This is a genomic window from Gammaproteobacteria bacterium (genome assembly GCA_013816845.1).
Lineage (GTDB): Bacteria > Pseudomonadota > Gammaproteobacteria > DSM-16500 > DSM-16500 > Aquicella.
This window is the reverse complement of record JACDDU010000005.1, coordinates 1-57,671: the sequence shown is the minus strand read 5'-3', so window position 1 is coordinate 57,671 and position 57,671 is coordinate 1. Positions and strand designations below refer to the sequence as shown.

Here is a 57,671-nt window from a genome sequence, read left to right as displayed (position 1 = left end):
TTCTTTTGACACCCCTTAACCTAACACTTTGAATAAATTGAACTATAATTTTTATAATCGGATGGGAATAAAGCTTTAGCTCCAGTAGACAGGTTGGATGTCACATGTTGCGCTATCTTCACTTCATTCCCTAGATCCAATCGATGATTCGAAATTTTAGATTCTGGGAGATGAAATCGAAAGATTTACAAATTCATCACAAAGAGCACGCTCGCCAAGCTTTGTGACTAATTCTTTCACGATAGCGTTAATAGATTTTTTCGTAGCAAGGAGCTTATAGTAATCTTCAGCCATAGCCGCAATAGGTTTCATATCAGAATCAAGATCATCCGGATTTTGATCATTGTGAAAATCTTTAAATACAGCCAACATGAGATCGCGAGATATTACTTCATCTTCGTCCTCAACATCAAATTTATTCAATTTCTGAAATTCTTGGGCTTTGACAATTTGCGTTTCCATTTTTTTATCATTTTTTTGAAGATCGGCTTTTAAAATTTTTTGCATGTGATCAATAATATCTTGAGTGATATTATTATTCTGAACGATGTTATCAATTAAATTGCTTCTTTTTTCGGCATCCGCAGTATAAAGCTTCTGTACTAAAGCATAAGCACTACAAAAATCTGAATTCCATAATTGTCGCTTGTACATGTAAAACTCCCTTCATTAAAAGAATAATGCTAATTTTCCCGAGGTATTATATAACTAGGGAATAAATATACAAGGAAATGAGAAGTTAACCGGTTTAAAATGCAAAGGCTTCATGTTTAAAAAGTTGACGGAAATGAAGATTAATTAAAGATATTATGACTGATCCCTAACGATCCAAATTGATAATGTTATTTAAGAGAATTTTTAAAAGGAAGGGAGGGAGATGACCAATCAAATTCAAGCCGAGGAATCGTTGCAAACTCGCTTTTCTTAAACAAGACTAAACTATTAGATTGATTATAATTACGTTTTTGAAAAGAATATGCATGTTTTATTTAAAACCTTTATCATTTCATCGTGGAATTTACCTAAAATCTTTCATGTTTCGCCGTTTAGTAAAAATTAATCTAATCTAATTTATTATTAAATTTGAATGATCATTATGAAAAAATGTAAAGGATTTTACATTGAATAGGTTAGTCGTTAAAATGCGTCGCATTGATCAATTTATTATAAGGTATAAACATGGCTTTACGATTTATAAAAACAATTAGCGTGTTATTGTCGTTGATGTCCGCTTCAACCATTGTTTTTGCATCACCAAAAACAATCCCATGTCCCCCTTTAACCTCGATTCAGCAAGCTGCTCAATCTATGGATCTCGCACTTAGACAAGATGATGGTACTTATTATGTGGGTAGACGGTATCATCAACGTTCTTTTGAAAATGAACATGCCCTATGGCATGTCTCGGTGGATTCAATTCTGGCTAAATCAGAGGTTGAAGCTATCACATTAGGTAAAGAAATTCTAAAAAACGTAAGCTTCAAAAAAAATGAAACTGCAACTGAAGGTCATGCTAATAAATTATATCTATGTCAATATGGCCGCGGAAATATTAGTGCTCTAGGTTTCAGCATATCCAACTAACATTAAGAACTGGACTTTCGGTACCCGGGTTTTGCTTCGCTACACCCGGGCTACAGTTACAAACCATTTAGTAGCCCAGGCGTAGTGAAGCAAAGCTCGGGTACCGAGTAGTAAATAGACACAGACTTTAAAAACAACCATACATTTAACAGCATTAATAAATGGCTTACCCTTAAAGGAAGTAGCCCTGGGTGGCACAAAGTGAAACCCAGGAAAGCAAGTAGAAAAGACACTGATTTTAAAAACAAGCAAGCAATTAATAGATAAATATAATAGCTAAAGAAAATCTCCGCGTTATAATCTTTCTTTACTATTTAATTCAACAATCCCTCATAAAAAGCCCCGTAGGGTTGTGTCAAACTTTTAATTTGGATTTCCAAAATCCATCCTTTCGCGGATAATTTTTCAGGATAGAGATTCGCGCCTTTTGTCCAAGCATGAGTGTGAGGGAAAGCACCAATTAAATGACCGGCTGGAGATAAATTAAATAATACACCGTATTTTTGAGCTTGGGCGTAAATAAATTCATACAATTTGATTCCAGTTGGATTTTGAGCTCGCCAAAAGTGAAGGGCTTCTTGAAAAAGAAGTTCACTTATATTTTTCAAATGTAAAAATTCTTTATTAGTCCCAAATACAATCGTTTTTCCCACATCGCCTTCGATGCCATCTTTAACAATACCGATATCGACGAATGCAATATCTTCGCTCTGTAAAATATAATCTTTAGTGGGTCTATCCTTAAAAGTACATAAGGTATTTTGATTAAAACGAATGAGGGGACGATGCCATAATTTTTCAATGCCATATTCTTTAAATATGATATGTGCCGTAGCAGTCGCTTGGGATTCGCTGACACCTGGCTGAATTATGTTGACAATGTCTCCTAGAATTTTTTGTGCAAAAAGAGATACTGTAACAATAGCATCTCCCTGTTGATTTTGTGCGGTGTAAAGATTGGTTTTTTTAATCAAGTTATCGATATTTTGCATATGTAGTCATCGCTTATTTAATTTTAATAGTTCAATATTAAATAGTTATTTAGCTTTAAATGTAAGCATGATTAATTTTTTTAAGGAATGCAAACTTTCCAGGTCAGAAGATTGATTAATATCATACCTAAGCTTTCGGGCAAGCAAATTTTTTCTAACATAAATACTCAATGCTGTTGCCTTAGCAGGTACGAATTGTACAAATCTCAAAAGGAGGACAAAAAAATAGAAGCACGAGTTAGAAAAAAAGCTGCTGTGATAGGTGGCACTGGATTTATTGCTACCACGTTGTGATCGATTTTTTGATCGGTTTCATTGTAAGGTCAAACATGACCCCCGTTACTGTTACAAATTTTTGGAGCGAGTAAATTCTAAAAATTCATCGATTGTTTGATCGTTTTTTATTTTCTTCGTCTGGTTTACATTTTGCAGAATTTCAAGTTTATCCTTAATAAAATCATTTAATTCATCAAAATTTTTTGCTTTTGACTCAGCCATATCTAAAATGTCAAAAATAATTTTTTTTATTATCTCCAGAGGAAAATCGCTTTTTTTTGAAAAAAATCCATTCTCTGATCTCTGGATTGAATTTAAATGCTTTAATACATCATATAAATTTGTATAATCCGAGCAATACTCTAAACCTGGCTTGGTTGCTATTATATAAATGACCTCTTTTTGTAAGGAAACACAATCCATTATCTTTTGTACTGCGTTATTATTGTTATTGTTATTTTTTGATAATCCTCGCAAATCAAAATCTCCCAGACACAAAGATAAGGTCATTTCATTACCATGAAATTTATCTGAGCTAATATAGCGATGTATACTTTCAGAAAGTACACTTAAAATCGTAAATTTTTCATTATCTTCGATTTCCTTAAACAAAGATAAATCTTGGATAAGTATTAATCCTTTATGAGGATCGTAAGTGAAAAAATCATAAGAAGTTCCTAATATTTTTTCAAAATTAAAAGCATCCTTGATGCTTTCCTTAGAGTGAAAACAAATATAAATAGCCCTTATATCCTCGATTTTGAGATTGAATAAAATTTCGTTATGAGCAAGAGAGGACAGACTTCTATATGGCCTAGTTATAAAGACTCTATCGCTGTCATCTATTTTTTTAACTTTAACTTTCGTTTTGACTTCATTTCCATTCTTATCTACATCTGGCGATATGCCTTTACGCCTATGCTCCATTTCAAGCATTTTTTGTTTCAAGTTTCTTAAATTATGAATATCTTTTATATTATTCGGCCTCTCATATGCAGTATTTTCTGTTGCGCCAATAAGAGCCGCCGTATTCGCATCTCGCTTGTAAACATGTTCAACTGTACTTATTCCCGGAGAAATAATAACCCCACTATTTATTTTACTGAATAAACTCATAGCTACATTCTTGCAAACAAAGCTTCCCGAGACCGTATAATTAGAGTTAATATCCTCTTGTAATGAGCTGGTTGCTCGCAATAAAACTCCTGTCTTTTCATAGGCTGCTAAGACAAAATGTTTGATTTTTTTTCGTAGCACGAGATTACCCCACCAATATCCATCTATTTAAAGTATAGGCGAGTTAGAATAAATAGTCGGTCGACCTCTAAGGCGCTAGTTTTTATTAATTATTATCAATAGATATGAAATTCCTTGGCTTAAATAATGAAAGGATGCTTTATATAGTTGATTCTAATAATCAAATACACCGCAAAATATTCTGTCAATACCATTGAACCTTCTATGCCGCTTAGGTCAGGGTTAGACTTGGATAGGTATATTCAAAAGCAAAGAAGGTCAAAAGTTCGTTAAATAAACTGAACATAGTTCCTGTCATATATGCATTTATTAGTGGGATTCGCGAAAAAATCATTAAAATTACTTCCTGTAATATGATTTACAGGAATAATGTAATGAGCTTTGATGTGGCTTACATATTAGTGCGTGGATACAGTTTTTTTAATTCCGACAGAACACTATTTAAGTTTTGCCTAGAATGATTAAAACTTCAAATTCCAAGTTGCCGAATTATTAAAATTCTTCATACACATCTTTACGATGTTTAATAGCAATGATAATCACAAGATGGTTTTCTGCATCGATGCGATATACGATACGATAATCACTTACGCGTAAACGTCGATGGCCTCTTAAGCTGTAGCGTAAAGGCTTGCCAAAGCCAATAGGATCGACCATGAGTCGTTCTTCGATTGCTTTTTTAATAGTGTTTCTTACTACTTTGGGGAGATCAGGAATATCTTCATTAACAACGGAAACAAGGTATTCAATTTGATATGATTTATTTCCAGGCGTCGTCATGTTTAATCCTTTTGGATTTTGTAACATCCCGGACTTTAGCAATTGCGGAAAGAACCATATCTTCGCGACGTTCCAAAGCTTCTAAAACAAGTTCCTTAGCAATATTAGAAACTGATTTATGTTCCTGTTCCGCTAACTGAACAAGCAACCCTGCTATTGATTCTTCAAGTGTAATATTAATTCTCGGATTTTTAGTCGGCATAAAACTTCCGCCTTAGAATAAGTACAATCAATAAGTGTAACACTAGTGCATCACTTTATCAAGGGATTTGAGTGTAAGTTACTTAAGTTAAAAGAGGAGAAAAGGATAATTTACCACAGTTGAAGCTTTATATTGATTGACTTGCCAAGCGCTCCTACTGAAAGAAGCGAAGCATGGCATGCAATGCAATGCAATGCAATGCAATGCAAACCATCCTACTTAGACTTACCAATAAAACATCTTCATGCGCATGCTTACAAAAGATATTATACAAGGGTGAAGAAAAGCTAAAATCCACAGGTGAGAAAATTACTATGCTTGCGAGACGTGCGTGATAGCAAATAACAATATGAGAAACTTTTAAACCTATATTTCTCCGTCATGTTTCGTAATAAATGTTTGTAAATTATTGATCACTGTCAAGAGCTGTTGGTTAAGTTTTTTGATATCGCGATCATTAAAATTACCCGTCGAAATTTCTTGCATCGTTTTGCCTTGACCTTCCAATTTTTTACACGCTTGCTTTGCTCTCTCAGTGAGGTAAAAGTGATAACTTCGTTTATCTTCTTTGTTGCGAACACGCTTAATTAACTTATCTCGCTCCATGCGATCTAATGTGCGTACGACGGTTGGCTGCTTTAAACCAGCACTTTGAGTCAACTGATTTTGAGTTTGTCCATCTTTTTCCCATAAACGAACAAGAAAGATAGTTTGCGCATACGTCACACCAAGCTCATCTAAATTCATATTAGCGACGCGCTCAAATAATCGCGCCGCCTTTTTTATTAAAACGCCGGTATGTTCATCAAGCTTAAATGGCATTTTTTCATCACTCTGTAAAACATTAAAATTAACATAACATTATTTTTCTTTCAATTTTATCTTTTTACATTTTCGAGGGATTTATGCTTTGCACTGCATTCAATAAAACCGCGGAACATTTATAGAGCGGACATATTAATATTTTACTTATTGCGGCCGTTAAATATACATGTAATCAGTTTTTTAAATGAAGCTACCTCGAGTCTAAATAGTTTGATCGTAAGTGTTTCAAAGGTATTCATACTTTTAAAATGGAATAACCGTTGGATAATCTATACGACACATGGGCACCCTGCTAGTCCATATCGTTTTAGACTTAACCCTTTTAATTCAACCTGATATTACTAACCTTAAGCATCCCCTTAAGGTTTAGTAGGCCGGTTTGAATTATCTTTTAACTCTTCCTTATTTTCTTCACTACTCAATCTTCTTGACTGACCAATGATTGATTTAGACTGACCCGTGCTTGGTTTAGCTTGATTGAAAAGAGAAAAATTCTTATTACCGTTATTACTATTATTCTTAGCTAAATCCATATACTCTTTATCACCATGGGGATCTATGCCATTTTTTATATTCGTACGAAGTTGATCAGCGTAAGATTCCGTCTCGCTCTTAAACCTTTTTATAACGTCATCACCAGAAATTAATCCGGGAACAAGATGATTAGTAATTAAGTCTAATGCAGGCTTATTTTCAGAAAGTAAAGCAGCTACCTTAAAAAAGAAAACCTCCTCAACAAGTTTTGCTATATTTTCTTTTGTGGCAGGATCTGGCATCGCTTTCAACATATTAAGCACTTCATTATAGTTATTTTTTAATTTGGGTGTTGTAATTGGGTTACTTTCCAGAATTTCCTTAAGTTGTTGCTGATTCACCATTTTGCCTTGGGGATTAGGATTAGCTGCCTGTGTTGCCTGGCTTTGCGTTGGTCTCATCGGTTCAACTAAACTCTGGAAATATTTTAAATTCTTAATAGGATGCGACATTTCATCGCTAGTTTTGGCTGTTTGTGCATTATTAAGGTGTCTGGGTACATCGTCAAATGTATTGCCGCTATTCGTTAGGACAATTTTTTTCACGTCATCTTGATTAAAATAACTGACAAGTTCCTTTAGTTGTTCTGCATCGGTCATGTTTTTATTTACGTTTTCTGTCTTCGCACTTAAATTTTCTGGGTTGGGATTGACAGAGTCTTTCTCTTGCTGATTTTTTAAATTCTTTTTAAAGTTAGCAATTACCTTTGCTATTTCCCCAAAAAGTTCACCTCGTGTAATCTGGGAGTTCCAATATTGGATTTTTTCAGATTTAACAACGGTAGGCGCTAACACACTAATATTTTCTAATGCTCTCTCAAAATATTTCAATTCCGCAGCATCAAATTCTTTTGGATCAATTTTATTAAGCATGATTTGAAATTTCGTTTTAATACCACCATCACCAGTCTTATATGCGGAAGTCATCATAATATCAATTAGCGCATCTTTGAATTGTTGATTTCTAAATGGATCATTCGACAACTTTACATCGTTAACAAGACCGCTTACCTTTGCTCTGTTATCTGCTCTAGTATCCATTTTCTACCCCACTACACTATGGTTGTTTACTTAATTATAGCAAGAGGAACCAGCTCTAATATTATTAGTCAAATTTTCGGGGTAACCATCTGTTAACATTCATAAATTTTCTTATTTATAGCTTTCGAGCAGGCACCCAATTTCGTATCTAACGCAAAAAGGTGCTCAATACCTTAAACGTTGCATTATTAGTAGATAGTTGAAAAACCAAAAAATATAATGTGTTGATGCCTTGCTTCTTATCCTATTTAAAATACATTCAGTGTAATTTAATCAATATCGTAACCCCCTTTCATTTAACCATACCTTTTATACATTCTTCAATTACATAGTCTACTATATTCATTGACATTTATATGCATCGATCCTTAAAATCATGCCTTTGAAAGTAAGTAATAGGACATATCTCATGCAAACCCGATCGGTGTTATTGATCATAATTTTATGGTCATTTAGCTTTTTTGCTTATGCAAATTTATCCAAACAAATGCTAGCTGTCGTTGAAGAAAATGCGGGGCATGTTAGTTTTTATGACGTGCACAGTGGCAAGCGCTTAGGTAGTTTGCAAGTAGGATTTTTGCCACACGAAATTGCGATTTCGAAAGATGGAAAGACTGCTTATGTCAGTAACTTTGGCATTAAGGACTACGATAGTGGTCTCGGTGTACCAGGCGCTAGTATTTCAGTAATAGATATACCAAACCGCATCGAAAAATATCGTTTATTCACTTTTGATCCCGCCACCCACAGAGCTTATTCTCAAATTGATAGTGCACCTCATGGCGTAAAGTTACGTCCCCCCTTAGACAAACAACTTTACGTAAATGTTGAAAAAGGTAATAAAGTATTGGTTTTTGATTTAGCTAAAAAGGCAATCGTTAAAAAATTGGCGGTGAGTTCTAATACGCACAACTTGTTATTTTCTAAAGACGGTAAAACGCTTTGGCTAATGGCTGGAAAAGATGGCGTTATCCGCATGGATCCGGACACAGGCAAAGTAACTGGCACCTTCACCCTACCCACCGCAGTACGGGGTTTAAAGTACACACCTGATGGTCGTCTACTGATGGTGTCTGCTGTTAATCAAATTCTATTGATCGATCCTTTAACTTTAGAGATCAAGAAACAATATACTAATTTAGGCGTAGGTCCCATTCTTTATTCTGATATGACGCCTGATCAAAAATATATTGTTGCACCGGCTGCATTTGATAATCAAATTATTATCCTCGAGGTTGATACAGGGAAAATAATCAAACGCATGGTGACCGGTTTAAATCCTGTAACGGTGATGATAGATGAAGAGGGGAAATTTGCCTATATCACTAATGCTACAGATAAACATATTACTAAGATTAATCTCACTAACTTCCAACCTACTAAGATTGATACGAAAGATGGTCCAAACGGAATTGCATTGATACCTTACTATCCGCAGAACGATCATAAAAAATTAACTTTAGGCGTAATACTTCCTTTATCAGGTCAAGACGCGGTGCGTGGCCGTGACATGATGCGAGGATACGAATATTGGCGTTTATTAGTGGCCCGGCGTGGAGGACTATTTGTTCAAGATCAAACTTATGACGTGGACATTATTTACTTAGATACCCAGTCGGATCTTTCAACAATAGCACCATTAACTAAAGAATTAATAAATAAATATCATGTAAACATACTACTAACTACAGCAGGCCTAGCAGCGTATAACATTGAAAAACAAATTGGTTTAGAAAATCATATTTTAGTTACCCCGCCACAATTAAATGAAAATCCATGGGCTCCAAACGAAATTGCGGCGGGTCTTGACCTTTTTGTCACGACACAATTTTACGATCAGCACTACTACGCTCAGTATAATTTCAAAGCTTCTAATTATTCAGCTGCAGCTTCTGCGATTGGTATTGTATTGCAAAATGCTTTACTAGAAGCAGCCGATTTAGAATACGAAACCTTAGATAAAATTTTGGCTCATCATAAGTTTAATATTTTTTATCAATATTAATATTGAAACGGGAAAATTCATGTTTACACAATATTTAAAATTGGCATTCACTTTTATATTTATTTTTTTAACTCATTCTAGTCGAGCCGCGAGCCCAAACGATTATATTTTTGATCCTAAAGATGCAGCCCATACATTATATGTACCCGAAGGAAAAGGCCCATTTCCAGCTATACTTTTGCTACATGCAAGCACAGGCGTTGTAAAAGTTAATCATGAGTGGGCAGCAATGTTGAAAAATCACGGTTATGTCGTATACATTATTGATAGCTTTAAGCCGCGTGGATGGACGGATCGTGAGTCGGTGGGTTGGGAAAAGGCAACGGGTGCGCAACTTTCTGATATAGCACCTGCCTATCGCTATCTTAGTCATTTACCCAACGTTAAAGCGAATCGTATTGGAATTTTAGGCTTTTCTATGGGTGGATTTGATGTGTTGCGCGTAATGGAAAAGCCTAATTATAACCTACAGGATTATCAAAACATTCCTTTCCAAGTGGCTGTTTCATTTTATGGCGTATGTCATCGCCTTGCCGCCGAAGCTAAATTACGAGGTCCAACAATGGTATTTATTGGTGACAATGATGATCGTGCAACGACGCAAGATTGTAAAGAACTCATAAAACGCAGTTATTTACATAATGAATCTACATTTATTAAAATTTATAAAAATGCATTACATGGATTCGATAATTTTGAATTTCCACCGAGCAAAGAAGTTGTGGATGAAAAAGGTGAACATTATCACGTCGGATATAACCATCAGGCAAGCCAATTGGCAATAAATGATTTGCCAAAATTTTTGGATCGCTATTTAAAATAATTAGTACAAGATATATTTAAATTATTCAATTGCACTAGCTCTGCAGAAGCATCCTTGTGTGTTAAGTAGAAATCCAAATCGATTATTAATGGTCGATTAGAAAATCGGGTGCATTAGCCCGTAAAATGTTCAATAGTATTAGAGCGAAATGAGTATCTTAGAAAGTAATTTAACCTTAGAAAAAAAAGGAGTAACTCGCCTAGTTAATGAAAGTGCTTTCATGATCAATCAGCAAAGAATCTATAGAAGCAATTGATGCGAGGCAGGGTTCCGAAGAGCTTTGCCTTAGATATAAAATTATAAATGGAATTAGCCAATGAAAAAATTATTAAAAATTGCTTTACTACCATTCATCAGCATGTTTTTGAATATAAATACTGTATGGGGATCAAATAATTTTGCCTCCTCAACCTATCAGCAAATTAATCAATGGGTGAAAATTACTTCTTCGCTTAATGCTGATCTTGACTACCATATAAAAGTTTATAACTTAGAATCATCCTTGATTGATTGTGGCTATAATTGTCAGCTGGTTAAATTAGGGACTACCCCGTTAAGCACTAAAGGCGAGTTACAAATATCTTTAAACAATCGGTATTGTAATGCTAACGGTTACGTTACCATTCCTTTCACCATAATGAATCATAATCTTACTACGCCTATCTTAACCTACCATGTTGTGGTCGAAGGTAATTATTGCGGCCGATGTAAAGTCGATGTTGTAGTCACAGGTGAAGCTGATTCAAATAAAGGGTATAGCATCAATCTAATGAGTAAGAGAATATTGGCCTAACTTATTTGCTGAATTTTGTTTAACGAATTCGTCTTTTAAGGCCTACCCTTGTCTTCAAATATAAGTAACGGCTGCACGGGAGCATAATAGCTTGCTAAATTGCTAGGGAATGAAGCGTATAAATTACACGTTTAGGCATCTTTATTGGAATCGTGAGTTGATATACACTTGCCTTCAATGTATGGAGTTAGACTTGTGAAAAAAATGGCTCTACAAGGGGTAACGTACCGCCACTCAATATAAGAAACTGTAACCAAGATTTGCAAGCTATTAGCCGTCCTTCATTTCACAACTATCAACTAAGAAAAAAGTTGTATAAGGAAAATAATGAAATCAACTGGAAATTTATTATATATTAAATATCTTAGTTTGTTTGAAAATACATCTAAGGCGTTAATTACCTCTACAAATAGAGATAATGACACAGGTAACGTTATTTGGCGTAAAATGGCATATCAATTTGCGCGTAGTTTAAGTAATAAAATAAAAATAAATTCACAAACTATCTTCGACGCAATCAATAATGAACGCGAACTTTTCATTGCTGCCGCGAAGCTAACCTTCTATTCCATCCTTGCTTTGAAAAACAATGATCAGTGGATTGATGAGAGCGGCCCCATTGCATTCTCCCTCCTTTTAGCTAGTGAAGGTGTAACGGGACAAATTTATGAAAAGTTAGAACAGAATCATCTTTTGTGCGAATCATTTGATTCATTAATGAAAGAAATTAATCAAGACATCACCGTAAGATTAGATATTCTTCGAAAGAAGTATACAGAGGAAAATAAACTAAAAGAATTTACTGTTGATATGCAATCAGTTGCAAACCAAGCGAGTGATTTATTTGATCGTTTATTTTTTACACCGGAACATTTTGATAAAACTGAATTGCAACATCATTTGTCCGAATTGGTTGCACTTAACACTCCTTATCTCATTCGTGCCATTTGTGAAAAAGTGCCATCACCGATTGATTTAACCCCCTTAGTATTAAAAGCTATGCGCAAATTAAGCTTTGAAACATTAAATGTATTAATTGAGTTAGGCGCAGATATTAATAAAGAAATATTACTCTACAGTGATGTGGATATGAATTTGCGATTTTCTGGGCCTTTGCTTTTATATCCATTCTTACCTTTAATGCTAGGGGGTCAGGTTCAATTAGGAATATTCGGACAATGTTGTTCTCCATTATTTCGTCCCGATCATCCTAAGCTAATCAATATGATGTCTTATTTAATTGAGCATGGCGCTACTCCAAATCAAAAAATTACTTTGGAACAAATTAGCGTTCGTAATAACGATAAAGACAGAGACTCCGATCAAAAAGAATTAGACATGTGGCAAAAAAATCATGCAACTTTCAAACAAATTGCTCACGATCTTATAAGCGACGAAGAAATCAAACCACTTACTCCCGACTTTATTAATTTTTTAACAAAAATTTCCCATTGGACGCCAGCAACTAAAACGCAAAATCATATTCCAACCCAAGAAGAAATCACCTCCTATGTTAAATTTGTCACCAATCAATTTACTGAGTTAACTGAGACTGACTGGTATAAAGCTTGGTCTGCAAAACAAAACGAAAATGTTGAATTAAGAGAAAATAATAATCGATTTAAAATGTAACGATTTTGCGTTTTATAAGTTAGTAACATACCGTGACGATGATTCTAATGATTATATATTTTATACAAAGCACGGAAACTAAATATATATTAGCCCTAACATCTTTATCTAACAAATAATATTAGCCTAACTTGTTAAGCTTTATTGGGGATTTTATCCCCTAGATTATTACGATCACCTCGGTTTGGATTTTGTTAATGGGTATGTTTTGACCTTGTTTGACCTGGCTTTTTCGTATCTGACATTATGGCGGGGAGCCTCTTTTGACCCAAGTAAAATATAGTCAAAGCACAGAATTAATAATTTTTAATTTGTTACGAACATTTAAACCCTGATTATTACCATTTATAATGGTACATTTAATTGTATTTTTCTTCCCTCATCTGTCTTAAACTTCCTCTGCTTTACCCCTATATTTCTTTCTCATTTGATAATCATTAATAATGTTATTAAGAAATTTTCCTTCCGTTAAATTTCAAGAAAATTGAGGAACCCAAAAAAAATTATGAGTTGAAGTAAAGTTATTTATGGCTAATTATAGAGTATTAACCTTTTTTTCTAACGCATAAGCTTTTTCTAAATTGGGAGCAGCTACCAAATATTCTAATTGTTTGGTATAAACATCATCAACCGTAAGTAAGACGACGCCGGTATTGTTTATTTTATTGAGTAATAAATTTTCGGCTTTTAATTTTTTGTATATCTCTATAAATGAAGTTGTTTTCAAACCATCATAGGTTAACACTACCATTTTATTCTCATACCCTTTTCCAAAAATTTGCCGGGCCAAGATATAAGCATTTGTTTCCCCACCTGGTCGTGCATTCATTTCAGTAAATAATATTTTATCCTCTTTAGTGAGAATGGCATCACAGCAAATATAACCTCGATACCCTTGCATTTGTAAATTTTTTGCTAGATGTTTTGAGCATGCCAGCAACTCATTGATATTATCTGAAGATAATAAATGTGGAGCTAGTAACACACCAATCCAATTCTTCTGCATACGAATTTCACTAAAATTAAGCACTTCTGGTTCTTCTCCTTGAGATCCAATCCACAGTTGTGCAGTGAAGGTCCCTTTATTGGGATAATAAACTTCTAAAATCAATAGGGTGTTATACGAATTGATATAGGCTGCCCAAATCTGTGTAGCCAGTTCATCTATGGATGAATCAGCATTAAGTATCATTGTCTTGGCAACCCCAACAAATTGTTGTTCCTCACTAAACGTAACGCCAATATTTCCTTTACCAGAAGTATTATAGTTTTGCTTGATAATCACTTGGCCGGTTATCTTTAATAACTCCTTAATTGAGGCAATCAAAGATTCCTGAGTTAGACATATTGATCCTTCTGCAATAGGAATACTCAAACGTTCAGCAACTTTTCTAAATTCCACTTTACTATTTGCAGTTCGAACCAAGTCTTCTGCAATAAATTTCTTCCATGCGGAGTTTATTGTTAAATGTAATTTTTCAGAAAGCGCTAATACTTTGGAATTAAAATAACAAGCTTCTATATGCCATGCTGATGGATTACTCATAATTGTTTTTAATTGAGCAATGAGATTAGGATTTGATAATGCTGCTGAACACACTACAGGATGGTTATCGTTTAATATAACTAAATGTAAAGAGCTAAGATCAATATTTTTAATGTTTGCAAAATAAGTTAGAAAATCCTTATTAGGGTTCTTGGGCAACAGAATGGCATCCCCAGGCTCCAGTAACCATAAGAAACGTAAATTATAAAAATACATTGCATTAATTTGATCTGGCGTTAATGAGAGAATGTTAAACTCATATAGTTCATAGGCATTTGCAATAATGAGTTTAGGCATAATTTTCGAGCTTTCCTTTTCTTCTTACATCTAAAGTTATGCAATGAAATCCACCGCCCAATGTTCTACCATGTCGCAACAACGCTGGAATAACTTGAATGTCATTTTCTTCAAGAAGACGAATTAAAGGTAATTGATGTTGATCTACAATAGCTAAATGTGGATTTAACATTAATAAATTCATTCCTAACCAAGGCGTAGAAGCTGGTGCCAGATCTGAATAACTATAATTGACCATTTCCGGGCATATTAAAAGATCCCAATTTTTTAGAAATTGAGGCAAATTATCTTCCCGAACCCTCGTCGGATTAATTAATACAAGACCCGGTCTCAATAAGCTAATTGTTGTATCAATATGCATGGATGCGTAGAGATTATGGCAAGGATGTACTCTGTATTGTTTTCCTAAAATGGTTTGCAGCCAGAGGCAGCCCAATTCATTTCCAGAATCGGATACCAAATAAAGGATGTCTTTGCCCGCACGTAATATATTTGCTGCATCAAAAACAGGTTCTAAGTCTAGCAAAGCCGATTGGTTAGGATCAGAGATATTGTAGATGTCATCTAATAACCTAGGCTTTGGAGCCGTGATCCATTTGGATCCACTCTTCATATATTCAATTAAGATATTCTTATACCCTATGGTTTCAAAATATCGAGACCGAAAAACATTGGGTGATTCAATAATCATTTCTCCAACAGCTAATAAAATATCTCTTGGGCAATAACTAAAATAGTGATTCGCTTCCCAATCTAATGTTCTAAAAGTGGTTTTAAATTCGACAGGCTCGGGTCTTCGGACGCAAATACCAGCTTTTTGCAATGCATCTATAAATATAAGAATATCTTCCTCTGTTTCCTCAATAATTTTTTTGGGTATAGGTCCCGGTTTTAATGCATTAAATAAATCAGGAGATGTCTGTTGGATGACTTCAAAACCCTTGTCCACTAAAGGTAGGGCTGCATGTAAAGGAGAACCCACAAGTATTTCCTCCAGAGGGTCCCATTCATTGTGTACTTGAACTAAAGACATTTAAGTTCTCTTTAACTCACAGGTTTTAAAATAAAAAATCACAGGTTTAAATAAACCTGCAAAAATTGTGGAAGCAAATACGCCCTAATCCCTCTAAGTACAGGTTTTAGGGCGTTACGATGGCAAATGTATTAGCTATACGTACTATCTGTTTTGATCTTTTGTCTTCACTTGGTCTTTGGATTTTGACCTTGTTTTGGATTTTGCCCACCTTGGCGAGGACCTTTATCGCCTTGGCGCGGGCCTTGTCCTTGGCTGCCGAAATCGCCTTGATTTTGATTACCCATGATGACATCCTCATAAGTTAATAATAAACATACCCTATTTATCAACCCTTAGGTTTAAAGCTAATAGTTATAATTTACTTTAGAAACGTAAAGTATTTACTAATATTTTTATATTAACATAGGGTCCCATAAAGCGTATTAAGTGATGTTTTTACGGATATAAAGAATTTTTCTTCAATTTCAGCGGCATACGTAAAGACAGATTACTGTGCACTCCCGCGCTGCGATTTTCAGGCTTTGCTAAAGTCCTCGGTAAGTTCGTTATTAATAACATTAAGGCCGTAATTGATAGGCAAAAAGGGGATAAGAAAATATTCGCTATCTTCGATGAATATTCAGTTTTTACTAGTGAGCAAAGTTTAAATTTAGTAAATATGGGCAGAGAAAAAGGATTGCACGCAGTTTTTGGTACCCAAGGCTTAGCGAAGTTAGAAAAAACGGATCCAACCTTTCAAAAACAATTTATGAATTGTGTTAATACGTTGCTAGGCCACCTTCTAAACGATCAGGAAAGCGCAGAGTCAGTGTGTAATTGGGTAGGAACAACTGATACATTTAGTTTAACCGTTCAACTTAATTTAAATGAAGCTTAAGCAGTTGTTGCTAGTATTCGTAAAACTAAAGAATTTATAATTCATCCGGATGGAATTAAACAAGAGTTAGGTACTGGGGATATGTTTTACATTACAAAAGTTGATGGTTTTAAGCTAGATAGAGTTAAAGTAAAATATAGCTAATTTTTAGAATTACAATGTTATTCTGCCTAAAGTACAATGTCGCCTAAACAATGAAGTAATTTTTTTAATTTATTCTTGAACTAGTGATAATCACAATTTATGATGCTACATCAATTTGTATTTTCCCTCCCAAATTAAACGCGGGTAAAGTTACCACCCGCGCAGCAATTTCCTAGTGATCAATCAGCATTAAAGGTAATATATTTAGCGATTCAAAACGCATCTAAAAAATGGATCATGTCTTTGCATGATTGGAGGTCTGCGATGAACAGTTTTGCAATTGAATTCGAAAACAGAATGTCAGCGTAAGAAACATGGCAGTTACACAAATAATTTCCAGGCACTATTTTTCATATTAATACCGTATTTATACGGTATCGGGATTAGCTTTTTCTATGCAATTATGGGTCTCATCTGTTTAAAAAAAAAAATTTATGCATTTTTATGTAGTTTTGAATTGAGGTAAGTATGCGTAACAACGTTATCAAAATATGTGTCTTCAGTTTTGTCATTTTATTCTGTCAATCAATTACTGCGGCGTCTACATGTCCAAAATTAATGGGTTATGCACAGTGTAAAGGAGGTAGATGGCAAACTCAAATGAATGATATCAATAATGAGTGGAAGTTAGTTAATAATAAATTAGAAGGTAAACCTTGTAAAGTGGAAGGCCAAATGGTTAGTAACTTAAAATGGAAATGGGCCTGGTCAGTCGTCGATTATCAAGGTGTAACTTGTTATTATGCCTTCTCAGAACTTTATAATTTATTTACGGATTATGATTTTGCTGCTAACACTGGCACTTATAAAATCGATAGCCGTAATAAAAATTGGCATTTCGATTACAATTGGCGATGGAATTGTTCGAAATCAATTGAAGAGTGCTCGCTGAGCAAAACCAATACACTTAATCGATGATGGTGGGTGAAGAGGCTACTTAATATAATTACCAGTAGATCAAGTTTATTGTGTAGTTTTATACGGTTTATGATACCAGCATAGAAAATGAAAAATGCCAGCACGTCCTATACATTCATGGCTATCTTTTAAGTATACAGAACCCATACAAAAACGTAAGTGTTCGAGCAAATACATCTACCAATAAAAATAAAAAGTAGAAAATATCATCATTATAATGATGATGAGGAATTGGCGATGCAACAAATTAATAAAGAGAATTTACAACGCTGGCGGTTACTAATTGAAGAACAAAAGCAAGGTGGTTTAACGATCACTGAATTTTGCAAGCAAAGATCTACTGGGCCATCACGTTATCATTACTACCAAACATTGATCTATAACCCTGAAAAATTAAAATCATTTATTTTATAAAAGTGAAAAACAAGCATGTGAAAATAATCTTTCTGTTACACATACATTTAAGCTGCGCCATGAAAAGCAAAACCTCTTTTAAAAGCTTTTAAATCTTGGCTTAATGTTCACCTCACGAAACCCCCCGTTCAAAGCAAAATTGGCGAACTGATTCGTTATACCTTAACTAACTGGACATTTTTAAATAATTATTTATTAGATGGTCGCATCGAAATAGACAATAACTTACTAGAACATGCCATTAGACCCTGCGCGCTTGGTCGTGAGCCTGTAATAAAAATTGTGTAACTGCTTATTCTCAACTAACCTAATCGCAAAAAGCGATTATAAGAAACGAGGAATAAGCAGTGAACCTAAATTTAATATTGATCCAAAATTGCTCGACGATTTAGCTAAATCAATCAAGACTGAAAAAGACCTTGCTGAATTAAGTAAATATCTTTTAAAGCAAACTGTTGAACGCGCTATGAATGCTGAAATGGATGAGCATTTGGGTTACGAAAAACATGCAACAGAAGGTAAAAATACGGGTAATAGCCGCAATGGTTATACACCTAAGAAGCTCAAAGGTAACTTTGGTGAAATGCCTATCGTTACCCCGCGAGATCGTAAAGGTACTTTTGAGCCGCAACTTATTCGCAAGGGTCAAACTCGCATCACTGAATTTGATGAGCAAATTCTTGCTCTTTATGCCAAAGGAATGACCACTCGTGATATCGCCGATGCATTTAAAGAAATGTATGGTGCTGACGTATCGCATAATTTAATTTTGCGCGCAACAGAAGCTGTCATTGATGAAGTCAATGCATGACAAACACGTCCGTTAAATGATGTTTATCCAATATTATATTTGGATTGCATCGTTATAAAATGTCATCACGAAAAACGAGTAACTAATAAAGCTGTCTATTTGGCATTAGCTATTAATTGTTCTGGACAAAAAGAACTGCTGGGATGATGGATATCTGAAAACGAAGGCTCAAAATTTTGGCTGTCAGTTTTAACTGAATTAAATCAGCGTGGCGTGAAAGATATTTTTATTGCTTGTGTGGATGGTTTAACCGGTTTTCCTGATGCAATTACTGCAGTTTTCCCAAAAACAAAGATACAACTTTGTATTGTGCATCTAGTACGAAATTCATTGCGTTATGTGGCCTATAAAGACATGAAAGCTGTTGCGACTGATTTAAAATCAATTTATCGAGCAGTCAACGTTGAGCAAGCTGAAAATGCTTTATTAGAATTTGGGGAAAAATGGGATAAAAAATATCCTGCAATTTCCCGTTCTTGGAATAAGCATTGGCACAACATGATTACGTTGTTTTCTTTTCCAGAGGAAATTCGCAAAATAATTTATACCACCAATGCTATTGAATCATTAAATAGTGTTATTCGAAAATCAATTAACAATCGTAAAATTTTTCCGAGTGACTAATCAGCTATGAAAGTGATATATCTAGCCATCCAAAAAGCATCGCGCAAATGGACCATGGCTTTGCACGATTGGAGAGCTGCTATGAATAGATTTGCTATTGAATTCGAAGGCAGATTACCAGAGTAACAAAATGGCAGTTACACAAAATTAATTACAGGCTCTTATGGCTCCATACCATTAGAGCACCTATTGGATATTTACTCTGATTTGCAAAATCTCGTACCAAATGCATCATTTGCCCTAACTTCTTGATTATTGCTTCCGCAACTAACTAAGTAAACGTACTGATTTTGGGCGTTCACTCTCTAATAAACAATCCATGTCAAAGAACATCTCATCCAAACCACTACTTGTGAATAGAGACTTCTTGTTGCATTCTAATTGCAGATTTTTTTCTTTATATTCTGCAATTTTTTCCTTTATTTCTTTATATGAAGTTTTTCCTAAAATTTCATTATAAAATTGATCAGCTAATTCTACTTTACGTCTAGTGAGAGTTGGATCGCGAAAATGCCTGGACATCCAGCTCAATAACACAGCTTTTTGATTTTTTTTGCTATCAAGCATTTGTACGTTGACTTGATGATCCTTATTTATTTTGTTTTTTATATCAACATCAACGATATCAACGCGAGAAACAATGTAATCAGCAACATAATCTAAGAGGGCGTTAGTTACTAAAGGATCAATTTTTTCGTCTTGTGGAGCTAAGCTGGTTTCATTTGCTAGCGCATTAACCTTATCTTTTCGTTGTTTATTCTCACTGGCTTTGATTGGAATTTTTGATGATGGATTTTTTCCAAAATCAGGTGGTGCTTGCAGGTCACGTTTTTTCTTAAATGTATCTAGTCTATCTGAAATCTTTAAATCATCTAAAACGTAATGTTCTTTGTCCTCATAATTATATTTTTTCTCTAAATCATAACCAGCAATCGTAACCATGGTCTTAATATTGTTTCGATAGTTATAATCAATATCACCCTCACCTTGTATTGCTTCTTTGCTGTTAATCTCATCCCCCTCATAGTGATGCAAACATAATTTGACATTCTTTGGCATCAGGTCTTTGTTAACTTTAAAAAATTGATATAATGAGTCTAAAATATTATCAAGATCATCATAAAAATGATAGGTGATGTCATCATCCGGATGTTCGCTTGCAATTTTATGCATTTGTGCATATAGAATAGTTAACTTTGTTTTATCCCAAAACCATTTTGAATGTTCTGAAGCGTTAGACAAAGCATCAGTAAAGCTTTTACCATCCGGTTTGTTTCCATAAATATCGGCCAATATAAAACGATCTATGAAGCAAGGCATCGTTACATACTTAGCAAATTCCTCCCCCAATGCATTTAACACAGGAAAGCATGAGAATGCAGCTTCATCGCCATTATCAACATGGTTATTATCATCATCAAATGTTTTCGATTGTCTAGCTGAGCCCACCATAAAAATAGTCTCATCTGCGAAATCATCTCTTAATTTTTTACTTAATAATTGAATAAATTCTTGATTAACTTTTACGGCATCTCTTTTCTTACTTTCGTAAAATTTTTTTCTTCTGTAAAATCTTTTATTAAAAATACAACCGTCAAAATCAAACGATTTTACGTGTATGTTTTTACGTCTACGTGGTTGCATAGCTCACACCTCTACTTAGAAACTTTTCAAAAGCTTGTTTCTACTATAAAGAATGATAATTAAGAGAATATTAGGTGGATTGTGTGGGGGCGATATTTTTAATTAATTGATTTATAAACAGATCATACATAACGTTGTTTTAAGGCGAATGTCTTGACAGTAAAACTATTCACACGCAGCTCAACCATCTCTAATTTGAATAGCATATTGATAAATAAGGAATGTTCATTAAGCTCCACTTCTTTGTTTATTGGATCAGCAGCCAAATGAGCGGCAATGAACTGCCCAAAGTGATTAGTAAAAGCAAAGCTGATGATCATCAACAGGTTTTGAGGTTTGCTTTGAAATACCTAAATAATGTAAACCATAATACATAATATTACATTATAGAATTATTAAAGTGCTGCTTCTAGTTCCAATCTCAACATACTATAAGTATCTTTATCGATAGTGAATGGTTAAATTTTGCTTTTAATTTCATCTTATTAGATGCTATGCAAAACCTCTGGATGGTACATTCAACCACTAGCGCAATAAAAAGAAAAAACGTTAATGTAAATTGCTATAACTTTTTATATTTTTTTAGAAATAACGGTGCTGTTATTAATATATATAAACCTACGATACATAATAACAATAATCGATAGTTTTCTAAAAAAGGTATTCTCCAAAAAACTTGATTAGCATAAATATCTAATGCTATATCGGAAGTTATAATCACAATGATCATCCAAATACCTATTTTTGGCCTGATTATTACTAATAAAGCAGCTGTGATATCTATAATGCTCAATGAAGTTAAATAAACATTCAGCCAAAATGGAAGGGAGCGATACGGAAGGAATCCACCATTATAGATGTCAACGCAATGGATAAAGCCGCCTGTAAAAAAACAAATAATATACGACCATTGTAATAATTTAAGAAAACGCATAAGCCCCAAATCAGTAAATAATGTAACGCTCCCCAATCGTGAACGAGCTCCTTGATATCGTCAAAGCGGACGGCTGCACGGCTCAGAGATTAAAACAATAAAATCTTTTAGTTCCACGCCTGTAACAATCAATGAGTAATTTAATATTGGCAATGATTATGCATAAGTTAAGTCATTTCAAAATTTGATCATGCGATTTAATTTATATAAAATATTGCGATTACCGTTATTAATCGATCGTCTACTGTTAAAACGAAAATGCTTTACTCTTTTTATCATGATCAACATAACACCATACGTGTTGCTTCTCTACATATGTGCAAACGATTATCTGCAAGGTCTGTTAAATTCCTTTGCATAATTGCTTTTTTAATTTCATCGCCCTCACCACTTTCATCTAACATCCATATATCTTTATCATGTAAATGTTTAGACAGTGTTGGGTGCGTTACCACATAAACCCCAATTTCTAATTGGTATCGACAAAGATAGGCAAATATAGAGCCATCTGACTGTGGAATACCGTCAACTGGAGGAAGAAAGTCTTTAGCTTCCCAATCGAACCAAGCTGCGCTCATAAGCTTAGCGACAATTTCAGGAGAGTTTAATGCTTTTTTTACAATTTCTTTATTTGCTCCTTGCTCGTAAAGAGTATTGTAAAGTGCTAAAACTTCTTTTGTCCTTAGTTGTTCGAATAATTCCTTTGTTTTTTCCTTCTCGCTCGGACCAAATAATCTCGCAAACAGCGTAAGCATTTCATATCCTTATGGAAGTTAATATTTCAGGAAACCAATTCTTTAATTGCGGAAGGGTTATTATTATTGATAATACCAATGGGTTCAACATTTACCTCGAACCTGCCGTAATATTGGCAAAGATTAACGAGACTAACAACTATCATTACATTCTTAGCTTTACCCAATCCTTATAATGAGACACACGTCTCCATTTTGGTTACTTCAGTCCTTTCTTTTTATCTGACTCGTCAAATAGACATTACTGCGTTCTTTTAAGTAGCTATTCACATTCCTAGTAAACTCGTTTTCTAATCGCATCACTTATATTGTTATATTTCTAATATCTATAACGTTATTTTTTTGTTACTTAATTGTTATTTATTTCAATAGAAATCATCAATCCTATACAACAATGGTTAGATAACTAATGAAATAATATTAGATGAATGTTAGAAATAAAAACAAATAAGGGATTAAGTAACGATAGAGACAATATACAAACTGTTAAAGTAATGCAGAAATACTTAATTTATTTTTAAGATTCACTTAATCCCCATAATAATAAATATATTTTTTTCTAACCTGAGTAATCCCTTAAGCTAGCGATAAGCTTTGTGTAATATCATGGGATAAAATTTTTACAATAGGCATTAAAAATGAAATCCATACTCCGCACAGATGTAGGCCCACTCAATAACCTGCTGCTTGAGCTTAGCAAACAAGATGTTATCGACTTCATCAATAAATTTGATGCGTTTTTTACACCTACAGACATTAAAGAAGGATTAATTCAGAGCTTAGAAATAAAATTTGATATTCTGGATGCTGATGTAAGAAACACAGCCTTTGACGAAGACATCACCGCGCAAGAATGGATGCGAGACTACACATACTATGAACACGTCACCAAGTGGTTCTATTCAAAAGTTTATGATTTACTCCAACAACTCGTAAAAGACGGATTGCTAGAATTCGACAAAACTAAAAAACAATATTGTATTGCTCAAGCGCCGCTTAACTTAAATACAAATAAAGCGCCAAAGGATATGAATAATAGAACAAATGCTACCACCCAATTTAAATGTAAAGGACCTTCCTCTGTTCCCGTGGATAGAATCAGTATAGCAGAGGCGCAAAAAATAGCTGCGTTACCATTCACCTCAGAAGATGCTCTAAGACTTATTGTAGATCAACCTTTGGATAGCTTAGTTTTTCGTAAACAGCTTTACTTAGACGCGCTCAACAAAAAAAATGCTTTGCCACCCGTAATAAAATCTCCTATTCACGATTATACAAAGTATGAATCTCTAAAGGTAGCAGGTAATCATATTATCATCCTTATAGAACAAGCTATTACCAAGCTTAAAGTAGAAAAAGTAATTAAAAGCACTAAAAATAAGGGCGTCTATCTAAGAACAGCGTTAATTTACGATTGGGATCTAAAAGACAGAAGACGAAAAAAACAAAAAACATGTGATAACAATATCGATAACAACAATAATAACAACAATAACAACATCGATATGCCAAACTTGTTCCAAGGGAACCAAGCAAACACGGAGTTCAGTAATTTCACTTCTGACCCCAAAAATTTAAACCGTTTTTTTCCAGTTAACCCGACGCCCTCAAATTGCATGTCGATCAAAGAACTAACGGAAACATCTACTCCGATGGAATTCCCGGGGAATTGGACCATAGGGCGCAACCCTAAATCAGGAACCCATTAAATTCATAGAAGCCTCATATGGATTCTGCAGAGCACTCCCTTATGAAGGTGAGAGACTTTCGGTTAAGAAAACTTTAAGTTTTCTTAAGTTTTGGTGGTGACACATTATAAAGACTATCTTAAATCCGTCTTAAGGTAACGAACATATAATAATACCTTAAAATATTATGAGATTCCTCTATGAGCTTGTCTCGCTCTTTATTAGAACTTATCAATGCCAGCGATGAATATTGTATTCCTGCAATTAAAAAAGCACTAAAAGACGTGCCGGAAAAAAATATTTTAAACACTGCCCTACGATTAGCTATTCAATTAGGTCATTTCGAATTAATCCAATTACTCATCGATGCAGGTAGTGAACCCATCATTGCTTTTGAAGAAGCACTTGCAGCAAAATCAGCTGTCCTTCAATATTTAGTAGATAGAGATTATTTTATATATTATAAAAAAAAGTGTTTAGCAATTTTAAACATTATAGAGAAAAAATCAGAAGGTGATAACAATACCCAAAAAATATTAGTAGAAACTACTTTTCAGCCAAAATATTTAGCAAAAAATATAGCTATGTTTATGAAGCACCTTAAGTTGAATGATAGTCAACATTGGCTAATTGGTCGCATTCAGCAATTGGGGTACGAAGGTCGTTGTGAAGGGGTTTGTCAAGCCATCGCCATTGCCGGAATGCAAGCAGTTTTAACCGGCTTCACAGTCAATTTCCAGCGCCGTCTCCAGGCCGTTGCAGCTATCCCTCATTCTGCATTTAAAATTAAAATTAACAGCTTACAAAAGAAAAGAGGTGAGGAACTTGCTGTTGAAGAGCAAGATCTTTTGGATTTTGCTGATATGTGTGATGGCATTGCTCTCATTCAATTTCATAATGACATACATAAAGATTTGCGCTCAGCATTAGATACTAATTCTCTAGTATTACCATATAATACATTTTTGGCATCATTAGACTCTGTTGCTTTAGAAAAAAAAGGGGGGATGAAGAGATTAGGATCGATGATGAATAGTACCATTGATTTTAAAAATCAAGAAAGTACGATGAAATTTTTTTTTGAACTACGCACGTTGCTTGAAGATCAACCTATTGGTGCTCCCTATACTTTATTTCTCAATGGATATAAACATGGCATAAGTATAGGTTATGATGTTAAAAGAAAAAAATGGATTTTTATTGATGCGAATTATCTCGAAGTGTTCCCCCCTGAAATGAAGAAGGCTCCCCACTTGATTATGGCGGAATTTGATTATCATGCAATCGATCAAATTGTTAAGCATTCAAAAGAGGCCTTTAGTTTTGTAAAAAAAAATGCGATCAATCTGGAAATCACATTACTTACTGCAGGAAAAACTAAGAAAAATATATTCAAAAGATCAGAAGCTAAGAAGGAATTTAAATCCAGATGGTTAAAGTTACATGAAGATAATTTTACTGACGTTGAAAAAGTAGATTTAACACCTCTTAAGTATCTCAACGAAACAATCTTGGATCTTGAAATTTTAGAAGAAATGGAAGATTTGAATACCATAAATAACGCTGTAATGATAAACCATAATAGCTCCCGATCTAGCCGCCCAATAAAAGAAGCTGCCACCAGCCAAACTTTTTGGCATACCTTACCTCCTAAACAGGGTAAGATTTTAGCCCCGACAGACACGCCGTATTTAGAAGAAAATATTATTTCTCTATCCTCAAAAAGCAAGTGAAAGGACATTCCAAAAAAAACCTGTAAATCAAAATTGTTTATTTACTTTATTTGTGGCTAAGGATATTACAAATCGTTTCGAAGCAAATTATTTCAACTATAAAACAATGAAGTCTTCACCCTAAAAGACTTCTGAATAGGTGTATCATTATACTTATGATATAGCCTTATCATTCATACTTTTCCATTCCTCAATTATTTTTTTGCTGTATTGAAGATATTCTCCAATCCCTTCACGCCTCATTTCGTTGAAGGAAATTGAGTAAATGAAGGTTATCATTGATATAATTTAATTTGCTAAATACCCTTGAAATTTTATTATCCAGGGTTCTTGATTCCAAATTTTAAGAGCAATATTAAACCCTGCAATTTGAATGATTTTTTCATCAAATGATGTCATGTGTTTAACCATTTAAGTAAGAGTACAGCATGTACTTTATTTAGGAATTTTAATATTAATTTTAGGTAAAAGTAATGCTTATTTCATATTATACACACAATTCATTTAAGTAATATCCCATGATTGTTTTTCAAAATTTGAATGTTGATAGCGCCCTGCAAATGAACCATAACATTCACACATTTGATGTTGAATGAATATAAAATTAATGCGAAGACTTGATTTAGCTAACTATCATTATTTTAGTCATCAGCATTAAGATAACTTTTTCATCAGATAGGAAGTCAATTTATAAAATAATATTTTATAAATCTGAGCTTCCTATAAATTTATAAAAAAAGCTGAACTTTTATAAATCAGAGAAGTGTTATCTAGAAAAAATTACATATTCTGAAAATTCACTCCTCAGACATTAGGCTTTCGCTGAGTGTAATTTTCAAGGTAATCTTGAGATTCGGGGGCTGCGACAATAAAATTGTTTCCTATTAATTGCTCAGATTGTTTCCATAATTGTTGTGCGAGTTTCGCATCATAGACTTGTCCCAATGCATGCAACAATTTAGGATAGCCTTGCATTTCTTTAAATCCATCGGGCCCATAATAATCTCCACAATTGACCTCAGGCGAGGTTGCAGCATAAAGTACTGGATAAGCGCCTTTTTCAGCCGATTGCGCAAACAGAGACATGCCTAAAGAAAAGAAAAATTTCTTGCAATGCGCATGATTTTTTTCAGGCTCTGCTAAAAGAATATGCGTCTTTGCCCAGCCGGGATGCGCCGCAACACTCTTTATTGGTAAATGCGCTGCTTCCAACCGACGGTGTAATTCTTCAGTAAATAAAAGACACGCTATTTTTGAATTAGCATAGGCTTGCATTTTATTATAATGATCCTTTGAAGATTGCAAGTTATTAATATCCAAATGACCTTGCTTATGATAAAGACTACTCGTCATAAGGATGCGTGCATTGGTATCTCTTGCTAATAAAGGAAAAAGATAATTTGTTAAAGCAAAATGCCCTAAATAATTAGTAGCAAAAACTGTTTCAATACCATCTTTAGTTTTACTGTAAGGTAACGAGATGACACCAGCATTATTAATCAGTAAGGATAAGCTGTTATGATGACGCGTAAATTCTTCAGCAAATGCGCGCACAGAGGAGAGATCAGAAATATCTAATAAAGCAACATCCACCTCTGCATTGGGCACAAGACATAATAATTTCTGTTGCGAGATTTTTGCTTTTTCTAAATCCCTACAAGCCATAACGACTGCGCAGCCATGTTTTGCAAGTTCACAGGCAACTTCAAAACCTATACCGCTGTTAGCGCCAGTTATAACAGCACTTTTACCACTAAGATCTGGCATATCCTGAGGAGTCCATTTTTTCATAATATTTGTATCCGTTTATATAGGGTTAAAAAATATTTAAACTATTGCTTATCATCCTAAATCAAGCTAGGGCTGATCGTAAGCTAATCCTGAATATATGTCACTAGGCTGCTGGAAACAGCGGGTCAAAATGGTTGCACTGACACCTTTTAATTTTGTTCACATTAATACATCATCGACTTTCAAGCTTTACCTTACGTAAGTACACAGCAATGCGTTGCAAAATTTAAAATAGATGAAACATTTTAATTAGAAAAGATTTAAAAATAAAACGCATTAGAACTTCAGTGAATCATAGCGAAATTGTGTCATTACCTTAACCGAAAAGAGAATGAACGCCGGGGCCTGGGTTACGCGTTCGTGCTTCTCCCAGGCTACAGTTTAACCTTTACATAATTTAATTAATAAACGCAGTTGAAATTACCAAAGTAACGACAAGCAAGTAAAGCTGCCATCCATTTTACGAAATTCACTCATATCAAGTGGTATCGGTTTCAACTTAGCTTGTTTTAAAATAGCTTGCGTCGTTGTGCATTCTGCAAAAACCAAAGCAGCGCCATTTGCAACTAATGTATTTGCAGCATAACCTTCTTCTGCAGGAAGCCAAATTACTTCACCGATAGGTAACGGTCTTTTTAATTTAATGTGGGGATTACCCAATAATAATTTATCATTGAGTGCGACAAAACCACTTTTTAAATGTAAGACACCTGAGAATTCAATAAAATGGATAGTCAAATGTGGATTGATTGTGCGTAACACAGCCGCTAAAGCTTCTGCTCCAACTAAATTGGTACGGTACGAAATACCAATTAAAACATGCTCCCCCATCAACAGTACATCACCACCATCCACAGTTCCCTCATCACTCTTCTCGAGTTCGAGAAATTTTAGTTGCGCTTTTAAGCTATTCCGTAAACATTCAACTTCATTGCGACGCTCAAGTGCTCCTGGCCTCAATAAGATTGGTTGTTCTTTATAAATAATAGCTGCATCTTCGACAAAATGGCTATCTGGTAAACTTTCTTCAGGTTCAAGAAGAGATATGGAAATACCAAGTTCGTTCAGTGCGGTTAAATATTGATGATGTTGTTCGCGGGCTAAGTCAACATCAATCGTAATATTTTGGGTTGTGATACCTTGCGCCATAGAACAAGGTGGTGTGCGCGCAATACCTGATTTAAAGTTTAGAAAATTACTTTGCATGAATTATTTTCCTAATAAATTGCCGGATTACTTTTCGCCTTAATCCTTAATATCGGTGTAACAACTTAATACAATGGTTCAGTTTCAAAATCAACACATGAATCGTGTTCCGACCCTATTCTAAAGAAGAATACTTAAGAAAAAAAATAATGATTTGAACAAAGGACAAGTCAACAATTAATTTTGTATTTGAATATTTTTTCACATCCCCCTTCTGCATGATAAAGAAAATTCACTAATACGCTTTACGCAATTTTTCAAAAGTAGAAATTCTTTTAATTCAGACTGAATTTTTTCTATGAAATAGCTATTAGCCTTAAGACTTCTTATGGATTATTCAATGGGGCAACCTGTGAGTAAACTTTACTAACCTATAAGACCAGGTAGAATCGATTATCTACACTTTTAAAATTGTACCTGAAGTAACATGGAGATCATTTATGGATGATAAACACTGTTTTAAATCTATAATAGGAAGGGTTTTACTCGTCTTCCTTATTTCACTTAGTTTAATTAAAACTGCCGAAGCAAGAAGCTTTATTTTTGTTAATAATTGTTCTTATCCAGTTTGGTTCGGTCTAGTAGGTGGTGCAAATACGCCAAAACCTGCAAATGGTAACTATCAATTACCACCCGGTGGTCGAAACACAGCGACCATTCCTGCTGGTACTTGGAGTGGCGTGATCGCTGGACGCACTAATTGCGCGACAGGTCGTTGCGAAACAGGCGACTGTGGAGGAAGTAACACAGGACCCTGTACACGAGGGTTCCAACCACCAACAACTCAAGCTGAATTTACCGTCCGTTCGAATGACACCGATTATTATGATGTTTCTGTCATCAATGGCATCAATATGGGTGTAAGTGTTACACCCAGCATTGGCTCCAAAGCAAGTCTTCCCTACTTTTGTGGTAGTCCAGGTTCGGGTACGCCATCTGCTGGTTTAGCCGGATGTAGCTGGAAATTTACGCCACCTTTGGTTGAGTACAACTGGGTTGCTTACGGTGGTAAAGCTTGCACTGCTAATGGTGACTGTGCAAGCGGAACCCAATGCGGTCTGGGCTTTGATCCCGTTCTTAATGGATTTAAAAAAACGTGTGGACGTCAGTTAGGTTATTGGACTGCCAATCAAGTTTGTGGTGTGCAACGAAGTTTTGGGGCACCTTTTTATTGCAGTGCAGCCATTCCACAAGGCGGTATCTTATGGAATCTCATGGCGTGCAATGGTAATTCCGGGGCTCAAAGATCTTGCTATACAGCTGGGGCATCTGCGACTTGCTGTGGTTGTGTTAATTGGGACAAAATCGGTGTACCTGTACCACCCGGCCCAATTACCGCACAATGCGTAAACTCCAATCCAGTATGGGTTGATCGCGTTAGACCTACACTTGATTGGCTAAAACGCGCTTGTCCTACCGCTTATACTTATCCTTACGATGACCACAGCAGTACTTTTATTTGCAAATCACCCACAGCTGCTAACACGGTGGATTACACAATTACCTTCTGTCCTACAGGCGGCGTAAATCCTCCTCTACCGGATGGAAAATGTTTACCCCCTGCTAACATCAAGTCAACTTATACTGCGAATAAAAAACAAGTGACATTGACGTGGGATAAACCAGCGAACGCTGAAACTATTTCTACCTATCAAGTCAACGATTGGCTAGATAGACAAATTTGGAGAGGCGTAGAACGAACTTTTATTGATAAAAGTTTACCGGGTACCAATGGAAAATTTACTTATTTCCTTTATTCAAATTGCCCTTCAGGACGTTCACCGCGCGTTCAATATGATGTAGTTATTAAATAAACATCAGCAAACTAAATGGCTAACCAGCTAGTGATATTTTGCTAGCTGGTTCGTTATCGTAATAGCATTTATCCTTAACAACTAAACCATTGTTCTTGCTGATAGGCACTTTCCCAAAAAAGCCATTCAAGTTGGGTTGATCGTAAGAATGCGAAAAGCATTTTTTCTTTTAATTTCTTAGGCGCACCTTCACTTAATGCATTGGTAACTTCAATAGCCAACTTAACAGAGGTATCGAAGGCTTCCCCTGAATAGAGTTCAATCCAGCTTTCATAAGGATTATTCGAACTTTTAGTTTGTGAAATTTTTTTACCCACTTCTCGGTATACCCAAAAACAAGGGAGTAAGCTTGCCACAGCTTCTTCCACAGCAGCAGTACTGGCCATTTTAAGAAGATAATTGGTGTACATGAAACAGGCCGGACTTTGTTCCATGTTTACAGTCAAAGGCGCGTGATTTTTTTTTAAATAGAGTCGATGAAGGTGTTGTTCTGAATGAATAGCACTTAAAGAAAATTGAATAAAGTGATGCGCTTGCTCATTGCAAGTGAGACGTGCAGCCGTTATGGCAAGGGCTCTGGAAAAATCGGCTAAATATAAAGCGTCTTGTTGTAAATAATGAATAAACTTTTCTTGAGGCAACAGGCCCTGAGCAAGCTCCCGATTGAAAGGTTGATCAAAAATTTTAATCATCACGGAGTTGACGGTGCTACACATTTTTTCAAAAATCATAGTGATTCTCCAGAAAATAAAAATGATCAACAGGCCCACAACCACGACCTATTTGTAATTTCTCGCCAAACTCAATTGCTTTTGTTAAATATTTTTTTGCACAATGAATTGCATCTTTTAAAGGGTAGTCTTGCGCAAGATAAGAAGCGATAGCAGAAGATAAGCTGCAACCGGTTCCATGGCTATTTAGAGAATTAATTCGCTTGGCATGAAACCAATGACATGAACGCTCTTCATAAAGATAAAGAACATCTGATGATTGTAGGCCGTGGAAATGTCCACCTTTAATAAGTACATTAACTTTAAATTGATTCCCTATTTTCAGCGCAGCTAATTCTTGATCTGCTAAGGTGGAAATTTTGATGCGAAGTAAAATTTCAGCTTCTACTAAATTAGGTGTGATAAGTGTCGCATAAGGGAAAATTTGTTTTTCCAAAAGCATAATGCTTTTGGTATCAATAAGCGCACAACCATTTTTAGATGTCATCACAGGATCTAAAATAACAAATTTTGGCTTAAACTTTTGTAACGCTAATGCGACAACCGCGATCATTTTTTCACTGTACAACATCCCAATTTTCACAGCTTCAATTTTCAAATCATTAAAAACACTTTCTAATTGCTGCGCCACAAAATGACCGGGCAGTTCGTGTATAGCATGCACGCCTAATGTGTTTTGAGCGGTTAATACTGTTATAACTGAAGCCGCGTAACATCCTATGGCGGAAATAGTTTTTATATCCCCCTGTATGCCTGCGCCACCGGAGGAATCGGAACCCGCAATCGTTAATACACACTGTTTAATCTTTTTCATAAGAAAGCGCGTCCGGTATTAAATTTAACTCATCAAGAAATTGAATTTTGAAAGAAGCGGGACCTTTTGCCCTACTTGCTGCTCTCTCCCCGCAAATACCATAAAATGAAACGGCTAAAGCACAAGCATTAAATCTATTTTTTTCCAACGCATGAAAAGAACCAATAATCGCGGCAAGCAAACATCCTGTTCCAGTCACTTGTGACATGAGAGGAACACCATAGGTAAATTGACGAATCCGATTGCTATCAACAATGATGTCTGTCTTTCCGCTAACAACAACCGTCGCATCATAATGAATAGCAAGCATTTGCGCACTTTCAATTGCGAAATCAGTTTGCGCAGTACTATCTACACCTTTCGTTATTATTGTTGATCCGGCTATAGACATGATTTCGCTGGCATTACCTTTAATGATAGCAATGTCATATTGATCAATGAGGTTAAGGCCCGTACGGGTGCGGTAATGACTCGCACCTGCGCCCACTGGATCTAGAATAATGGGTTTTCCCAATTGATTTGCAATACTGCAAGCATGCTCACAAAGTGCAATAAATTTTGCATCAAGCGTGCCAAGATTAATGACCACTACGGAAGCCAACTGTACTAATTCTTTAATTTCTTGTTCCGCTTTGCTCATCACAGGCGATGCGCCTAAACTTAACAACCCATTTGCAATAAAATCCATCGTTACATCATTGGTAATGTTTAGTATGAGTGGCCTTAGTTGCTTTATCTTGATGACAATATTTTTCATCCGTTCAAACATTCGGTACTCTTTTTATCAATGGAATGATCGATTGTTCCAATTAAATCTGCGGCAGCTTGGTAGGGATCAAGAGTATGAATAGCACTCATGACTGCAACACCACATGCACCACTTTCCATAATCATTTGGATGTTACTTGAATTGATTCCACCAATGGCTATGACGGGATAGATAGAAATTTTTGTAATTTTCTTTAGCCCACTGATTCCCCAAATCGTTTTACACTCAGGCTTCGTTTTACTGAAAAATACTGAACTTGCAGCAATGTAGTCAATACAGGTTAACTGATTAGCTATTTCTAGGTCAGTGAGTGTTTCAACAGACCATCCAATTATTTTGGTTGAGCCCAATATTTTTCGTGCTTCATGAGGCGAATAATCAGATTGACCAAGATGAACACCTTCTGCATTAACACTTTTTGCCATTTCAACATGGTCGTTAATGATTAGCGGTATTTTAAAAGGATATAAAATAGCTTTTAATTGTAACGCAAGCTGTTTAAGTTCAAACAGATTTTTATTCTTTTCGCGTAACTGAACGGAGGTGATTCCACCTCGTATGGCTTTTAAGATGAGAGATTGATAGAGGCTGAACGATTGATCTTGTAAATTTGTAATTAAACAGAGTCTTAAACTTCGAGCGTTCATTACTTCCCTCTTATCATTTAAAGAGGGACGAGCAACTCATAAGTCACAGGAAAAATTCGACCTATCGAGCTCACTCTCCCTCCGCAGGCATTACCCAGAGCAGGTTATAAGGGTGTTTCTCAGCTTTGATTTTTCAAAGCACCCCTGGTGAATCATTGACGCGCAGTTTATCCACAGTCATTGCAAGTGTCAAATTAAAAAGTTGTATTGATATATTAGTTTTTTATAAATATAAATTTCACATTGCTTTGAGTATTTTTATCCGTATGAATTTTTGACTCGCTGCCCTACGCATTATTTTTATTATTACTTTGTGATTGATTTCAATCTAGACTTAATCAACTCACAAGGCAAACTTTGTAGGCCGCAAATTAACAGCTTAGAAAAAATTAACCCATTTAAAAATTTCTACTGTCATTAGGTTTCGTTAGCTCAATCAATTTGCACTTATAACCTTCCTCCGCTATCTTAGGCATCCGCAATGAATTACAAAGGAGTTGTTTATGAAACGTTTATCGCTTTTATGTGGTTTTCTCTCTTTAACTATTTCCATGCCCCTATTTGCTAAAGATTATAATTTATCAATTAAAAATTATACGAATGAAACGTTAAGTGTAGTGAGAAAAGATGGTTCTTATGTTGTTTTGCCTGCTCAAGGTTATGTCGCAAGCGAGCGGTTTCGAGTTAGATCAGAGGTTACCAATTTCATTAATGGGAAAAAAGTTTGTAGTTGGGTCATTTCTGAATCTGACCGTTGTTATAAGACCACGGGTTTAAATTATGGGCCAGACTCACATGGGCATGTTGGTTGCAATCTTGAAATGTTACAACGCTACCCGTGCTGATCCAAAAATTCTTAGAAACGTAGCTAGCCATGTTGGCGTTGAATGACATGACATCCATTTAGATATGTCACGAATACAACGCCGCATTGTTGCGGATGAAAACGTAACATTGAAATCGCTAGCGGGCTAATACGTCATGATTATATCGAACAGTAATAATACCAAAAATAAAACTTGCTTGATGAATGAAAATAACACGATTACTTAATGATAGTTTTATAGCATGAATGATTGAATTGCTAGTCCCTCGCTCCTACACATGCATTTTAGTCGGCTTGAAAATGTTGGCGTCATGTCGGAAAAAAATTACCAGCTTGCATAAATTGAAATCGAAATTCGACGGACATAAAGGATCACGGGTTACATTGTCTACCCAACATGGATAAACGTTACACGGTCGACAATTTGAGAGTCTTAAGTAGTCTATGATATTGCCACCCCAATGATTTGCCCAATTTTTTTTAAATCGCTTTGGTCTAAAGTCGCATTGTTATTTTTCGACCTCACCAATTTATTAAAAAATAAAATCTAACTTTCTGCTGCTGCTTTTAATTTGGCTATATCCAACTTTTTCATTTGCAACATCACTTTCATTACTTTTTCAGACTTTGCTGAATCATCCATTAATTTCGATAAAATGGTGGGAATGATTTGCCAAGACAGACCAAATTTATCCCTTAACCAACCACAAGCATCCTTTTTTCCTCCTTCCGCAAGGGCTTCCCAAAAGTAATCCACTTCCTCTTGTGTTTCACAATTTACTGTCAGAGAAGTTGCTGGCGTAAATTTAAAATCCGGACCGCCATTAAGCGCAATATATGTTTGGCCATTTAGTGTAAATTCGACTGTCATGATACTGCCTGCTGGTCTTTTATGCATTTCATAGCCTTCTTTGCCATAATGAGAAATTTTTTCAATACTTCCATTTTTAAAAATAGAGATATAAAATTTTGCTGCTTCCTCTGCTTGCCCATCAAACCATAAACAAAGCGTAACTTTTTGCATGATATTTTCCTTAATGGAGTGCTTAATATTAAGATCGCATTAATTCTTTCCTTTCATTCTGCTTTGCCTGCCTTTACACCTTTCATGATACCTAACAATATCAGACTATCTATCTACTCTGGAAGATAATCTATTCAACTAAAAGGTACAATAAGTGTAAAAAGTTAACAACGTGAGCCTTGTAGATAAACAATCGGTTGGGAGGTGGATATCACCCTTGTCATTGCCCAAACTAAGGATAGTGCCCAACCGATAAAAGACCAGCCAAAAAAAAGATTCATGAGAAAGATGGCAGACAAATTATGATGATTTCTATACTTTGCAACAAAAGTTGGTATGAAGTAGATTGCCACAGCAAATGAAAATAAGAGTAACAAAAAAAATAATAAAAATACCATAATAACCTCGTAGACCTGCTTTAAAAACATTTTATCGGCTTATTTTACCCGGAAAATAATTTAATTTCTAATTGTCTAGTTAAAAGCTAAGTTCATTGTCTAAATCATAACTAATCCATTATTTGGGAGGCGAAGCTTAATCTTTATTTTTTACTACTGAATCTTTTGGAAGTCTTAACGATAATAAGCAGCAAATGGTAATAACAATCATTAATATCGATAAAACCAGGGTATAATTCGCAGTTGTATACATGCGCAAGCCAGCCTCGTCCACTTTACCATCCCAAAATTGATCTAAACCAAAACCGATAAGCTGTTGCAAAAGTCCGCCACCCAACATATTTAAAGTGTTAACAACACCGAGAGTAATTCCTACATTATAAGTATGCGTATATTGACCGGCCCCAGTGAAACAAAGCATTTCAGCCCCACAAAAGATGCCAAGCAAAGTGAGCAAGACCATTAACATCGATTGCGACAATATTGGACCGTACAGTAACAACCCAAATAAAACCAAGACAGCACAAGCACTTAAGCGAATGCTACGATTTAAATAATGATATTTTTCACTGAGCCACGGTAAAGTTAAACAGCCAATTCCCAATCCAAGGTACATCATCATACTTATTTTAGCCGCATCCACGCGCCCCAATGCATACTTCTGCATTAAAAAAGCAACGCCCCATAAATCGGCTAGCACGGACAAGGGAGTATAAACGGCGACAGCTAAAATAGCATAAAGCATAATTGGTCGAGATTTAAAAACATCAAGCAATGATGCCCACAAATGTTTAGGCAGCGCTTTCGTTAGTGGAATTAAATTTTCTTTTTTTGGTTTTGGTAGAAGAACAAAAGTAATAATCAAAATAAACAAACCTAATATGGCAACATCATTAATAGCTTGCCGAAAACCCACTGCTTCAGATAATAATGCCAAGGGTTTGCCTGCAACTAATGCACCTACTGTTCCCAAAGTTAAAGTTGCACCCATTAAAAACCCGCGCTTACCCATAGGAAAAGAATCAACAACAAGTTTCAAGGCACACATAAATGCACAAGCAGATCCTAGACCAACCATAATGCGGCTCAATTGTAAGGTCCAAAACACTTGTGATGTTGAAAATAAATAAGCGCCAGCGATACATAACGTTATAGAAGCGAGCACCGTTTTTCGGACGCCCACACAATCCACAATGAAACCAAGCGGAATTTGAAATAATGCATAAGCATACAAATAATAGGAACCTAACGTAGCAAATTCATCCGCTGTTAAACGAAAAGCGAACCGTAAATCTGTCACGAGCACACCGGGTGCTACGCGTAAAATATATTGATAAAAATAGAAAAGAGTAACAATGAACCAGCCTAAGTAGGCCATATATATAGTATTTTTATTTTTACTTAAGCTAACCACTTTAAATTCCTTCATTATTATAATTTTTCTTAATAACACTTAAAATCAATTGGCAATGACCTATTGAGACGACAAGTTATTATATAGGGCTAAAGTCACCTTGAAAATGCATACGCCTTAACCTACTATTATTTTTGTGGTAGGAATTACAACGTCGATGACCATTACAAATTACTATTTATCTCATACGCTTAATAATTTCGTAGAAGATCAAGCTCAACTGGATGTAGTGGAAAAACTGCAATGCATTCAAAATGGACTTATTCAAGAACAAAAGTTGCGCAATATATTTCCAATTTTACGAAAGCGAAAATATGTTCCGGGGTTATATCTGTGGGGTCACGTCGGCAGTGGTAAAACTTTTCTCATGGATTGCTTTTACCAATCCCTCCCTTTGACAAATAAAATGCGTATGCATTTTTTTCAGTTTATGCAATTTATCCATGTTGAGCTCAATAATTATCCGCACCAAAGCGATCCTTTGGCTTTAATCGTCAAGCAATTGGCAAAAAAAAATATCGTTCTTTGTTTAGATGAATTTTTAGTTAAAGATATTGTCGATGCAATGTTATTAGCTCGTTTACTAAAACTCATGATTAAAGAGGGAATTTGCTTAATTACAACCGCAAATATTCCACCCGATGAGCTATACAAAAGAGGATTACAAAGACAACAGTTTTTACCTGCCATTGATTTATTAAAAAAACATACTGAAGTCATTCATATTAAGGTAGCTCAAGACTATCGCACCTTGACTGCATCTCATACTGTGCAATTAACTGAATCAAAGATGGAACAAGCATTTAGTATTTTAACCCAAGGTAAATCTATTTCTAATACATCACTAATCATTAATCATCATTCGATTTTTGTTAAAAAAAGAACTGAGGATATTGTTTGGTTTGATTTTCGAGAAATCTGCTGTATTGGGCGGACACCTGCAGATTATTTGTTCATTGCAAAAAATTTTCCGATGATCTTCATCAGTGACATACCCGCCATTTCGAGTGAACAAAGAAATTTAATTCGTTTATTCATCAGTATGATCGATGTTTTTTATGATGCGAATATAAATTTGTTTTTTTCAACTCCTATTCCCTTAGCCGATATTTATGTTGAAGGAGACATGCAATTTGAATTTAAGCGCACTCTCTCTCGACTTATTCACTTTCGTCATCAACATTCAAATTGAAAGCTTAATGATATTTTGAATAATAGGTGTTTTTTTTGACTTTTTTAAATAAAAGGTGTAAATTTTAAGCAAATTTACCATAAAAAAGGTGTAATCGTGGCTATTAATCGTTCCTTTCTTGAAGAACTACCTATTGAAATTCCAGACCATGAAATCGCACCTAATTTGGATAAACAATCCCTACTTTATAGTATGCTGACATCGCAACGCATGTATCATTTTTTCAAACAACCTTTAGAGACAATTAAACTATTGGATTTTGTTAACTGTGCCGATTATGAGCATGCTCAAGCAATGATAAATATTAGTCCTGCTCTCATGTTTATGCCATTTACAATAAAAAAAATTGATGGATCCTATCAAACAACTACGCCTCTTAAACTTGCTTATGAATTATTAGACACATACATGTGGAAAATGTTTTGGGAAAAAATTAAAACTAACCCTCAATGGGTAGCTCTTTTTCTGGAACAAGTTCATGGGCAAACCGAACACGTTAATTTAGACCCTTTATTCGCTGAGTATAAAAAATATCAAGACCAATACAAACTCTGGCTGCAAGATAAAATAACTAATTCTGAGCTCGCAACTGCATGGCTTAATGTTGGTAAGAAACAACGGGAAATATTACCCCGGCATATGTTGAAAGAATTCTGTCGGCCCGGTCATTCATGGGGCCCTGAATCACTCTTTGATGTTACGGTTGATCCGATACCTACGGATAATAAAATATATAATTATCTCACTAGCGAAATGGTAACACTTTTTCCATTTAAACCTGATTGTGGCTTAGGAAATGATTTTACTTTAACAAGGTCTGCGGACGTAACGTTACCTGGTGGTAACCAAGTACGTCTCTGGAAATCTCAGTGGAATACCACCGAAGGCGTAGCCGGCGAACATTTGGCAACGCGTGATTTAGCGACTTTCCGTCAACTTTATGACATCCGAACTGAAGATTGTGTAAAAGAACTTCTAGAGTTGGAACCAAAGCCATGCAGAATCTCTTTGTAATCCAAAAGATTAATGAGGCTGGCTTTTAAATTAAATCCAATTTTTTTTCCGATAACAGTTGAGGATTTTCAATTAATTTTTTAAGTAAACTTCGATGACATTTATTTTCTTCTGTGCATGCGGAAGAACATAATAAAGTTATAGTTTCTCCAGCTGCTGCAAGTTTTGCCAAGCTCATTATTAAATCACGTGAATCCTTTTTTTTCATTTCGCGGAAATACCGCTTTGCGTAACTATCCCAATTCAGCGGTTGATGACCGAACTTTCCATAAGCGTGTGCATGAAGTTCTTTGCTTGGTCCAAGTTGATTATACCAAATGTCCCATGTTTCATCTTTTTTTAGTAGAGCCCGCGGACGATAACGACAAATTAAAATTCGCCATCCATCTTTTGATGATCTTGCATCACACCAACGCTTAGTGTAAACCGGCATGGCGACTCCATTATCCTTGCTTAACGTCCAATGGTCACATCATCTTTTTAAACAAAAGTTAAGTGTGGTGAAAAATTTTTTTGAGTTCTAATTTTGCTGCTACCAGAATAGATTTTTGTTCAGGTAATAATTTTTTTCCCGCACGATTGATATAAAAGGTAAGCATGGCACTGGCGGATTGATAAGGAGCGCCTTTACGCTGATGACTTTGTTCTGCTGATTTTTTTAATGATTTTGCAATTCTAAGAGGATCATCCCAAGTAAAGACGCCCTCTTCTAATTGGAGAGCGTGACTATTTTCAGTTACCTTTTGCGACCATTTTTTGTTTCTTTTTTCCATATCTCAGTTTTATCCTAATCATATTGAACACTACATTATTTTATCAGATTTTATTCCTCTCATTTAATCCCCTAATAAAACTAAGATCCTACTCCCTTCATTTTATTATTAATTTATATAGTTATGTCAGCTTTATTTGAATAGGAAGCATCGCATGTATTTCATAAAAAAATTCAGGTGGTTATACTAAGAACATTATTCCTATTAGCAGTCCACCATGACTATTTTGAAAGTATCGCGGTTGGAAGGATTAAGTGATGGTATATTTGCAATTGCAATGACCATTTTAGCACTCGATTTGCGTTTACCTCCTCATATTGACTCAACACATTTAGTGTCTGTAATGGAAAATGTCGTTTTTTTTAAACTTTTTATTTATATCGGTAGTTTTATTATTCTAGGCACATTATGGATTGCGATGACCTTCCAGATTGGTTTATTACAACGTTTAAATCGACCTTATTTATGGACCCACGTTCTATACTTAATGGTTATTTGTGTTGTTCCTTTTTCCGCAAGCCTGGTTGCAGCTTATCCTACCAATCCTGCTAGTATTATTTTCTTTGCAATCAATTTACTTTGTGCGAGTGTCGCGCAATTTATCATTGCGCAATGCGCTTATTATTTCCAATTAAATAATGAATTGTACACGCCCGCGATTCGTCATGCGATTGTGAAACGAATATATGTTGCTCCTCTTTTTTATTTCTTATCCATTGCTTTAGCGTATTGGCATCCTCATCTCGCTTTTTTGGCTTTAATTGCGCCTATTCTTATTTATATTTTACCGGGTGCTGTGGACCGATTTGACCAACCCCCTGCATAAAAAAGTTTTCAAAGTGTGAAGTGAATTTCATCAGAGACCTGACTCTAGTTCACTTCACATTTGTAATGAAGTTTTATAACAAAGCAATCGTTAAGTTGAGATAAGGTCCATTTAAGGTAAAAGGGCTGTATCTGGAATCCGTCGAATTAATAGCCATCGTTCCTGTTGCAAGCTCAGGTTGTAGTGTACCCAATTTAGCTTGCACGAGGGTGCCAAGTTGAATAATTGCAATAGCATTGATGTAATAAGCAAAACGATAGCCAGCTTCTAAAGTGAAATCTAGATTTCCCCAAATGCGATTATAAGGAAGTCCATGTTTAGAATCAAAACCCGGCACCACTTGTGCCATCGTTGGCGCCGTAATGGACTGGGTGCTGGTCGTAATTGAACTCGCGTGAAGTGCTCTAGCAATTTAGCAGATCTTTAGGTTTTTGTAATAAACATAAAGAGGGGGTAAATTTATTAATATTGTTTATTGTTATACGTCGATCTAACTTTGGAAATATAAATAATTACTTCAACGAATTGCTATGAGTGTATTGCATCAAGGAGTGCATTGGCATTCAATACTTTTTATTATTATAATTTAAGCTTAAAGCTTAATGGGTGACCCTCAAGCTGTCTCCCATTTGGCACTCACGATATTAATTTGCATCACAGGCGGGTCTTTATTTTTGGCATCCAACATAGTGTACTTTAACAATCAAGTTTGAGCCAAGTGCATAGTTAAAATACATACCCAAGTCCCTTAATTTTGGTAAGATTGAGTTCAGTACAATCCTATTTCTTTAGTAAGGGTTACCCCCACGTTAAATAATATTTTTTCTTATAGTAAGATAAGAAGCCAGCCGTAACGATTTAGGAAAAGGACTCCGTACGCTAACTGAAAGGATTTCACTACCCTACTTATTAAAAAGGATTTTGTATGAAAGCATTATGCTGGCACGGAAAAAAAGATGTCCGGGTAGACGAAGTTCCCCATCCTGAAATTATTAATGATCGCGATGCTATCATTCGAGTCACCGCGACTGCTATATGCGGATCTGATCTACATTTATATAATGGCTTGATGCCAACAATGAAATCGGGTGACATCTTAGGGCATGAATTCATGGGAGAAGTTGTAGCAGTAGGTTCTGCAAATAAAAAATTAAAAATAGGTGATCGCGTGGTTGTTCCTTTCACCATTGCTTGCGGTCAATGTTTTTTCTGTAAGCAAGACTTATTCTCTATCTGTGAAAACTCTAATCCGAACGTTGAACTGGCAAATGAGCAAATGGGACATTCACCCTCTGGTTTATTTGGATTTTCTCATCTTTTAGGCGGCTTCTCTGGTGGGCAAGCGGAATATGTTCGTGTACCTTTTGCAGATGTGGGGCCGATTAAAATTCCGGAAGGCATTCCTGATGAAAAAGTTTTGTTTTTATCAGACATCTTACCCACAGGTTATATGGCTGCTGAAAATTGCGGAATTAAAGACGGCGATACGGTTGCGATATGGGGTTGTGGACCCGTCGCACAATTCGCTATACAAAGTGCCTGGCTATTAGGCGCTGGGCGCGTGATTGCGATTGATTGTGTTAAAGAAAGATTAGCAATAGCGGAAAAATTAGGTAAAGCTGAAACCATCAATTTTGAAGAAGACGATGTCTATGATCGTTTGATGACAATGACTCAAGGTCGCGGACCAGACCGATGTATCGATGCGGTTGGCGCTGAAGCTCATGTAGGTCCTAAATTTGATTCCATCATAGATAAGGCAAAACAAGCAGTCCATTTAGCTTCAGACCGTCCACATTGCTTAAGAGAAGCAATTCAATGTTGTCGCAATGGTGGCACGGTTTCCATACCCGGTGCCTACATTGGCATGTTAGACAATATCCCATTTGGTTCAGCAATGAATCGAAGTTTGACTTTTAAAATGGGTCAAACGCATGTCCAACATTACCTCGACTTATTACTGAAAAAAATAATGAATGAAGAATTGGATCCATCAAAAATTATTACGCATCGACTAAAGCTAAGTGAGGCGCCAGAGGGTTATAAAATTTTTAATGCTAAAGAAGATGGCTGTTTAAAAATCGTCATGACCCCTTAGAATTTGGAGAATTAAAGATGGATATTTATGAATATTTAAAAATGGATCATAAAAAAGTAACTAAGCTTTTCAAATTATTTGAAAGTGCCCCAACTGAACGAAACCAATTAGAAATTTATAAAATGATTCGAAACGAATTAACGATTCATGCAAAATCAGAAGAAGCTACTTTTTACAAAGCTCTAGAAAAACATGCAGAAAGTCTGCCTGACACACGGCATGGTGAAAAGGAACATGTCGGAATTATGAATAAATTAGCTGAAATTGACATGCATAAACAAATAAGTAATACGATGAAAAAATTAATCTTGGAATTGAAGCAACTTGTCGAACACCATGTCTCTGAAGAAGAAGGCAAATTATTTAAAGATGCAAAAAAAGTATTAACGGACAAAGAAGCTTATATTTTGAAATTACAAATGCATGACTATAAAGAAAAATTGTTAAACGGCACGCTTTCACCAAGCACAGAGACTGTTTGAAAATAGATGCTATACGTCAATTAGGTTATCGCGCTTGCGGCTTCAAATCCTTCCGCTTTGCAAGGCGCCTCGCTTTATTTCGTTACTTTCTTTTTTTCGACCTGCTATAGTAAATCGGCAAGAAATCCCATAGGCACACTATAAACTTGTCGTTATAATTCGTTTGTGGGAATGATTATTTAATAAAAGGATTTAGCATGACGAAAATTAATTTTTACCGCGCACTCTTATTTATCCTCTTAGGATTCAATCTTACTTCAACTTATGCTTGGGATCATTCTGTAGAACTTGGCGCCGGGAAGTACCATGATCCAAATAATGTCCATTACGATAACTCGGGTCTCTTTTTATCAGGTGACATTATAGGATTGAAACGCACTTTCTGGACTTTTTGGTCGCTCACAGGTGCGCTAGGGCAATGGCAATCGACAGCACCGGAAAATAAGAATCTCACTACGGCTGCACTCTCTTTAGCTTTACGTTTTTATCCTTTTAATATTGCCGATCAATTTCCAGCTTATCTTTTGGGATCAGTGGGTCCTGCTTACCTTTCAAGTAGGAAATTTGGTACCAATACGCAAGCGAGTAATCTTACCATTCAAACTAACCTTGGCTTAGGGGCTGAGTTTAATCAATATGATATTAATTTACGATTAGTGCATTTTTCAAATGCCAACTTGGGAAATCCCAATGAAGGATTTAATTTTCTTTTCATGCTTTCGTTAGGTTATTTATTTTAAAATTATTATTTTATACCGATCAGGATAAATTATTTTTTGTCACCTGATCGGTATGAATATTATAATGAGATACAAATGAAAGAGAAATAAAATGAGTAAAGCATTTACCAAAGAATCCGATGATGATGAGCCAGAGCAAGCAGAAATCCCCACAGAAAATATTAGAAACTGTGTAACACCTTTTGGACTTGCTCAGTTGCAAGAAGAATTTCATCGTCTTTCCTATGAGGAACGACCTAAAATTGTCGAAACTGTGCGTTGGGCAGCAGGTAACGGGGACCGCTCTGAAAATGGTGATTATATCTATGGAAAGAAACGATTAAGAGAAATTGACCGCCGGGTGCGGTACTTAACCAAAAGAATTAAATCTGCAGAAGTAGTTGATCCTAATCTTCAAAAAAAATTAACAAAAGTATTTTTTGGTGCAACCGTTACTTATCTCCAAAGTGATGGTCTTAAAAAAACAGTAAAACTGGTCGGTGTCGACGAAGCGGATTTATCCCAAGGCAAAATTAGTTGGATCTCACCTGTCGCAAAAGCATTATTAAAAGCAGAAGTGGGGGATGTTGTAAAACTTAAAACGCCGGAAGACATAGAAAAGTTGGAAATCTTAGCCATTCACTATTGAAATGTATCCCTTGATAGACGAAAACAAATCAGCCCTCTCACACTACCCAGCCTAGTTTGGTGGGTAGTCAAAAAGGGCTTAGAGCATAGAAAGCATCGCCTGAACTGCCAAGAATTTTAACCGTCATTCCAGCTTTCTTGAGCTTAGAATCAACAACTTACCTTTGGCTTTCTTAACATATCCCGGTTAACCCATTGATTAAATTAAAAAATAAAACTCAACCATTATGCTCTATAGTTATAATATGAGGTGATTAAAAAAAAATCACATGGCTTGAAATGGCATACCGATTTAATAAAGTTATGAATTATAAAAAGGGATAACGTTTGAAAAAACTCGATCTCATTTCGTACTCTATACGCTTAAGCAGGACTAAAGTATGTCATTAGTCGAGATTATTGATGATTTAGTAACGCACAACGATTTTAAAGAAAACGTTAAATATTTAACGAAAACCTTTTTACCAGGCCAAGTTATACAAGAGCAAGGCACGATGCCGGTTCATATTTATCTAATTAAAAAGGGCAAGGTAAACTTATCCATTAATTGTATTAATCACTACAGCTCTCATTATGAAGTATTGCATCCGACACTTATATCGATAGGTCCTGGAGAGTTTGTTTGCGAATTATCTTTATTTGAAAAGACTCTATCACCTACCGATGTCATTGCAGCCGAAGATTGCGATGTAGTCGAATTTGAAATTGAATCATTAAAATGTTTTTTAGAAAAACATCCTGAAATTGCTTATTATTTTATGTTAGAAATTATAAAGAGTCATTCCATACAAATTCGTCACGCAGAGAAAGCAATAGGCGTTCTTTATGCATGGGGCTTGCATGTTCATCATATTGATTGACAGTGGAAGTTTAAGAACGCACGATTAAAAAGATCAAGGATTATATATGACTAGCTATGTTTTCCCTGGACAAGGCTCGCAATCACTCGGCATGGGAAGAACTTTATTCACAGACTTTCCTGATTTAGTTGAACAAGCCAATGAGATTCTAGGTTATTCAATTGTGAAATTATGCTTAGAGGATCCAGAGGGAAAATTGAATCAAACTAACTTCACTCAACCTGCTCTTTTTGTCGTGAATGCTTTATCTTATCTCAATAAAATTAAAGAAAATGAAAAGCTGCCGCAGTATGTAGCTGGACATAGCTTAGGCGAATATAATGCATTATTTGCAGCACGCGTCTTTGATTTTGCCACTGGATTGAAGCTTGTACAAAAACGCGGGAAGCTGATGAGCCAAGCAACACAAGGGGCCATGGCAGCGGTAATCGGATTAAAAAGCGAAGACGTATTGAAACTCATTGCTAAACATCACTTAAACGAGCTTGCTATCGCTAATTACAACTCTTATACCCAAGTTGTGATTACCGGATTGAAAACTGCAGTATTGGCAGCAGAAACGATTTTTACTGGCGCAGGTGCACTTTATTATCTTCCCTTAAATGTAAGCGGTGCATTTCATTCCAAATATATGGACGATGCTCAACAAGAATTTAGCTTATTCATGCGTGAATTTCACTTTGCAAAACCCATTATTCCTATCATTGCTAACATGACAGCTAAACCCTATCCTATTGGCTCTATCCATACCTTACTTGCTCAACAAATTACACACCCCGTGCATTGGACTCAAACAGTTGAATACTTACTTTTGCGAGGAGAAACTGACTTTGAGGAAATAGGTCCTGGAAGAGTATTATCGAGCTTAATTGCGCGCATTCGCAAAGGGCAATGAATCTCTGTAATTTCATTTGGAATCGTGCTTAACCCTCACCTCCCACGATATTTGAAGATAAGGTAGAGAACGCAAGTGCAATCCAAACGTTTAACTCTCGATTAAAATACATTTTCCAAATTACTCTTTTACACAGAGAACCAAACGCAAACATTTAAATTAAATTAGGGTAAATGACGATTGCATACAAACAATTTGTTCTGAAGATTATTTTTTTTTATGCAAATGAGCTTAAAATCCAAGCGAAGATCAATCTTTTCAAACAACAAATAAAATTAAGTAGCATAATGAACGTGATGCAAATCTTCTAATTCATGTGCATGATACTGGATGAAATTTAATACTTTTAAAGTGTCAAAAATAAATTCAATATAAACTTCTTGATTCTCTGGTTGAGCAATACGATTTGAACAAAACGCGAGCCAAAGTAACCACTTCGCAGTAACAATGCTAATTGCATTATCGGTTAGCTTTATTTTAGGCTGAACTCTCTCATACTCTTTAATAAAACCATCTGCTTTTCTCGTATTCAAAACATATTTATTTTCTTTTGATTCAAGACACCACGCTAATAAAGTATCAACATAATTGACAGCAACTGGCATATAACCACCGCTTTCCCAATCTACAATAATAGGCTCATCTCTGAGATTCCATAAGATATTTTGCGGAATCATCTCATTATGAGCGAGCACTAAATCATCTGAATGTTTAATGGCATGTATTGCTTGCTTAGAATTGATTTGAATGAAACTCTCAAGCTCATTTAACATTTGATTAAAAATCTGAATGTCTTTTAATTGCAACCAGGGTTTCTGTGTAACAAGGTCCGACAAAGACGCAATGGTCATATTCCATTTTATGCGACCCATTTCAGATGAAATTTTTAAAGAATGAATTTTTGCTAATAGATTAGCAACTTTTTTAATTTTATCTTGAGTGATATTTTCAAGGGAAGAAATTCTACCCTCAACAAACGGATAAACAAAAATAATTTTTTGATCTATCATTAGCATTTTTTCATTATTACCATGCGGTAATGCAGGAACCGCGGGGATATTATTTTTAAACATACTTTCTGCAACTTGTTCTCCAACAGTTAAGGAAAGTATGAGAGCTTGTTTATCAACAAAATGATTTTTTTTATAATTTTCAATATCGATTATTTTTAAGAGAAAATTACCCTTCGTGGTAGTAACTTTATAATTCGTATTGATATCATTACCAGACATCAAACTTGGTATAGAAGTTAAATTACCGAGTTGATAAGTTGAGCAAACTAATGCAAATAAATTTTTCATTTGTATTCCTTGATTACGATAATTTCCATATCATCATTTAAAGAATAACCCTGATCAATTTCTATACCAGGTCTCAGTTATATTTATTTGATGTTAACCCAAACAAATTATGACGCATTACCTGTCTCAACATCAAGAATGTCTTTCGGCGTAATTAAATTATCTTTAAAACAAACAATGACTTATATTTTTTGCATCGAAGAGGGGACGAAATTTTACTATACTAAGATAAGGAGTTGCATGGGTTTGTAAGTGTTTGAATCCTTATCAAGTTGAGGTTTGATACATTTTCCGCAGGAGCTGTTATGACATCCAAACAGATCCACAAAAATAAATCAGGAATTTCATCAAAAGACTTATCGACCGATATTGCCGTGATTGGTATCGCTTGCCGTTTCCCGGACGCTCCAAACTATCAACAATATTGGCATAACTTAATTAATAATATTAACAGTATTCGTGAGATCCCGTCTGATCGGTGGGATATCAAACAATATTATTCGCCAGAACGCGATGCGCCCAATAAAAGTATTAGTAAATGGGCGGGACTTTTAGATCAAATTGACCTTTTTGACGCACCTTTTTTTAATATTACTTCGACTGAAGCCAATTCAACTGATCCCCAACAACGATTGCTGATGGAAGAGACATGGCACTGTATCGAAGATGCAGGCGTAACGCTCGCAGACCTTCAAACCCACCAAACTTCCGTTCATGTGGGGGTTATGGCCCTTGATTATTATCAACGCATGCTTGCTCCAAACACTGAAATTGATCGTTATGCTTGTTTAGGAAATTATGAAGGAATATTAGCAAATCGTTTATCTTACTTCCTTGGCTTAACCGGAGAAAGTGAATCCATTGATGCAGCGTGTGCGTCTTCGCTGATTGCTTTACATAATGCAAAACGAAATTTGTTAAGTGGAAAAAGTGATTACGCAATTGCAGCAGGTGTTAATGTCATTTGTCATCCATGGAAATATATTTCATTTTCTAGAGCTCATATGTTAAGTCCAAATGGGCAGTGTAAAACATTTGATGCGAGTGCAGATGGATACGTACCCGGTGAAGGCATCGCTGTAATGTTACTTACACCCTTACACAAAGCCTTACAAAAAAATTATCACATTTACGGTATTATTAAAGGCTCATCGGTCCATCATAGTGGCAAAACCAAATCCATTACCGCACCGAAAGTTCCTGCCCAACAAAGCATCATCGAAGAAGCAATACGCGAAGCGCGAGTACCCTCAGAAAGTATTACGTATGTTGAAGCGCACGGTACCGGCACTTCCCTCGGTGATCCCATTGAAGTCGAAGCATTGTCACAAGCGTTTAATACTAAAAAAAGACAATTTTGTGCGATTGGCTCCGTTAAAACGAATATCGGTCATCTTGAGGCTGCCGCAGGGATCGCCGGCGTCATCAAAGTTTTAATGATGATGAAACATAAAAAAATTGTTAAAACACTCAACATAAAAACCGTTAATCCTATTATTGATTTTGAGCATTCTCCTTTTCATTTAGCCGAGCAATTAACTGATTGGCAACTACCAAAAAATATTTCAAAACGTCGGGCTGGCGTCAGTTCTTTTGGATTCGGCGGAATGGGTGCACATATTATCTTAGAAGAATATCGGCAGGAAAAGCCGCGCACAGCACCGAAATTAAGTTTTCCCTTTTTACTTTCAGCCAAATCGGTAGCAAGCTTATCTGCATTGTTGAAGGAGTGGCAAGCTTATATCAAAACTGAGCAATTTCAAATTCAATCCCTTGCTGATATTTGTCTCACCTTAAGCCAAACAAGAGAATCCTTTCCTTATCGCTTGGGTCGCATCATTAATAACAAAGCAGATCTCGAACATGTGCTTAACGAAGCTTTACACCATAAGATAACAAATCAAACAGTTGATTCATTGAAAGAAATGCCCCAAATATTAAGATTACAAACCATTCCCCAACGGTCTTATACCGATTTTCATCGGCTATGCTCAACTTATTCACTACTTCATCAATTAGAATTAACGTGCTTAGAAAATATAGCGGCTCTTCCACAGGGCAATAAAATTATTGGAAAATTTCAGACGAGCAAAGAAGCTTCCTTTCAACGATTAAGAAACTTCGTGGCTTTAGTCATATTGAGTAAAGCCACGATGATGAGTGGCGTAAAAGTTGATTGTCTCATGGGCGATGGGATAGGCGAATTAGCAGCGGCCGTTACAAGTGGTTTATTAAACTTTCGATCCGCCGTGAAGTGGCTATTAGGCATTCAACACACTATTCATTTAAAACGCCCCAAAGTAAATTTCTTTAACTCAGCGCTTGGAAAAGTGATACAACCTTTTACAGTTACAACATCTTATATTAAAACTTTAAAAGCACTGAAAATTGAAGCGAGCGAAGCTGAAAGCATTTTGCAAAAATCACGCATCTTGCAACACAATCAGTTTTCATTTAAAAAATACTTAAATGAATGGAAAAAAATATTAGATTATTATGATATCTCTCTCTCAGATTATTTAGATAAACCGCAACGCTTTTCTCCGCAACAACAAACATTACTTCAAGTTGCACTTTACGATAGCTACAAAAATTTAAATAAAAAATGGGATTTATCAGGTAAAATTGCCCTGCAAGATCCTGCAGCGGAGGAACTGAGTCATTTGCTGTTTGATGGCGTATTAACCAAACTTGATGTTGCTCACTTGCTTCTCAATACAGATACTCACTCTCTTGACCAAATCGCAATCCAGATACAAAAAAATCAACATTTAATTGATATGAACAAGCCATATTTTTTGCTGAAGCAAGGCAATCAATTAGTCACTGAAATTCCTGACGTTAAAAAATGGCTCACTGGAATTTTTAATGAAGCGATAACGACAACAAGTCCTCAAGAAAAACTTCCCAAGGGAAAATTTATTGATATTGGTAGCAATTTTGCAGCAAAAGGGACTGCTAATATTAAAAATTTGTTCCCCTCTTTTCTGGTATCGTTATGGCAAGATGGCGCGTCTATAAATTGGTCGCTCGGGTATGCAGAAACAGCCTACCATAAAGTTGCGCTCCCTAACTATCCTTTTGCGCGCGAAAGGTATTGGATTGAGAACACTACCCAGAAGACGGCTGAACCCAGTCTAAAATCAACAATAGTAACAGGGGATGGAAAAAAGTGATTTTGCCATACCCCTGAAGTTAAACACGAAATCCATTTACCTGTTTCGTAAAAATTAATGGAGCTGACCTACCTTATTTGACCTTGATTATTTAAAACAGTAAAAGATTTTCCATCGTACAGCAAAAAGAGAATATGCAATTTCAGTCAACAAATGTACTAAGTTTTCTTAAAGCTCAGCATCACGGAACTGTAGGGTATTCTCCATTTCCTAACATCAGTGAGGCTGCACAGGCCCGCTTAACCTAATTAATTATTTTCTTTCAAGTACTGTTGCTTGAAACTATACATTTCATGACCAATATTTTCTAATTCTCCTTCACTAAACATCTTTTTAATTTTAGGAAATAATTTAGTTTCTTCTTCATGAGCATGATGGAGAACGTCCTGTTTAAATTTCAAAAACAATTTCTCCCACTCTTCATTGCTTTCTACTTTATCAAATTGATTAATAGCCTTTTCAGCATGTTTTTCTTCTGAAATTAAATGTTTTACCGTTTCATCAAGCTTTTCATTAGCTTTAAAATGAGGATACCAAATTTTATGCTCCATAGCTTCATGACGTAACAAATCATCACATAATGTGTTAAACATTTTCTTTTTTGTTTCTGGTTTGTGCGACTCATCATTAATCTCGTCCAACATTTGACGTACTTTTTCATGTTCTTTTAATAAGAATTCAACTGCGTTCATAATTTACTTCTCCTAAATTTTAATAATTTTAATATATTTATTAAATTGAATGTAAATGAATAACATGAAATATTAAATAACGAAAAAGAAAACAGTATTGCAGAAATTTGCACAAGCTAGGACTAGCATTAAAGCTTAATTTTGATTTTATGTCAACTGGTAGTGGAATTTTGAACGCTATGTTACATAAGCTTTACTGAAATAAAAATTAATAAATTTTTGCAAAAAAAATACAATTTAACTATTTTGTCAAACGCATTATCGCGTAGTAAATAAAACTTTTTATGCACAGTGATCTTTTAAAACCGGCTCGCCTAAATTGATTGTGGAAACTACTTCATGGCAATTGGACATAGCCCTTATTTTTTTCTTTTCACTAGCAGTTGCTTAGCATAGACTTTTTCAATTTAATATTAATAACGCCGATTTGCCGACAAAATAAATTAGAAGTTTTTCATTGCAGATTAGTAATAATTTTATACAACGCTAAGCTAATAAGGACATAACATGATTAATCCCAACTTGGATATTTTAAATCAATTGCCTGCTTCCATCTTTTGGAAAAATAATAACCTTGAATTTCTCGGGGGAAATCAATCCTTTCTTAGGGCGGCTGGATTGAGTCATGTCACTGACATTGTTGGTAAAACAGATTTTGACTTACCGTGGTCCTGCACCCATGCTGATTTGTACCGTAAAGATGATAGAGAAATTTTAAGGGGAAAAATTATTTACAATCAACTTGAAACTCAACTGCAAGCAACAGGTCAGTTAGTTACGGTCATCGTTAATAAAAAACCCCTTTATGACCAAAACAATATTCCTATTGGATTAATAGGAAGTTACATGGAAAAAAAACCTGAGCCCCATAGAGCAACTTTGAATATCTTATCTAAACAACAAAAATATTGTCTTCTTTATACGATTCAAGGAAAGAGTGCCAAACAGATTGCTAATCAATTGGGTCTATCAACACGAACAATCGAATTTTATCTTGGCCTGATTAAGCAAAAATTGGCGTGTCGTAACAAAGCGGAATTAATTAGTACTGCTTTACGATTGGGATTTAAAGCTTGAAAGTCGGAACGGTTTAAATGAAGTTATAAGAGACTTATTCACCAGGTATTAATTGCAGCACTTCATGTGAACCCGTTAAGATGTCGCTTAAAAATGATTTTTGGACAGAAGTGACGGGATCAACATAACCACTGTGAATTAAATCAGTAAAGCCGATAATATTATTAAGGATAGTACGATGTTTGAATGATAATTCTTTTAATGATTCATTCATGGTGCCAGCCTCATGTTGAGACAGATTCGATAACATGGCTTTAGATTCATTTAAGACATTAGATAACAGTTCTTGTTGAAGGGTAGAGACGTGACCTAAGTCCCCGTAGTATAACATTTCACTAAAGCCAATTATATTTTGTAGTGCAGCACGAACTTTGAATGAAACCTCTGGAACATTAAATGGGGTGGAAGATGCTGCGGATGCACTTGGATTGAGTTGCGGTAATAGTAATTCTTTCCTTAATAATAACAATCCCATCATTGCGGCAAATAAAATCATCGCCGTACCTAAAAGCGAGGGCATACCTAGCTTACTTATAGATTGAACCGTAGCCTGAATACTGGGTAATCCTGCTGATGAATTAAAACTAGTCAGATTATTATTATTAAATGTATTCCCTGATGTATTGCTTATGCCATCTCCGAGAGAAGTATTGTGCATTGCCGTATTTGAAACATTAGATTGAGTGGTGAGATTTTCAATACCATTTTCGATAGCTGTACTTGTATTGTTAATGATATTGGTACTTGTGGCATTCACTTTTATTGGTGTTAAAGCACTTGCATCATAAGGTGCAACAACTCGCGCAACGAGTTGTTCGCCCGGTAAATTAGGTATAGGTGGAATAACATCCGGAACGACAGGCGTTACTTTATTGAGAATATTTGCGCTTAAACCCGTAGGTTGCGAGAGGGTATAATTACTGGCTGATGATCCTTGAAGACCAAGATTGGTAACAGTAACTGGAATATTTGTTCCAACTTCTGCACTAATAAAATTAGCAGAATAACCTTGTTGATCAATACTAACCGCATCGTTAAATAAGACGCCGGTCAGTGTGGCATGATTAAAATTTAATGAGGTTGCAGTTTGTCCATTATAATCTTTGTTATTAGCTAAAATACCGGAAGTATTTAAAGTAGCTGGTGTTACGGTCAGTGCTGTAGCATTTCCAGTAGCTTGAACAAAGTTATAATTACCGTTAACCGCGGTTAAACCAAATCCTTCGATTAAATAATTCCCAACATTACTAGTATTTAAAGCAGGCGATGCGAACGATAAAGTGCCCGTTGTAGCTGATGATAGCGTGTCACTATTGACAAAACCAAGGACATTGCCGGTAAAAGATGGATTAGACGATCCATAGGTTCTACTGACTGGATCTGCGGAATAGGTAAGGGTTGCAGGTGTTATTCCTAAATTAGCACTAACATAGTTCATAAAGTAATTAGCACCGGCAGAAAGCGTACCTATTGTAATGAGATAATTACCAACATTTTCCCCTGGCATACGACTTAATGAGCCATTTAAATTATCATTAATACTAACAATATTACCCATCCAATCTTCAACATTATGATTAACTAAGCCAGACTGAGTGTAAGTAAAGGTTGGATCATTGCTTCCATATACCTTACTCGCTGCAATTGCATTTACAGTGAGGGATGCTGGATTGATCGCTAGAACGGGGCTACCTATTAAATTCGTGAGCATGTAATTGTCAGCTGCAACGCCAGTGAGCGCATTGAAAGTAGCGCTTGTAATAGTATAAGGACTTGTACTAACTCCTTCCCCTGCAATACGTGTTAAAGAAAGAAGTGATGTAACAACACTATTGGTATCATCAATTGCAACATTGCCATTCCACGTTGATACAGTACTGTTAATCAAACCATTTAGAATCACACCTATCCCTGCTAATGATGGGTCATTCGTTCCATAAATCTTATTTTGATTAGCGATACTGCCTGTTAAGTTTGCAGGTGTAATTATTAAATTCGGACTACCGACTAAGATTGGCGCGCTATAGTTTCCAGCGGAACTGCCCGTTAAAGCATTGAAAGAAGCTGCAGTGATTGCATAAGGACTCCCATTAACCATTTCACCAGCAACGCGGGTTAGTGAAGCAAGTGTTGTAGCAACGCTATTGGTATCATCAATAGCAACACTGCCATTCCACGTAGAAACGTTTCTATTGATAAGACCATTTAAAGTTGGAACGATACTTGAGAGTGTCGGATCGTTACTACCGTAGACTTTATTTTGATTAGCAAGACTGCCAGTTAAAGTTGCAGAACTCACTGTTAATGTTGGACTACCAGTTAAAGTGGGCGCACTGTAATTTCCTGCTGCACTACCACTTAAGGTATTGAAAGTTGCACTTGTGATGGAATATGGACTGCCACTTACTACTTCACCTGCAACACGAGTTAAAGAAGCAAGAGATGTTGCAACTGAACTTGAATCATTTAAAGCAACAGCGCCATTCCAAGTGGTTACTGTTCTATTAATCAAGCCATTTAAGGTTACACCGATACCGGAAAGAGTTGGATCATTAGCACCGTATACTTTGCTTTGATTGGCAATGGAACCCGTTAAGCTTGCTGGAGTTACGGTTAATGTTGGGCTGCCTGTGAAAGTTGGTGCACTGTAATTGCCAGCTGCACTGCCCGTTAAAGCGTTGAAAGAAGCTGCAGTGATTGCATAAGGACTGCCGCTTACAACTTCACCGACAACACGAGTTAGAGTAGCAAGTGATGTTGCAACATTGCTGCTGTCGTCAAGTACTACACTGCCGTTCCAAGTGGTTACTGTTCGGTTAATTAATCCAGTTAAAGTAACACCGATACCGGAAAGGGTTGGATCGTTAGCACCATATACTTTTGTTTGATTAGCAATGGAACCCGTTAAGCTTGCTGGAGTTACAGTTAATGTTGGACTACCGATGAAGCTTGGTGCGTTATAGTTGCTAGCTGCACTGCCCGTTAAAGCATTGAAAGAAGCTGCAGTAATTGCATAAGGACTGCCGCTTACTACTTCACCGGCAACACGAGTTAAGGTAGCGAGTGATGTTGCAACATTGCTGCTGTCGTCAAGTACTACACTGCCATTCCAAGTAGTGACTGTTCGGTTAATTAATCCATTTAAAGTAACACCAATACCGGAAAGGGTTGGATCGTTAGCACCATATACTTTTGTTTGATTGGCAATGGAACCCGTTAAGCTTGCTGGAGTTACAGTTAATGTTGGGCTACCGATGAAGCTTGGTGCGTTATAGTTGCTAGCTGCAGTGCCCGTTAAAGCGTTGAAAGAAGCTGCAGTAATTGCATATGGACTGCCACTTACAACTTCACCTGCAACACGAGTTAAGGTAGCAAGTGATGTTGCAACTGAACTTGTATCATTTAGAGCAACACTGCCATTCCAAGTGGTTACCGTTCTATTGATAAGACCGTTTAAGGTAACACCAATACCCGAAAGGGTTGGATCGTTAGCACCATATACTTTTGTTTGATTGGCAATGGAACCTGTTAAGCTTGCTGGAGTTACGGCTAAGGTTGGGCTGCCTGTGAAAGTTGGTGCACTGTAATTTCCTGCTGCAGTGCCCGTTAAAGCGTTGAAAGAAGCTGCAGTGATTGCATATGGACTACCACTTACAACTTCACCTGCAACACGAGTTAAGGTAGCAAGTGATGTTGCAACTGAACTTGTATCATTTAGAGCAACACTACCATTCCAAGTGGTAACTGTTCTATTGATAAGACCGTTTAAGGTAACACCAATACCGGAAAGGGTTGGATCATTAGCACCATATACTTTTGTTTGATTGGCAATGGAACCCGTTAAGCTTGCTGGAGTTACAGTTAATGTTGGACTACCGATGAAGCTTGGTGCGTTATAGTTGCTAGCTGCACTACCACTTAAGGTATTGAAAGTTGCACTTGTGATGGAATATGGACTGCCGCTTACAACTTCACCGGCGTTGCGCGTTAAAGAAGCAAGAGTTGTTGCAACATTGCTGCTGTCGTTAACTACTACACTACCGTTCCAAGTTGAAACACTGCGATTAATTAAACCATTTAAAGTAACACCAATACCGGAAAGGGTTGGATCGTTAGCACCATATACTTTTGTTTGATTAGCAATGGAACCTGTTAAACTTGCAGGGGTTACAGTTAATGTTGGGCTACCGATGAAGCTTGGTGCACTGTAATTGCCAGCTGCAGTGCCCGTTAAAGCATTGAAAGAAGCTGCAGTGATTGCATATGGACTACCGCTTACAACTTCACCTGCAACACGAGTTAGAGTAGCGAGTGATGTTG

The 57,671-nt window shown here is 35.8% G+C and carries 50 protein-coding genes, 2 pseudogenes and 1 riboswitch; of the genes and pseudogenes, 25 read left to right on the top strand and 27 right to left on the bottom strand.

Features of this window, described 5'->3' with window-relative positions:
- Positions 1–156 precede the first annotated feature (156 nt).
- Entirely contained in the window at positions 157–654 is a 498-nt protein-coding gene (locus tag H0W64_10060) for a hypothetical protein (GenBank protein ID MBA3662062.1), read from the bottom strand.
- 525 nt (positions 655–1,179) lie between these two features.
- Here H0W64_10060 and H0W64_10055 point away from each other — a divergent pair.
- A complete protein-coding gene (locus H0W64_10055) occupies positions 1,180–1,584 on the top strand; it encodes a hypothetical protein (GenBank protein ID MBA3662061.1) in 405 nt (134 codons plus the stop codon).
- A gap of 314 nt (positions 1,585–1,898) precedes the next feature.
- Here H0W64_10055 and H0W64_10050 read toward each other — a convergent pair whose 3' ends face one another.
- From H0W64_10050 to H0W64_10025, 6 genes are all read right to left on the bottom strand, one after another.
- On the bottom strand, positions 1,899–2,576 hold the full coding sequence (locus H0W64_10050) for a M24 family metallopeptidase (protein ID MBA3662060.1): 678 nt from the start codon (positions 2,574–2,576) through the stop codon (positions 1,899–1,901).
- 345 nt (positions 2,577–2,921) lie between these two features.
- Positions 2,922–4,109, bottom strand: a complete 1,188-nt coding sequence (locus H0W64_10045) for a hypothetical protein (GenBank protein MBA3662059.1) — start codon at positions 4,107–4,109, stop codon at positions 2,922–2,924.
- Between the two features lie 492 nt (positions 4,110–4,601).
- Positions 4,602–4,889: a type II toxin-antitoxin system RelE/ParE family toxin gene (locus tag H0W64_10040; protein ID MBA3662058.1), complete on the bottom strand. Its 288-nt coding sequence runs from the start codon at positions 4,887–4,889 to the stop codon at positions 4,602–4,604.
- Positions 4,870–5,091: a ribbon-helix-helix protein, CopG family gene (locus H0W64_10035; GenBank protein ID MBA3662057.1), complete on the bottom strand. Its 222-nt coding sequence runs from the start codon at positions 5,089–5,091 to the stop codon at positions 4,870–4,872. The genes H0W64_10040 and H0W64_10035 overlap by 20 nt, the downstream gene beginning before the upstream one ends.
- 366 nt (positions 5,092–5,457) lie before the next feature.
- Complete coding sequence (locus tag H0W64_10030; protein ID MBA3662056.1) at positions 5,458–5,913, bottom strand: MarR family transcriptional regulator; 456 nt, start codon at positions 5,911–5,913, stop codon at positions 5,458–5,460.
- Between the two features lie 362 nt (positions 5,914–6,275).
- Positions 6,276–7,490 carry a hypothetical protein gene (locus tag H0W64_10025; protein MBA3662055.1) on the bottom strand — a complete coding sequence of 405 codons (1,215 nt, stop codon included), beginning with the start codon at positions 7,488–7,490 and terminating at the stop codon, positions 6,276–6,278.
- Positions 7,491–7,899: 409 nt separating this feature from the next.
- Here H0W64_10025 and H0W64_10020 point away from each other — a divergent pair, with 409 nt between their 5' ends.
- From H0W64_10020 to H0W64_10005, 4 genes are all read left to right on the top strand, one after another.
- Entirely contained in the window at positions 7,900–9,495 is a 1,596-nt protein-coding gene (locus tag H0W64_10020) for a hypothetical protein (GenBank protein MBA3662054.1), read from the top strand.
- A 19-nt stretch (positions 9,496–9,514) separates the two neighbouring features.
- Positions 9,515–10,318: a dienelactone hydrolase family protein gene (locus tag H0W64_10015; protein MBA3662053.1), complete on the top strand. Its 804-nt coding sequence runs from the start codon at positions 9,515–9,517 to the stop codon at positions 10,316–10,318.
- Positions 10,319–10,634: 316 nt separating this feature from the next.
- Positions 10,635–11,111 carry a hypothetical protein gene (locus H0W64_10010; GenBank protein MBA3662052.1) on the top strand — a complete coding sequence of 159 codons (477 nt, stop codon included), beginning with the start codon at positions 10,635–10,637 and terminating at the stop codon, positions 11,109–11,111.
- A 327-nt stretch (positions 11,112–11,438) separates the two neighbouring features.
- Entirely contained in the window at positions 11,439–12,743 is a 1,305-nt protein-coding gene (locus H0W64_10005; protein ID MBA3662051.1) for a hypothetical protein, read from the top strand.
- Between the two features lie 535 nt (positions 12,744–13,278).
- Here H0W64_10005 and H0W64_10000 read toward each other — a convergent pair.
- Positions 13,279–14,586: a hypothetical protein gene (locus H0W64_10000; protein ID MBA3662050.1), complete on the bottom strand. Its 1,308-nt coding sequence runs from the start codon at positions 14,584–14,586 to the stop codon at positions 13,279–13,281.
- Positions 14,579–15,619: an inosamine-phosphate amidinotransferase 1 gene (locus H0W64_09995; GenBank protein ID MBA3662049.1), complete on the bottom strand. Its 1,041-nt coding sequence runs from the start codon at positions 15,617–15,619 to the stop codon at positions 14,579–14,581. The genes H0W64_10000 and H0W64_09995 overlap by 8 nt, the downstream gene beginning before the upstream one ends.
- Before the next feature lie 475 nt (positions 15,620–16,094).
- Here H0W64_09995 and H0W64_09990 point away from each other — a divergent pair, with 475 nt between their 5' ends.
- The 5 genes and pseudogenes from H0W64_09990 to H0W64_09970 all read left to right on the top strand — a co-directional run bounded on the left by H0W64_09990 (position 16,095) and on the right by H0W64_09970 (position 19,536).
- A complete protein-coding gene (locus H0W64_09990; protein ID MBA3662048.1) occupies positions 16,095–16,499 on the top strand; it encodes a TraM recognition domain-containing protein in 405 nt (134 codons plus the stop codon).
- A 744-nt stretch (positions 16,500–17,243) separates the two neighbouring features.
- The gene (locus tag H0W64_09985; protein ID MBA3662047.1) at positions 17,244–17,561 is read left to right on the top strand and encodes a hypothetical protein; all 318 of its coding nucleotides are present in this window, start codon (positions 17,244–17,246) and stop codon (positions 17,559–17,561) included.
- A 237-nt stretch (positions 17,562–17,798) separates the two neighbouring features.
- Positions 17,799–17,975 (top strand): hypothetical protein, encoded by a 177-nt coding sequence (locus tag H0W64_09980; protein ID MBA3662046.1) that lies wholly within the window; start codon positions 17,799–17,801, stop codon positions 17,973–17,975.
- A 66-nt stretch (positions 17,976–18,041) separates the two neighbouring features.
- Positions 18,042–18,263: pseudogene (locus H0W64_09975) on the top strand (transposase).
- Between the two features lie 76 nt (positions 18,264–18,339).
- Positions 18,340–19,536: pseudogene (locus tag H0W64_09970) on the top strand (IS256 family transposase).
- A 141-nt stretch (positions 19,537–19,677) separates the two neighbouring features.
- On the opposite strand, the gene H0W64_09965 reads toward H0W64_09970, so the two are convergent.
- The 3 genes from H0W64_09965 to H0W64_09955 all read right to left on the bottom strand — a co-directional run bounded on the left by H0W64_09965 (position 19,678) and on the right by H0W64_09955 (position 22,743).
- Entirely contained in the window at positions 19,678–21,054 is a 1,377-nt protein-coding gene (locus H0W64_09965) for a hypothetical protein (GenBank protein MBA3662045.1), read from the bottom strand.
- 562 nt (positions 21,055–21,616) lie between these two features.
- On the bottom strand, positions 21,617–22,024 hold the full coding sequence (locus H0W64_09960; protein MBA3662044.1) for a hypothetical protein: 408 nt from the start codon (positions 22,022–22,024) through the stop codon (positions 21,617–21,619).
- A gap of 245 nt (positions 22,025–22,269) precedes the next feature.
- Positions 22,270–22,743, bottom strand: coding sequence for a hypothetical protein (locus H0W64_09955; protein ID MBA3662043.1), 474 nt, complete (start codon positions 22,741–22,743; stop codon positions 22,270–22,272).
- Positions 22,744–23,381: 638 nt separating this feature from the next.
- On the opposite strand from H0W64_09955, the gene H0W64_09950 reads away from it, so the two are divergent.
- Positions 23,382–24,452, top strand: coding sequence for a hypothetical protein (locus tag H0W64_09950; protein MBA3662042.1), 1,071 nt, complete (start codon positions 23,382–23,384; stop codon positions 24,450–24,452).
- A gap of 185 nt (positions 24,453–24,637) precedes the next feature.
- Positions 24,638–26,164: a hypothetical protein gene (locus tag H0W64_09945; protein ID MBA3662041.1), complete on the top strand. Its 1,527-nt coding sequence runs from the start codon at positions 24,638–24,640 to the stop codon at positions 26,162–26,164.
- A gap of 804 nt (positions 26,165–26,968) precedes the next feature.
- On the opposite strand, the gene H0W64_09940 is transcribed toward H0W64_09945, so the two are convergent.
- Positions 26,969–27,955: an SDR family NAD(P)-dependent oxidoreductase gene (locus tag H0W64_09940; GenBank protein ID MBA3662040.1), complete on the bottom strand. Its 987-nt coding sequence runs from the start codon at positions 27,953–27,955 to the stop codon at positions 26,969–26,971.
- Between the two features lie 420 nt (positions 27,956–28,375).
- Complete coding sequence (locus tag H0W64_09935) at positions 28,376–29,161, bottom strand: hypothetical protein (GenBank protein ID MBA3662039.1); 786 nt, start codon at positions 29,159–29,161, stop codon at positions 28,376–28,378.
- Positions 29,162–29,601: 440 nt separating this feature from the next.
- On the opposite strand from H0W64_09935, the gene H0W64_09930 reads away from it, so the two are divergent.
- A complete protein-coding gene (locus tag H0W64_09930; GenBank protein MBA3662038.1) occupies positions 29,602–30,975 on the top strand; it encodes a hypothetical protein in 1,374 nt (457 codons plus the stop codon).
- 74 nt (positions 30,976–31,049) lie between these two features.
- Here the strand turns inward: H0W64_09930 and H0W64_09925 are convergent, their stop codons facing one another.
- From H0W64_09925 to thiE, 4 genes are read right to left on the bottom strand one after another with little or no spacing between them, the layout of a single operon-like run.
- Positions 31,050–31,703: a TenA family protein gene (locus tag H0W64_09925; GenBank protein MBA3662037.1), complete on the bottom strand. Its 654-nt coding sequence runs from the start codon at positions 31,701–31,703 to the stop codon at positions 31,050–31,052.
- The gene (gene thiD / locus H0W64_09920) at positions 31,696–32,520 is read right to left on the bottom strand and encodes a bifunctional hydroxymethylpyrimidine kinase/phosphomethylpyrimidine kinase (protein ID MBA3662036.1); all 825 of its coding nucleotides are present in this window, start codon (positions 32,518–32,520) and stop codon (positions 31,696–31,698) included. The genes H0W64_09925 and thiD overlap by 8 nt, the downstream gene beginning before the upstream one ends.
- The gene (gene thiM / locus H0W64_09915; GenBank protein ID MBA3662035.1) at positions 32,507–33,289 is read right to left on the bottom strand and encodes a hydroxyethylthiazole kinase; all 783 of its coding nucleotides are present in this window, start codon (positions 33,287–33,289) and stop codon (positions 32,507–32,509) included. The genes thiD and thiM overlap by 14 nt, the downstream gene beginning before the upstream one ends.
- On the bottom strand, positions 33,274–33,936 hold the full coding sequence (gene thiE / locus H0W64_09910) for a thiamine phosphate synthase (protein MBA3662034.1): 663 nt from the start codon (positions 33,934–33,936) through the stop codon (positions 33,274–33,276). The genes thiM and thiE overlap by 16 nt, the downstream gene beginning before the upstream one ends.
- A 58-nt stretch (positions 33,937–33,994) precedes the next feature.
- A riboswitch (TPP riboswitch) is annotated at positions 33,995–34,092 on the bottom strand.
- 347 nt (positions 34,093–34,439) lie between these two features.
- Here thiE and H0W64_09905 point away from each other — a divergent pair.
- Positions 34,440–34,781: a hypothetical protein gene (locus H0W64_09905; GenBank protein MBA3662033.1), complete on the top strand. Its 342-nt coding sequence runs from the start codon at positions 34,440–34,442 to the stop codon at positions 34,779–34,781.
- A gap of 528 nt (positions 34,782–35,309) precedes the next feature.
- Here the strand turns inward: H0W64_09905 and H0W64_09900 are convergent.
- The 3 genes from H0W64_09900 to H0W64_09890 form a co-directional block, all read right to left on the bottom strand.
- Positions 35,310–35,786, bottom strand: a complete 477-nt coding sequence (locus H0W64_09900; protein ID MBA3662032.1) for a VOC family protein — start codon at positions 35,784–35,786, stop codon at positions 35,310–35,312.
- Positions 35,787–35,950: 164 nt separating this feature from the next.
- Positions 35,951–36,184 (bottom strand): superinfection immunity protein, encoded by a 234-nt coding sequence (locus H0W64_09895; GenBank protein MBA3662031.1) that lies wholly within the window; start codon positions 36,182–36,184, stop codon positions 35,951–35,953.
- A 136-nt stretch (positions 36,185–36,320) separates the two neighbouring features.
- Positions 36,321–37,613, bottom strand: coding sequence for an MFS transporter (locus tag H0W64_09890; GenBank protein ID MBA3662030.1), 1,293 nt, complete (start codon positions 37,611–37,613; stop codon positions 36,321–36,323).
- A gap of 142 nt (positions 37,614–37,755) precedes the next feature.
- Here H0W64_09890 and zapE point away from each other — a divergent pair, with 142 nt between their 5' ends.
- Together zapE and H0W64_09880 are read left to right on the top strand one after the other, a co-directional pair.
- Positions 37,756–38,790 (top strand): cell division protein ZapE, encoded by a 1,035-nt coding sequence (gene zapE / locus H0W64_09885; protein ID MBA3662029.1) that lies wholly within the window; start codon positions 37,756–37,758, stop codon positions 38,788–38,790.
- A gap of 96 nt (positions 38,791–38,886) precedes the next feature.
- On the top strand, positions 38,887–39,804 hold the full coding sequence (locus tag H0W64_09880; protein MBA3662028.1) for a hypothetical protein: 918 nt from the start codon (positions 38,887–38,889) through the stop codon (positions 39,802–39,804).
- Positions 39,805–39,829: 25 nt separating this feature from the next.
- On the opposite strand, the gene H0W64_09875 is transcribed toward H0W64_09880, so the two are convergent.
- A complete protein-coding gene (locus tag H0W64_09875) occupies positions 39,830–40,237 on the bottom strand; it encodes a DUF488 family protein (GenBank protein ID MBA3662027.1) in 408 nt (135 codons plus the stop codon).
- 58 nt (positions 40,238–40,295) lie between these two features.
- Positions 40,296–40,577: a DUF3175 domain-containing protein gene (locus tag H0W64_09870; protein MBA3662026.1), complete on the bottom strand. Its 282-nt coding sequence runs from the start codon at positions 40,575–40,577 to the stop codon at positions 40,296–40,298.
- A 217-nt stretch (positions 40,578–40,794) separates the two neighbouring features.
- Between H0W64_09870 and H0W64_09865 the strand changes: the two genes are divergently transcribed.
- Positions 40,795–41,403 carry a DUF1211 domain-containing protein gene (locus H0W64_09865; protein ID MBA3662025.1) on the top strand — a complete coding sequence of 203 codons (609 nt, stop codon included), beginning with the start codon at positions 40,795–40,797 and terminating at the stop codon, positions 41,401–41,403.
- 73 nt (positions 41,404–41,476) lie between these two features.
- Here H0W64_09865 and H0W64_09860 read toward each other — a convergent pair whose 3' ends face one another.
- Positions 41,477–41,752 carry a hypothetical protein gene (locus tag H0W64_09860; protein ID MBA3662024.1) on the bottom strand — a complete coding sequence of 92 codons (276 nt, stop codon included), beginning with the start codon at positions 41,750–41,752 and terminating at the stop codon, positions 41,477–41,479.
- A gap of 576 nt (positions 41,753–42,328) precedes the next feature.
- Between H0W64_09860 and H0W64_09855 the strand changes: the two genes are divergently transcribed.
- The 6 genes from H0W64_09855 (at position 42,329) to fabD (ending at position 47,105) form a co-directional block, all read left to right on the top strand.
- Positions 42,329–43,501, top strand: coding sequence for a glutathione-dependent formaldehyde dehydrogenase (locus H0W64_09855; GenBank protein MBA3662023.1), 1,173 nt, complete (start codon positions 42,329–42,331; stop codon positions 43,499–43,501).
- Positions 43,502–43,518: 17 nt separating this feature from the next.
- The gene (locus tag H0W64_09850; protein ID MBA3662022.1) at positions 43,519–43,983 is read left to right on the top strand and encodes a hemerythrin domain-containing protein; all 465 of its coding nucleotides are present in this window, start codon (positions 43,519–43,521) and stop codon (positions 43,981–43,983) included.
- A gap of 197 nt (positions 43,984–44,180) precedes the next feature.
- Complete coding sequence (locus H0W64_09845; protein ID MBA3662021.1) at positions 44,181–44,723, top strand: acyloxyacyl hydrolase; 543 nt, start codon at positions 44,181–44,183, stop codon at positions 44,721–44,723.
- 91 nt (positions 44,724–44,814) lie between these two features.
- A complete protein-coding gene (gene greB, locus H0W64_09840; protein ID MBA3662020.1) occupies positions 44,815–45,351 on the top strand; it encodes a transcription elongation factor GreB in 537 nt (178 codons plus the stop codon).
- Positions 45,352–45,730: 379 nt separating this feature from the next.
- Complete coding sequence (locus tag H0W64_09835; GenBank protein MBA3662019.1) at positions 45,731–46,210, top strand: cyclic nucleotide-binding domain-containing protein; 480 nt, start codon at positions 45,731–45,733, stop codon at positions 46,208–46,210.
- Positions 46,211–46,256: 46 nt separating this feature from the next.
- Positions 46,257–47,105, top strand: a complete 849-nt coding sequence (gene fabD / locus H0W64_09830) for an ACP S-malonyltransferase (GenBank protein MBA3662018.1) — start codon at positions 46,257–46,259, stop codon at positions 47,103–47,105.
- A gap of 275 nt (positions 47,106–47,380) precedes the next feature.
- Here the strand turns inward: fabD and H0W64_09825 are convergent, their stop codons facing one another.
- Entirely contained in the window at positions 47,381–48,406 is a 1,026-nt protein-coding gene (locus H0W64_09825; protein MBA3662017.1) for a phosphotransferase, read from the bottom strand.
- 305 nt (positions 48,407–48,711) lie between these two features.
- Between H0W64_09825 and H0W64_09820 the strand changes: the two genes are divergently transcribed.
- Positions 48,712–51,582 (top strand): hypothetical protein, encoded by a 2,871-nt coding sequence (locus H0W64_09820; protein ID MBA3662016.1) that lies wholly within the window; start codon positions 48,712–48,714, stop codon positions 51,580–51,582.
- 248 nt (positions 51,583–51,830) lie between these two features.
- Here H0W64_09820 and H0W64_09815 read toward each other — a convergent pair whose 3' ends face one another.
- A complete protein-coding gene (locus H0W64_09815; protein MBA3662015.1) occupies positions 51,831–52,274 on the bottom strand; it encodes a hemerythrin domain-containing protein in 444 nt (147 codons plus the stop codon).
- Between the two features lie 507 nt (positions 52,275–52,781).
- Between H0W64_09815 and H0W64_09810 the strand changes: the two genes are divergently transcribed.
- On the top strand, positions 52,782–53,351 hold the full coding sequence (locus H0W64_09810) for a PAS domain-containing protein (protein ID MBA3662014.1): 570 nt from the start codon (positions 52,782–52,784) through the stop codon (positions 53,349–53,351).
- A gap of 34 nt (positions 53,352–53,385) precedes the next feature.
- Here H0W64_09810 and H0W64_09805 read toward each other — a convergent pair.
- The coding region (locus H0W64_09805) for a hypothetical protein (GenBank protein ID MBA3662013.1) at positions 53,386–57,671 on the bottom strand (4,286 nt) is incomplete at its 5' end.

Excerpts from the sequence above, each read along its gene's own strand:
- H0W64_10060 (MBA3662062.1), bottom strand. The coding sequence starts at position 654 with ATGTACAAGCGACAATTATGGAATTCAGATTTTTGTAGTGCTTATGCT.
- H0W64_10055 (MBA3662061.1), top strand. The coding sequence starts at position 1,180 with ATGGCTTTACGATTTATAAAAACAATTAGCGTGTTATTGTCGTTGATG.
- H0W64_10050 (MBA3662060.1), bottom strand. The coding sequence starts at position 2,576 with ATGCAAAATATCGATAACTTGATTAAAAAAACCAATCTTTACACCGCA.
- H0W64_10040 (MBA3662058.1), bottom strand. The coding sequence starts at position 4,889 with ATGACGACGCCTGGAAATAAATCATATCAAATTGAATACCTTGTTTCC.
- H0W64_10035 (MBA3662057.1), bottom strand. The coding sequence starts at position 5,091 with ATGCCGACTAAAAATCCGAGAATTAATATTACACTTGAAGAATCAATA.
- H0W64_10030 (MBA3662056.1), bottom strand. The coding sequence starts at position 5,913 with ATGCCATTTAAGCTTGATGAACATACCGGCGTTTTAATAAAAAAGGCG.
- H0W64_10025 (MBA3662055.1), bottom strand. The coding sequence starts at position 7,490 with ATGGATACTAGAGCAGATAACAGAGCAAAGGTAAGCGGTCTTGTTAAC.
- H0W64_10020 (MBA3662054.1), top strand. The coding sequence starts at position 7,900 with ATGCAAACCCGATCGGTGTTATTGATCATAATTTTATGGTCATTTAGC.
- H0W64_10015 (MBA3662053.1), top strand. The coding sequence starts at position 9,515 with ATGTTTACACAATATTTAAAATTGGCATTCACTTTTATATTTATTTTT.
- H0W64_10010 (MBA3662052.1), top strand. The coding sequence starts at position 10,635 with ATGAAAAAATTATTAAAAATTGCTTTACTACCATTCATCAGCATGTTT.
- H0W64_10005 (MBA3662051.1), top strand. The coding sequence starts at position 11,439 with ATGAAATCAACTGGAAATTTATTATATATTAAATATCTTAGTTTGTTT.
- H0W64_10000 (MBA3662050.1), bottom strand. The coding sequence starts at position 14,586 with ATGCCTAAACTCATTATTGCAAATGCCTATGAACTATATGAGTTTAAC.
- H0W64_09995 (MBA3662049.1), bottom strand. The coding sequence starts at position 15,619 with ATGTCTTTAGTTCAAGTACACAATGAATGGGACCCTCTGGAGGAAATA.
- H0W64_09985 (MBA3662047.1), top strand. The coding sequence starts at position 17,244 with ATGAATGATATCAATAATGAGTGGAAGTTAGTTAATAATAAATTAGAA.
- H0W64_09980 (MBA3662046.1), top strand. The coding sequence starts at position 17,799 with ATGCAACAAATTAATAAAGAGAATTTACAACGCTGGCGGTTACTAATT.
- H0W64_09965 (MBA3662045.1), bottom strand. The coding sequence starts at position 21,054 with ATGCAACCACGTAGACGTAAAAACATACACGTAAAATCGTTTGATTTT.
- H0W64_09955 (MBA3662043.1), bottom strand. The coding sequence starts at position 22,743 with ATGCTTACGCTGTTTGCGAGATTATTTGGTCCGAGCGAGAAGGAAAAA.
- H0W64_09950 (MBA3662042.1), top strand. The coding sequence starts at position 23,382 with ATGAAATCCATACTCCGCACAGATGTAGGCCCACTCAATAACCTGCTG.
- H0W64_09940 (MBA3662040.1), bottom strand. The coding sequence starts at position 27,955 with ATGAAAAAATGGACTCCTCAGGATATGCCAGATCTTAGTGGTAAAAGT.
- H0W64_09935 (MBA3662039.1), bottom strand. The coding sequence starts at position 29,161 with ATGCAAAGTAATTTTCTAAACTTTAAATCAGGTATTGCGCGCACACCA.
- H0W64_09930 (MBA3662038.1), top strand. The coding sequence starts at position 29,602 with ATGGATGATAAACACTGTTTTAAATCTATAATAGGAAGGGTTTTACTC.
- thiD (MBA3662036.1), bottom strand. The coding sequence starts at position 32,520 with ATGAAAAAGATTAAACAGTGTGTATTAACGATTGCGGGTTCCGATTCC.
- thiM (MBA3662035.1), bottom strand. The coding sequence starts at position 33,289 with ATGTTTGAACGGATGAAAAATATTGTCATCAAGATAAAGCAACTAAGG.
- thiE (MBA3662034.1), bottom strand. The coding sequence starts at position 33,936 with ATGAACGCTCGAAGTTTAAGACTCTGTTTAATTACAAATTTACAAGAT.
- H0W64_09905 (MBA3662033.1), top strand. The coding sequence starts at position 34,440 with ATGAAACGTTTATCGCTTTTATGTGGTTTTCTCTCTTTAACTATTTCC.
- H0W64_09900 (MBA3662032.1), bottom strand. The coding sequence starts at position 35,786 with ATGCAAAAAGTTACGCTTTGTTTATGGTTTGATGGGCAAGCAGAGGAA.
- H0W64_09895 (MBA3662031.1), bottom strand. The coding sequence starts at position 36,184 with ATGGTATTTTTATTATTTTTTTTGTTACTCTTATTTTCATTTGCTGTG.
- H0W64_09890 (MBA3662030.1), bottom strand. The coding sequence starts at position 37,613 with ATGAAGGAATTTAAAGTGGTTAGCTTAAGTAAAAATAAAAATACTATA.
- zapE (MBA3662029.1), top strand. The coding sequence starts at position 37,756 with ATGACCATTACAAATTACTATTTATCTCATACGCTTAATAATTTCGTA.
- H0W64_09875 (MBA3662027.1), bottom strand. The coding sequence starts at position 40,237 with ATGCCGGTTTACACTAAGCGTTGGTGTGATGCAAGATCATCAAAAGAT.
- H0W64_09870 (MBA3662026.1), bottom strand. The coding sequence starts at position 40,577 with ATGGAAAAAAGAAACAAAAAATGGTCGCAAAAGGTAACTGAAAATAGT.
- H0W64_09865 (MBA3662025.1), top strand. The coding sequence starts at position 40,795 with ATGACTATTTTGAAAGTATCGCGGTTGGAAGGATTAAGTGATGGTATA.
- H0W64_09860 (MBA3662024.1), bottom strand. The coding sequence starts at position 41,752 with ATGGCACAAGTGGTGCCGGGTTTTGATTCTAAACATGGACTTCCTTAT.
- H0W64_09855 (MBA3662023.1), top strand. The coding sequence starts at position 42,329 with ATGAAAGCATTATGCTGGCACGGAAAAAAAGATGTCCGGGTAGACGAA.
- H0W64_09850 (MBA3662022.1), top strand. The coding sequence starts at position 43,519 with ATGGATATTTATGAATATTTAAAAATGGATCATAAAAAAGTAACTAAG.
- H0W64_09845 (MBA3662021.1), top strand. The coding sequence starts at position 44,181 with ATGACGAAAATTAATTTTTACCGCGCACTCTTATTTATCCTCTTAGGA.
- greB (MBA3662020.1), top strand. The coding sequence starts at position 44,815 with ATGAGTAAAGCATTTACCAAAGAATCCGATGATGATGAGCCAGAGCAA.
- H0W64_09835 (MBA3662019.1), top strand. The coding sequence starts at position 45,731 with ATGTCATTAGTCGAGATTATTGATGATTTAGTAACGCACAACGATTTT.
- fabD (MBA3662018.1), top strand. The coding sequence starts at position 46,257 with ATGACTAGCTATGTTTTCCCTGGACAAGGCTCGCAATCACTCGGCATG.
- H0W64_09825 (MBA3662017.1), bottom strand. The coding sequence starts at position 48,406 with ATGAAAAATTTATTTGCATTAGTTTGCTCAACTTATCAACTCGGTAAT.
- H0W64_09820 (MBA3662016.1), top strand. The coding sequence starts at position 48,712 with ATGACATCCAAACAGATCCACAAAAATAAATCAGGAATTTCATCAAAA.
- H0W64_09815 (MBA3662015.1), bottom strand. The coding sequence starts at position 52,274 with ATGAACGCAGTTGAATTCTTATTAAAAGAACATGAAAAAGTACGTCAA.
- H0W64_09810 (MBA3662014.1), top strand. The coding sequence starts at position 52,782 with ATGATTAATCCCAACTTGGATATTTTAAATCAATTGCCTGCTTCCATC.